Source organism: Mucilaginibacter antarcticus (genome assembly GCF_042686155.1).
Classification (GTDB): Bacteria; Bacteroidota; Bacteroidia; order Sphingobacteriales; family Sphingobacteriaceae; genus Mucilaginibacter; species Mucilaginibacter antarcticus.
Genome location: NZ_JBHUON010000030.1, coordinates 1 through 49,448, shown reverse-complemented (window position 1 = coordinate 49,448; position 49,448 = coordinate 1). Strand labels below are relative to the sequence as shown.

Here is a 49,448-nt window from a genome sequence, read left to right as displayed (position 1 = left end):
ACCTCGCTATAGCCCTGATCGTTGTGCAATGCGGCGGAGACCCGGGTTTGTTTTTCAAAACATAAAAATGGTCGGAATTTCTTCCGACCATTCGTGGGCTTTTGGCCCCTTTAAAAAGATTATGTGAATTGCCGTTGCCTTATGCTAAAACTTGTTTAACAATATCAGCAGCTTCTTTTAACAAGATAGCCGAGTATACTTTTAAACCAGAGTTATCTATCAGCTCTTTTGCCTCTTTAGCATTAGTGCCTTGTAAACGAATGATGATTGGGACCGGAATGTTGCCAATTTCTTTATAAGCGTCAATAACACCCTGGGCCACACGGTCGCAACGAACGATACCACCAAAAATGTTGATCAGGATAGCTTTTACGTTAGGATCACTCAGGATTATGTTGAAACCCGCTTTAACAGTTTGTGCGTTAGCTGTTCCGCCAACGTCAAGGAAGTTAGCAGGCTCGCCACCGGCAAGCTTAATAATGTCCATGGTAGCCATAGCTAAACCGGCACCATTAACCATGCAACCAACGTTACCATCAAGCTTAACATAGTTAAGGTTTGATTTGCCTGCTTCAACTTCGGTAGGGTCTTCTTCGGCAGTGTCGCGCATAGCAGCATAATCAGCATGGCGGTATAAAGCGTTGTCGTCTAGGTTAACCTTAGCATCAACAGCTAGTATTTTATTGTCTGATGTTTTTAATACAGGGTTGATCTCAAACATTGATGAGTCTGTTGCATCGTAAGCCTTGTATAAAGCAGTAATGAACTTAGTCATATCTTTAAACGCATCGCCTGACAGTCCAAGGTTAAACGCTATTTTACGAGTTTGAAAACCCTGTAAACCTACCTTAGGGTCAATTTCTTCTTTAAAAATCAAATGTGGCGTATGCTCAGCAACTTCTTCAATGTCCATACCGCCTTCGGTACTGTACATGATAATGTTACGGCCACTTGCACGGTCAAGCAACACGCTTACATAAAACTCTTTGGTTTCGCTGTCGCCGGGGTAATAAACATCCTGAGCAACCAATATCTTACTTACCAGTTTACCTTCGGGGCCGGTCTGTGGGGTAATTAATTGCATTCCTAATATATCGGTAGCTCTTTGCTTAACTTCATCTAAGTTTTTAGCCAGCTTAACACCACCACCTTTACCGCGGCCACCCGCGTGTATTTGTGCTTTAATCACTACCCAGCTAGAGTCGTAATCTTCTTTCAATTTTTTAGCAGCCTCAACAGCCTGTTCAGGTGTGTCGGCAACAATGCCTTCCTGCACCTTTACACCAAAACTTTTTAGTATCTGTTTTCCCTGGTATTCGTGAATATTCATATGCTTTAGATGATTTGCGGTAAATCTAATAATTTGTTTTGGATTTCGTTATTAGCAAACAGAGATTAGTGATTAGATTTTAATTAGAGATGACTAAGTATAAAATTAGGTAATCGGGCGACAATCTGTAAGCAACATTCGCTAACTTTACAGCATGCTAAAAGCAACTGCAATTAATAAATCGTACGGTCAGCTCCAGATATTAAAAGGGGTTGATATCGAGGTTAATAAAGGAGAGATTGTTACAATAGTTGGCGCATCCGGGGCTGGCAAAAGTACACTGCTTAATATACTTGGAACCCTTGACCGGCCGGACTCTGGCCAGCTATTTATCAATGATGTGGAGCTAAACAAGCTAAGTAATAAAAATCTAAGTAGCTTTCGCAATCGCGAAATTGGATTCATTTTTCAATTTCATCATCTGCTAGCAGAGTTTGACGCGATTGAAAATGTGTGTATCCCGGCATACATAGCAGGTACATCCCGCCACGAAGTCGAAAAGCGTGCCGCCGAGCTACTAGACCTTTTAGGTTTAAGCCATCGTTTGCATCATAAGCCCAGCACCTTGTCTGGGGGCGAGCAGCAGCGGGTTGCCGTGGCCCGTGCCTTGATCAACAACCCCGCGTTAATATTTGCCGATGAGCCTTCCGGAAACCTTGACTCGCAAAACGCGCGCGAGCTGCATGAGTTGTTTATCAAGTTGCGTAAAGATTTTAATCAAACCTTTGTAATTGTAACCCATAACGAAGATCTGGCAAACCTGTCAGACCGTAAGGTAATGATGGTTGACGGCTTAATTGTTCAATAACATGAATATTTTAATTACTTCAGCCTTGTCTGCCAGGGCACACCAGGTTAAAGCCAGGCTAACAGCCAACAATATTCTTTTGGGTGATTATAACGATGTGCCGGCCTTTATGCTTACCCAAGGTAAAATGATAAAACTGCCAAGCCCACAATCAAGCTCGTTCGCTCATCAAATGTTGACTTTGTGCCTTGATAACGCAATAGAAGTTCTGTACCTTTTGGATGTTGCCGAGGCTGAAGCCCTTAATGAGTCAGAGCAGCTCTTTTTAGAGTATAACATCGAAATAAATACTGATGAAATATAACGATATCTCTAAATACAAGGCATATATTTTTGAGTTAGATAATGTTATTTATCCCGAAAAGGATTACCTGTTTCAGGTGTATTATTTGTTTACCAGTTTTATTGAATATATAGAGTTGTTTGATGCAAAGGTGCTTACTGATCTGATGGTTGAAACTTATCACAACGAAGGCAAAGACGAGGTGTTTAATACGGTGCAACAGAAGTTTGCCCTTGATGAAAAGTATCGCGAGAACTTCGACCGGCTGTTGTTGACCGCGAAGCTTCCGCTAAAGCTGCTGGCCTATCAGGCAGTGCTTGACTTGTTGCAAAATGTAGTGATTAATCGTAAAAAGATATTTATAGTAACAAACGGTAACCCGCAGCAGCAGCTCAATAAAATAAGATATACCGAGTGGCACGGCCTGGAAGCCTACCTGACCTGCTATTTTGCCGAAGAAACCACGCCAATGCCCGCGCCGGACGTTTTACAACTATTGCTGAAAGAACACACCCTTGAAGAAAGGGATGTGGTAATGATTGGAAATTCTGAAGCATCTAAACACAGCGCAGAGGTCGGCGGAATTGATTACTATAATGCCGACGATATTTTACCGACCTGATTTACAACATAATGAAGCTTATTACGTTAATTTACCAAATTATATTCTAATATGAGAAAAGCATTTTACTTCGTTCTTTTAATAGCTGCTTCAGGCTTCATTTCATGTAAAAAAGATAAAAAATATAATGGAGCCGAACCATCTAAAGATGGATCGGCATTTGATCTGATTAAAGACTCTGTATATCTATACGCTCAGGAAACTTATTACTGGCACGACGGTTTACCGGGCTATGCCGCGTTTAACCCCCGAATAGTTACCGGTAGTACTGATCTTGCCGCTTTAAGTGCCGAGGTAAACAAGTTATCTCAATACAAAATCGATCCGGCAACAGGTTATCCCTTCGAGTACTATGCACCTGCCGCAGGTGTTGCAAAATATTCATACATAGATGGAGGCGAGTCTTCCACTTCGCTTAATGGAACGAATAGTAATTTTGGTTTTGCACCCTTTTACAATACCGCTAATGACCTTCGTATAAAATATGTTTATCCAGGTTCTCCGGCTGATTTAGCCGGCGTAAAGCGTGGTTATAAAATCGTCAGTATAAATGGCAACGCTGATATCGGTTACGACGGGGCTTCGGGTACACATACACAGTTCGTCATAAATGCTTACGCCCGTAATAGTAGTATTGCTATGGTATTACAAAAGCCCGACAATACAAACCTTACAGTTAACTTAACGTCTGCAGATTATGCCGTTAACCCTGTATTAAACTACAAAACGGTTGACGCGGGCGGGGGCAAAATAGTTGGTTACATCGTTTTTAACTCTTTTACATCGCCAGCTAACGCAAATGCGAAGTTAGATGCAGCGTTTAATTATTTCCAGTCGCAGGGCGTTACAAATTTAGTGGTTGATTTACGCTACAATGGTGGGGGATATACCGCTACTGCCGAATACTTAGACAACCTGATAGTACCATCCGGTAAAACAGGCACCGCAATGTATAGCTATTACTTTAACGATATATTGCAAGCAGGTAAGGCAAAATTGCTGGCTAACCAGGTCCGCCGCGATAGTCAAACCGGCGAGCTTTACAACTTGGCTCAGTTTAACTACACGGTTGCTACCAACACCGTGAAATTTGCTAAAAAGGGCGCTTTAAACCTTAACAGGGTTTTCTTTATTGTTACCGGGGCAACTGCGTCTGCAAGCGAGTTAGCTATTAACAGCCTGCGCCCGCATATGGATGTGCAATTAATAGGCAACAACACCTATGGTAAACCGGTTGGTTTTTTTGATATCAAGATCAACAAGTATTCGTTATATGTGGCCCAGTTTGAGACTAAAAACTCAGCAGGGCAGGGTGGATACTACACTGGTATGTTGCCAGGCTCAGCCAATTATCCGGGTATAGCCGATTATGATGATGCGACAAAAGATTTTGGTGATACTACTGAAGTCTTATTCCACCATGCCATAAACTATATTAAACGTGGAACATATAGCACGCCTATAGTTAAGACACAAAGTTTGTCAGGCGGTCAAAAAACATTTTCGCTTAAACAGTCAAACGATGCAGCTATTGAGTTGGAAGCAGGTAAGTTTAATGGAATGATATACAAACAAAGATAGCCTAGTCTGCCAGTTCCCGCAAGTCTACAGGTACAACACGAGAGATACCCTGTTCAACCATAGTAACGCCGTAAATAACATCGGTGCTGGCAATGGTGCGCTTATTATGTGATACAATGATAAACTGCGACTGTGAAGAAAATTCACGGATGATGTTATTGAACTTATCAATGTTGGTGTCATCTAACGGGGCGTCCACCTCATCAAAAATACAGAATGGGGCTGGTTTTAGCAGGTAAAGCGAGAATAGGATAGCCGTAGCAGTCAATGTCTTTTCTCCACCCGAGAGTTGATTAATAGACAGCGGACGTTTTCCTTTTGGCTTTGCGATAATATCGATGTCTGACTCTAACGGACGCTGGGGATCGGTTAAAATCAAATCGCACGAATCCTGCTCATTAAATAGCGAGCGGAATACTTTGATAAAGTTTTCACGCACTAAAGTAAAGGCGGTCATGAATTTCTCTTTAGCCGTATCATCAATCGCTTGGATGGTAGCCATTAACGACGCCTTTGCCTCGGCAAGGTCTTTTTTCTGATTTTGAATAAACTCATAACGCGCGTTCATTTCGTTATAGGCTTCAATAGCCATTGGGTTTATGGCCCCAAAATCATCTAACTGGCTTTTAAGCTTATCAGCCCGCTCCCTAAGCGGTTGCTCGTTTTCGCTGTTGTTTTCTTCGTTTTCAGGCAAATCATTGATGTCAATACTAAACTCGACAGACAGGCGCTCTTTCAGCGCGTTTAATTCAATACGCAGGTTATTACGTTGCTCTTTTAACTCGTTCTCTATAAGGTCAGCCTGATCTTTTTGGCGTCGTAATACAGTAATAGCATCCTCATTTTGGGTAATTTTTCCACGCAGCTTATAATGTTCTTCTTCAGCTTCCTGGGTAGCTTTTTGGAGTTCCTCTTTCTGATTGTACATATCAAGTAGGCTGTCGTCTGATGTGTCCGACAGCTGCAGATTTTCTTGAATAGCCAGTTTTACTTTTTCAAGCTCGCCGCTGTTTTGTTTAATACGGCCCTCAAGGTTGTCTTGTTGGGTGAAACGATAATCCAGATCTTTATTTAATCCCGAAACTTTATTTTGTTGCTGATGAAAACGGATATTCTCCTGGTTGTATGTATTTGACTGTACAGTCACCATCTCATTTAGTTCATTAAACTCAGCTTGTTTTTCTACCAGCAAGTCGCTTTGAACTCGATTTTTATCCTTTAGATCAACCAATAACGGTTTTAGGTTGCCCATATCTTCCTTAATACTTGCAACTTTTTTTGCAATGTCGTCCTTACGGTTAAGGCTGTTCTCTATAAAGGTTTCGTATTGTTCCCGGCGGGTTTTAACCGTTATGAGTTCGGTATTTAACCGGTTAATATCCGCTAACTTTTGCGATAATTCGGCGGCTTTAACAGCGGCTTTTAGCGAGCTTAAGTGGTTTTGTAGTTCGTTAGCCTTTGTTTTGAGCTCGAACAAATAAACTTCTAAATTTTTGATTTCTTTTGCCAGTATATCGAGATTTTTGGCGCGACCAATACGTTTACCCTCAAACAAACCTACCGACCCTCCCGCCATTGTAAATTTCGTTTTATTGAATTTACCGCTCTGCGCCAGCAAAATTAGTCCTTCAGGAACTATCGTATTACTTAACTCAGTCTCGTCATTTACTAAATAAACGTTTTTAAGCAGCTGGTTAACCAGTGGCCAATACTTTTTATCCACCTCAACTACATTTAAAGCCGGAATGCGCCCTGTAACAGCTTCCTCCTTAAATTGAAGGCCGCTATCTTCTACATAATTGCTCAATATAAAAAACTGCGCCCTGCCGCGCGACGAGCCGCTTAGCAGGTTAATTGCTTTTACTGCTTCATTATACGTATCAACAACATAGTGATTCATTAACGGCTCCAGGTAATTTTCAATAGCAACCCGGTACTGCTCGCGGCAAAACAATACATCGCTAAACAGGGGAGCATTTTTGGCCCAGTCGTGGTTGTTTTTTAGGAAACGAATAGACTCTGGGAAACCCTCTAAGTTGTCGACGAGACTTTTGGTAAGGTTGTATTCATTTTGTTTGGCATCAAGCTTACGGCTTTGTATGATAATGGTTTCTTTAACAGTTTCAGCTTCGCCGTTAACACTTGCTATTTGTTCTTGCAGTTTATTTTCGCGCTTTAGTTCCTGGTCATATTCTTGTTGCAGGGCTTCGGTGCGGCCCTGTAATTCTGTGACTACATCGTTAAAATGTGAAAGCTCTACCTTTTTATTGGTCGCATCCTCCATGTTACGGTGGCTCTCTTGTTCAAGCGCCTGCTCTTGTATCTGCAGAATATCAATATCTTTCTCGACTTTATAAGCTTGGTTTTGCAGGTTATTATTTGTGCTTACAATTTCGTTAAGCTCATTGCGTGCGCTAGATTGCTGCAGGCGCAACTCCTCAACCATGAGCTTTAAATCAGCTACTTTAAGTGATAACGTATTTAGATTGTCATCTTCCTGGGCTTTCTCTTCATTAAGGCGCTTAACATTATACAGGACATGATTAAGCTGGTTACGGTCGCGTTCCAGTTCCTCTGTTAAACGCGACTCCTTATCCTGTTGAAATTTTAACTGCTCGTTCTTGATCTTTTTGTCGCTCTCGTAAGCCCGGATTTTAGAAATGAACTCGTTGGTAGCCTTTTGCTGTAAAGAAAGGTTTTTTTCTTTGGTAATACTCTCCAGCTTCTCTTGTTGTAAAGCGGCCTCCAGAGTATCCATTTTGGCTACTACGCCAGTTTTTTCTTCACGATGTGTTAATTCCTGTTGCTCAATCGCACCTAAAGAATCAGCAAAGGCTGCCATCTTGAACGAGGCCAGTTTAATGCTAAGTGTTTTGTATTCTTCTTTTATGCGGTAGTAACGTTCGGTTTTCTTTGCCTGATTCTCGAGCATCTTCAGGTTCTTCTGAATCTCAAATAATAGATCCTCCACACGCTCCAGGTCAGCCTCCGTGTCCTTTAATTTATTAAAGGTTTGTTTTTTGCGCAGTTTGTATTTTGAGATGCCCGATGCTTCTTCAAACAAGTTACGACGCGATCCTTCCTTGTTTGAAATGATCTCCTCGATCATCCTAAGCTCAATAATTGCGTAGGAGTCTGAGCCGATGCCGGTGTCCAGAAAAAGGTCTGTAATGTCCTTTAAACGGCATTGCACATCATTTAACCGGTACTCGCTGTCGCCGCTGCGGTAAAGTTTACGGGTTAATGTAACCTGTGAATAATCAGTGGGAAGGATGTTCCTGGTGTTGTCAAAGGTCAACGATACTTCGGCCAGATTAGCGGGCTTACGGCTCTTGGTACCGTTAAATATCACGTTATCCATCTTTTCGGACCTGAGCGCCCGTGTGCTTTGCTCGCCAAGTACCCAGCGTATAGCGTCAACAACGTTTGACTTGCCGCAGCCGTTAGGGCCAACAATAGCTGTAACACCCTCATTAAAGTTGATGGTGATCTTATCGCCAAAGCTTTTAAAACCCTTGATTTCTAATCGTGTAAGCTGCATTTAAACGTATTAGCCAACTTTAATTCCAAGGATCAAAATAACCAAAAAAAATGATTTACGGTGGTTTTAGATTAAATGTAGATACTACCTTTTAAATAAGTTACCGCATTGCCGCTCATCAACACTCTATCACCCCGCAGTTCACACCATAATTCGCCTTTGCGGGCAGAGATCTGGTACGCATGTAGTTGATCTTTACCTAGCTCTTTGGCCCAGTAAGGTATCAGGTTGCAATGTGCTGAACCTGTAACGGGATCTTCAGGAATACCTGCGCCGGGTGCAAAAAAGCGCGATACGAAATCTACATCATCACCAGGAGCAGTAACAATGATGCCTACGGTATCCATTTTTGATAAGGCAAAAAAGTCGGGAGACATTTCGCGGATCTCTAATTCAGAATCATACACCACGAAGAAATCTCTTGATCTCAATATAGATTTTGGTGAAATACCGCCCAGGGCTTCTACTAGTCCGTTAGGCTCTTCTATAACGATAGGAGGGCGCGACGGGAAATCCATGGTGTATTTATCGCCATCACGAGTAACGGTTAAGATGCCCGATTTAACAGTTTCGAAATGAATAGTATCACCTTGGTAGCCTAACTCAGTAAATAAAATATGTGCAGATGCCAGCGTAGCATGGCCACAAAGATCTATCTCATACTCCGGCGTAAACCAGCGTAGCTTGTAGCCATTGGCTGTCTTTACAAAGAAGGCAGTTTCGGCCAGGTTATTTTCCACGGCTATCTTTTGCATAACCACATCAGGTAACCATTCGGTTAACGGGCATATTGCAGCGGGATTGCCTCCAAAAAGTTGATCGGTAAAGGCGTCGGCCTGGTAAATAGGGATAGTCATACTTTGTCTAATTAATATTGCTAAGGTAGTTGTAAGTAACCAAATCGTCAATGCTATTGATCGGTTTAGTGCAGCCATTAGTCAAAAGAATTATTCGGTCGCTTATATCCAAAACGTTTCTGTATTGATGATCTGTTACTATGATCCCTTTTCTTTTAGCACACAATCTGATTAGTGGCTTTAGTTCTTCAATTTGCACCGGCGAGATATGGGTAAAAGGTTCGTCCAATAAAATAAAGTCGGCTTTATTATAAATGATCATCAATGTTTCAAGCATACGCTGCTCTCCTCCGGATAGTTGCGCAATGGCTTTCTGTCCGTGTTTGATATAGGCCGGATGACTGATGAAATCCTCCCAAAAGAAATCATCTACCAACATTTTTGCCAGATCATGGATCTTAATCTGCGGCGGTAAGTAACTTTGCTGCGGAAGGTAGGCCATGCGGCTGTTTTTATAGCCTGTCGTTATGTAGGTATCATCAATACTCAGGTATTTGTACGCCGGCTTAAGCAAACCAAATATGATTTTCAGCAATGATGATTTGCCGCAGCCATTCCGGCCTAATAAACCTACTATTTCGCCCTGTGTGCAGCTTATAAAAACATCAGTCAGGATCTTCCGGCCCGAAAAATCCAGTTCTATACTATCCGCTTTTAATGTCAGTGGATTCATTTTACAAGGTTAACGCAGATAACCATCGCCAAAAACAGTAAAAAGTCAAATGCTATCGAATAAGCATACATGGATTTGATGCTGTGCCCCGCGTTAAGAAAATACAGATAAGTGCGATTAGCGAAATGATGTTTATAGAAGATGTAACCAGCATAACCCACTATTTTTATCAATATCGCTACCGGAATAAACTCAGACCCATTAGCATGTATTTGAGATATACCGATTAGACTGAAAATGAGGCCCAGTATAGAGAGTGGTCTGTAAAAATACCAGACCAGCGTAAGCGTTTTTGTCATTACTGCAATTGGATAAGATGGAGCTATAACGTGGTTTACTAGCAAAAATTTTATCACTGTGTTTTTGTAAATAAAAAAGCCGGACTTTTTGAAAAGTCCGGCTTTTTTAAATAATTGTTGTGACGGATTAACCTAAATAAGATTTGAGAATCTTGCTTCTGCTGGTGTGGCGTAAGCGTTGTAAAGCTTTGTCTTTTATCTGACGTACACGCTCGCGGGTAAGATTAAACTTTTCGCCAATCTCTTCTAAAGATAGGGGATGGTTAGTGCCTAAGCCAAAGAACAAAACAATGATCTCGCGCTCGCGCTCTGTTAAAGTAGATAATGAACGTTTGATCTCTTCTGATAATGACTCATTGATCAAGATTGCATCTGTGTTTGGTTCAGAGTTTTCTAATACATCTAACAATGTATTTTCTTCGCCCTGTACAAATGGCGCATCCATAGATACATGACGGCCAGAGTTGCTCAATGTATCAGAGATTTTGTCAACCGTAGTTTCAAGCATGTCTGCTAACTCTTCTGGTGAAGGCTCGCGTTCAAACTCTTGCTCTAACTTCGAAAACGCTTTGCTAATTTTGCTTAATGAACCAACCTGGTTTAAAGGTAAACGCACTATACGAGATTGTTCTGCAATAGCTTGCAGTATTGACTGGCGGATCCACCATACTGCATATGATATGAATTTGAAACCTTTGGTTTCGTCAAAACGTTTGGCCGCTTTAATTAAGCCAAGATTTCCTTCATTAATCAAATCGCCAAGGGTTAGGCCCTGGTTTTGATATTGTTTAGCCACAGAAACCACAAAACGAAGGTTTGTTTTAGTCAAACGCTCTAAAGCGGCTTGATCACCCTCTCTGATTTTTTGCGCTAGTATTACTTCTTCTTCAGCTGTTATTAAGTCAACTTTACCAATTTCGTGTAGATATTTGTCAAGTGATTGCGACTCACGGTTGGTAATGGATTGCGTTATTTTGAGTTGTCTCATTTATTTAATTAAACTCGATTCTTGAGTGTGAGAATTGAACGTGCAAAGGTAAACAAAAGTTTGCCCATATTTTAAAGGAAAAAAAAGATTATATAATCTTCATTTTCAGCTATTAATTGCATGGTTTTTGTGGTGTAATTTAAATATCGTTTAGTTTAAAAGTTTCCCCTAATCGCACACCTTTTTCTGTTCGTTGCAAAGTACAACATTCGTTGATAGGGTCATGCTCTAAAAATAAGATATAGTTTTTAGTTAAAGCTTCATCTAAAATTAGTTTTTTCTCTGCAAGTGTCTGTAATGGAAACATGTCATAAGCCATTACATAGGGTAACGGTAAATGACCCACGGATGGCAGCAGATCAGCCATATATAAAATTTGTTTGTCTTTATAGTTTATCAATGGTAACATCATGGACTCTGTATGTCCGTATACAAATTTCACACTGATGTTATTAGTGAAACTTGCATGGTGATGAGCCTCTATAAACTTCAGTTGCCCGCTGGCTTGTATGGGCAATATGTTTTCTTTTAAAAAGGAGGCCTTTTCACGCTCGTTAGGGTTTATCGCCCAATCCCAATGCTTACTGTTGCTCCAGTAAACAGCGTTTTTAAAAGCGGGGAGCAGTTTGTCACCCTGTCTTATTACAGCGCCACCAACGTGGTCAAAATGTAAATGGGTTAAAAAAACATCAGTTATGTCGTTACGATGAAAACCAAGTTTAGCCAATGAACCCTCAAGTGTCGCGTCGCCGTGTAAATAGTAATGGCTCAGAAAACGGTCATCTTGTTTATCGCCAATACCCGTATCTATCAGTATCAGCCGGTCGCCATCTTCAACTAACAAACATCGCATTGCCCAGGTGCAAAGGTTGTTAGCATCAGCAGGATTGGTGCGGTTCCATATCACTTTGGGTACCACGCCAAACATAGCGCCGCCATCTAACTTAAAAAAGCCGGTATCTATTGTGTGTAGTTTCATCGATCAATTAAAAGTAAAAATCCAAAAGTAAAAAGATGGAATGGTGTTAAATAAAAAGGCCGATAGTAATACTAACGGCCTTATGTATTTTATTCTAAATTTTTGATTTACAAGTGGATACACTCGCCGTATGCTTCGGCGGCTGCTTCCATTATCGCCTCGCTCATGGTAGGGTGAGGGTGTACAGTTTTTATAATATCATGTCCGGTAGTTTCCAGCTTGCGTGCGGTTACAACTTCGCCAATCATTTCGGTAACGTTATTACCAATCATGTGTGCACCTAAAAATTCTCCGTATTTGGCATCAAATATTAGCTTAACAAAACCGTCTTTTGCGCCTGATGCACTTGCTTTGCCCGAAGCTGAGAAGGGAAATTTACCTACTTTAATTTCATAGCCGGCTTCTTTTGCCGCTTTTTCTGTATAACCCACAGAAGCTATCTCCGGGCTGCAATAAGTACAACCTGGGATGTTATTATAATCTAATGGCTCAGGTTTTAAGCCTGCTATTTTTTCAACGCAGATAATACCTTCAGCAGATGCAACGTGGGCCAGCGCCTGACCTTTAACAATATCGCCAATGGCATAAACACCTTCAATATTTGTTTTATAGTAATCGTCAACAACAACTTTGCCTTTATCAAGGGCTACGCCATTTTCCTCAAGGCCAAGGCCTTCAATGTTGGTAGAGATCCCTACGGCAGATAAAACGATTTCTGCCTCTAAAGTTTCGGTACCGCTTGCCGTTTTTACAGTAACTTTACAACCCTCACCGCTGGTATCAACCGCCTCAACGTTTGAGCTAGTCATGATATTGATGCCGGATTTTTTAAGTGAACGTGCTAATGCTTTTGATACTTCCTCGTCCTCTAACGGAACTATGTTGTCCAAATATTCAACTACCGTAACTTTAGTGCCTATTGAGTTATAGAAATAAGCAAACTCAATACCGATAGCGCCCGAACCTACGACAATCATTGATGCTGGTTTTTTTGGCAGTATCATAGCCTGGCGGTAGCCTATTACTTTTTTAAAGTCTTGTTTCAAGCTAGGTAATTCGCGTGAACGACCACCGGTAGCTAAAATAATATGTTTTGCAGTAACTTCTTTAGTGCCATCGTTGTTTCTAATTTCTACAACGCCTTTACTTTTTAATTTACCGGTGCCCATTATAACGTCAATTTTGTTTTTTTTCATTAAAAACTGAACGCCTTTGCTCATGCCATCGGCAACGCCGCGGCTTCTTTTAATTACTGCCTCAAAATCAACTTCACCTGCACCGTTTAATTTGATACCATAATCGGCAGCATGATTTAGATACTCAAATACCTGAGCGCTTTTTAACAATGCCTTGGTAGGTATGCAGCCCCAGTTAAGGCATATGCCGCCCAGAGACTCTTTTTCAACTACAGCGATTTTTAAACCAAGCTGGGAAGCACGGATTGCGGCTACGTAGCCACCCGGGCCAGACCCTATAACAATTACATCGTAATTCATATTCTTTTGTGATCTGTGTTTTAAATTTTAGAAAGCCAAAGCTAAGTAAAAGGGGCGAAAGCAAAAAACATAGGTGGGTAATAATGGTAAGCCTGATTATTAACAAAAGTCTACAACGGCTATAGATTAACTTAAAGTGTAATATTTATAAAGTGATGTAAGTTTTACATTATTTAGGTCATATTTTTTTGTAATTATCGGTATACGTTATAAAATGTTGATAAAAACATAATAAAAACCTCCCAGACTTAATATTAATTTAACAATAATGAGTGGGTTTACCTCTATATTTGCACTGCAATTTTTACTTAATTTCATTTAAACAAAACAAGTATGAGGAAGTATTTACAAAAATTTTCCGTTCTGGTATTTTCTATGCTACTTACCGTGGGTGCTTTTGCACAGAGCACCATTAAAGGTAAAGTGGTTGACGCAGTAACCAAAGAGCCTTTAATAGGCGCAACGGTTGGCGTTAAAGGTACTACAAACGGTGTCGCAGTAGCGCTCGACGGCTCTTTTAAGCTTAACGCCAACACTGGTGTTACGCTAGTTGTAACTTATGTTGGTTACAATACCAAAGAATTAACAGCTACGAGTACTAATTTAGGCGAGATCACTCTTGATCCTTCAAGCGGTACTATGAAAGAAGTAGTTGTATCTGCAAATTTAAATTCTGTCGCTATCGACAGAAAAACCCCTATCGCCGTAACAACCGTTAGCGCAACTTTTATCGAAGAAAAGCTGGGTAACCAGGAATTTCCTGAGATGTTAAAATCAGCGCCGGGCGTTATGGTTACTAAGCAAGGTGGTGGCTACGGCGACTCTCGTTTAAGTATCCGTGGTTTCAAGCAAGCTAACGTTGCCGTAATTATAAACGGTATGCCTATTAACGATATGGAAAACGGTGCCGTATTCTGGTCAAATTGGTCGGCATTAAGCGACGTTACTTCGTCGTTGCAGGCTCAGCGTGGTTTAGGCGCATCTAAGGTTGCCGTGCCTTCATTGGGTGGTACAGTAAATATTGTTACACGCACAACCGACGCTAAAAGAGGCGGTTCTGTAGCGCAGTCAGTGGGTACAGACGGTTACCTAAAAACTATGATAGCATTGTCTACTGGTTTAGACGAAAAAGGCTGGGCATTCACAGCTTTGGGTACCAAAACTCAAGGTAATGGTAACGCCGGTGGTTTGAACTTTGTAGGTTATAACTACTTTTTCAATGCATCAAAAGTATTAACGGATAGACAAACATTGGCTTTAACTTTGATCGGTGCTCAACAACGACACGGTCAACGCTCTACAAAAAGCTCTATAGAAACTTATAGACTTGCTCCTCAAGGTATTAAATATAACCCGGATTGGGGTTACAGAGATGGTCAGGTCGTTAATGTTCGTGACAACTTTTACACTAAACCAATTTTGTCATTAAATCACGATTGGAAAATAAATGACGGTGCTAGTTTGTCAACAGTTCTCTATGCGTCAAAAGGTACTGGTGGCGGTGGTTCATCAAACTTTAGCTACGGCAGTATTCCACGCACTGGCGATTCTTACTCTCCATTTGATATCGACGCCGTACAAGATGCCAACGTTGCAAATCCGGATGGTTCAGCTATCAACTATTTAAGAGCCGCAAGAAATGATCATGAGTGGTATGGTGCTATTAGTACTTTAAAAAAGAAACTTACGCCCGAAATTGATTTATTGGCAGGTGTTGATTTACGTTATTACATCGGTCGTCACTTTACAGAAGTTACTGATCTTTTAGGTGCAAGATATCTAATTGATAACAGAACCGGTACTGGTGCTGGTGATATCAATAACCCTATTAAAAATGCCCGTGTGGGCGACAAAATCATTTATAACAATGATAGTAACGTAGCTTGGCAAGGTGGTTTCTTACAGGCAGAATACTCTAAAAATGATCTGTCCGCATTTATATCAGTTGCGGGTTCAAATACATCATACAAAAGAATTGATCATTTTAACTACTTAGATACCGATCCTTTACAGACAACCCCTAACAAAAACTATTTTGGTTACCAGGCTAAAGGCGGTGCTAACTATAACTTAGATGCAAACCACAATGTTTTTGCAAATGTTGGTTATTTAACAAGAGCTCCTTTTTTTAACGTCGCTTTCGTTAACAATACTAACGTGCCAAACCCTGTAGCTAAAAATGAGAAATTGTTAAGTTATGAATTAGGTTATGGTTTCCGTAGCGCAATCTTTAGTGCAAACGTAAACTTGTACCGTACAGATTACAAAGACAGATCATCCGCTCCAAGACAAGCTACTCAAAACGGTCAAACTTACTATGCTAACATTACCGGCATTAATGAGCTACACCAAGGTGTTGAGGTTGACTTTAAATTACGCCCGGTAAAAGAAATAACACTTTCTGGTTTTCTTTCAATAGGAGACTGGACATATACTAACAGTGTCGGACCTGTGACTGTATTTGACGAGACCAATCAACCAGTGCCGGGACAAACTGCGGTTTATTACAACCTTAAAGGCTTAAAAGTTGGTGATCAAGCCCAAACTACCGGTGGTTTAAACTTAGATGTTAGCGTTGCCGAAGACCTTAAAATAGGTGGTAACTGGAACTATTATGCTAACTATTATTCAGATTTTAGCTACACGTCAGCTTCAACCACCTCACCAAATGGCGCACCACTTAATACCTGGAAAATGCCTGCTTATCATTTGTTTGATTTGAACGCAGTGTTTAAATTTAAATTTGCAGGTTTAAACTCTGAATTAATTGGTAACATGAACAACGTATTTAACACTAACTACGTATCAGATGCGTTAGATGCTGCCAACTCAGGTAAAGCTGTAAATAGTGTTGTATTTTACGGTATCGGAAGAACGATTACCACAACTTTGAAAGTTAAATTTTAATTAAAAGAGATATTTCATGAAAAAGATTTTTCACTTATTAGCTGTTGCAGCCGTGGCTTTATCGCTTACAGGCTGTGATCCGATGGACAAGACATATAAAGAGTTAGGCGATTTACCAAAACCGGCTTTATCTGTAAACCTTACGCTTACCGCTGCTGATTATGCTTTATTGCCAACAACAGATTATGCTAAAACAGGGCTTTACTACAAAACTTTAGAAGATGCTAAAGTAAGCATACCTGCAATTTTGGCTAAGAAATATACCAACTACAATGAGAAGTCAGCTATCACGGTTACTTATGGTGCTCCGCCGCTTACTGTAAAGCCAATAGACACGGTGTTTGCAAGTATTGCCTATACTTTGTTACCAGCAGATTACACTTTAAATGGTGGTACCACCACATCCACCAATTTTAGTGCAACGACAATTATCACCTGGTTGGGTATTAAATATCCAACGGCTACAGAGGGTAAATTAGCAGTTATTACTTTTAACTTTTTTGATCAAGGTGCTACCACCACTGCTGTTCAGCAATCATTTTTATTTACAGGTGGTGCTTGGACAAAACTGTACCACATTACGCCTGCACAGTATACCTCGTTAGGTAAGGGTGGTAATAATAACAACTTTGTAACTGCGGATGCCGCTATTATACCAAGTTATTTGAACACTTTACTAAAAGCTGATCCTAGTGTGTCTGTTACAGCTAAAGCTGGTGATGTAAAATACGTTAGTTACAAGTATTTTCAGGCAGCTACTGGTACTGCTCCAACCCAAGTGCCTGCTGTAACTGCGCAACGCGTTATAGGGCTTACATTTGACGGTACCAATTGGACAACAAAACCTGCGGCTGCATCACCGCTAATTTTCGTTAAAACTAATGGCGTCTGGGTACCAGATAACACTGTAAACTATCAATTAACACCAGCCGATCACGTAACTATATCTGGTCTAACCTTTGGTTCTGACGCTGCACGTGCCAACCTGGCTAGTTTCAAAAGTGTGGACTTGCGTTCTTCAAGCCCTACCAAATGGCTGCCTGAAGAAATTGCAGATGCAGTGAAAGCATTTGCTAAAATCAAATTCGGCGCTACTGCAGAGCAAAATCAAGTTTTCAACTTAAGCTATTACGGTTACACAGGTAGTTACGCTTACGTTTTAGTAAAATTAAAATACGTAGGTACTGAATTTACTTTTGTTAAGTAATCAATAACTTATATAAACAAAGAAAGCCGCTCATTTTGAGCGGCTTTCTTTGTTTATATAAGTTATTGATTCGCCTACCAGTGATAAAAATCTATTACTGCACCAAAGTAACTATCATCCCAGCCTTCAACCATATTATCGTAATCGGCATCAGGGATATTGGTGTGGCGCAACTCGGCGGATGTACCTGCTTTGTCCTCGAACAGCTTAATCGTAACAATTGATTCTTCTGGTTGTCCTTCAAAATACCATTGTTGTACAATTTTTTTACCTGTTTCAAACTCAAGGTTTTTACCTACTATGGCGCCATCCCATAAAGAAAACTCCGAGCCCGGCTCTGTAGACATCACTGCTGCTTCGCCTGTCCATAACTGTATGGTTATGGGGTTTGTTAGCGCTAAATAAACTTCGCCCGGCAAGGCCGGAATTATATAATATTTCTTAAAATCTTTCACCTGCGCAAGTTAGCTATTTTACAGGTCCGATAGGTAACACAGTTCTGCCATAAACTTCATTTAAAACCTGGGCTATACCGGTGTAAATAGCCGATGCGCCACAGATGATGCCTTCATAGCCTGCGATGGTAGTAATGCTTTTGTTGCCGGTAGCATCGCCTATGGCTAATAGCGCGAATAATATTACCAGTGAGCCAAAAACAAACTGCAGCGCTTTGTTTAATTTGAAAGTGCCAATAAATAGTAAAAAGGTAAAAATACCCCACACAGATAAATAGGCCGTCATAGCGCCGGCGGTTGGTGCGGCTACCCAGCCTAACTTAGGCATAACAATAAGCGCGACAAGCGATAGCCAAAAGAACCCGTAAGAGGTAAAAGCAGTTAACCCGAAAGTATTGTCTTTTTTAGCTTCTATTATACCGGCTATAACCTGCGCCAGACCGCCGTAAAAAAGGCCCATTCCTAATATCATCGAGTTTTGCTCAAAATACCCGGCGTTATGGATGTTTAATAATACGGTGGTCATGCCAAAGGCGCACAAGCCCAGCGGTGCAGGATTAGCAATGCCATCCCTTACAGGTGCAGTAGTACTCATAATAAGTTTTAGTTATAATTGGTTTATACCTGCAATTTAAATGATTTATAATCATTTGCAAATTAAACTATCAAATGTCAATAAACTTAAGTCGAGAAGCTCTTGACACTTCAAACGGTAACCTATTTGTTACAGCCTAGTAAGCTATATGGTTTGTAATTTTGGCAAAGTGAAAACTCAATATTTTCATTGTTATTGTAAATGAAAAAACTGATCGGTCTTATTTTTATTTTCTGTTTTACTGTAAGCATCAGTCTATTTGCTCAAAGTCCGGATGAAAAAGCTATAGCAAGTCAGGTTGAAGCTATGCGCAAAGCCATGATATCCGGCGATAGGCAAGGCTTAAGTGACGTACTATCTGAGCGCGTTAGCTACGGGCATTCTTTTGATTTTGCACAAAATAAAGCCCAGTTACTTGATGGTTTTGTAAGTGGTAAATTTGCATTTACCAAAATTGATATAAAAGACCAAAAGATAAATGTAGAGGGTAATACCGCTATTGTACGCCATAAATTTATTGCCGATACCAATGATAACGGCAAAACCAACAGCGTGGCACTTGGAGTATTACAGGTTTGGAAAAGATACCAGGGTAAATGGCTGCTCTATGCCCGCCAGGGATATCGTCTGCCTAATGCGCCTAAGTAATAACTAATCGTCACTTTTATAAAGACCGGCTGCTTTATCTGCCGATAGTTTAATGCCTTTGATCATTGCAGAGCTAAAGCCATTGTGCTCCATCTCATTTAAGCCGGCAATGGTACAACCTTTCGGCGATGTTACTTTATCTATTTCCTGTTCAGGATGTGATGAAAGTTGTAATAGTAAGTTAGCTGCGCCTTTAGCAGTCTGAGCGGCCATTTTCAAGGCATCGTGAGCATGAAAACCTATCTCGGTGCCACCTTGCGATGCTGCTCTAACCGAACGAAGGAAGAAAGCAATACCACAAGCGCACAGCGCGGTAGCTGCAGTCATCAGCTCTTCGTTAATTTGTAGGGTAACACCCACGGTATCAAATAATGATTTTACAAGGTTAACATTTCTTGTAGATCCATTATCGGTGGCGATACAAGTCATCGAGTCGCCAATGGCGATAGCGGTGTTAGGCATAGCGCGTACAACCTGTACGCTCATATCCAGATATTTCCTCACATCCTCACAACTCACACCGGATATTACCGATACTAATAGCTGTTTTTCTGATTTTATAGCCGGCTTAATCTCGTCCAAAAGTTTATTAAGCTGTTGCGGTAGTACTGCCAGAATAACGATATCGGCCTTCTTGGCGGCTTTCATATTGTTATTTGTAGTTTGAAAACCTAAGGTAGCATATTCCTCTAGCGCCTCTAAATTACGACGGGTTAAGGTTATTTGTTGTGGTTTGCAAATGCCCGATTTTACCAGCCCTTTTGCTAAAGATAAACCGATATTACCGCTGCCTAAAATGGCTATATGTTGTTGCGAGATCATATTATTATTTACTTAGTCGTGTTCCAAATGGCCGGCCGTTTTTTAACTCTCCTAAATCATCAGATTTGCCTATCACTACTGCTTTAACGCCGCTGGCAATTGCCGCAAAGGCGTTTTCAAGCTTTGGCAGCATGCCACTGTGTATAATTTGCTTTTCTTTCAATTCTTCGTATCCAGCCGGGTCAATGTCTCTGATTATAGAGTCCTCATCGTCAACATCCATCAATACACCTTTTTTCTCGAAGCAATATATCAAGGTAGTTTCAAATAGCGTAGATAATGACACTGCAAGTGCCGAAGCGATGGTGTCAGCGTTTGTATTTAATAACTGGCCGTCGCCATCGTGCGTCAAAGCACAAAAAGCAGGGGTGAAGCCCGCCTCCAATAATCTGGCTATAGCTTGACTATCTACAGATGATTTGTCAATATCACCCACAAAGCCGTAATCTATAGTTTTTACCGGGCGTTTTTTTGTGCGGATAAAATTACCGTCGGCACCGGTAAGCCCTATGGCATTTGTGCCGAAACGCTGTAGTTGGGCTACAATGTTTTTATTGATAAGTCCGCCGTAAACCATTGTTACAATTCGAAGTGTTTCGACATCTGTTATACGCCTTCCGTCTACCAGTTTGGGTTCAATGCCCAACGTTTCTGAAAGTTGGGTTGCTACCTTGCCACCACCATGCACCAATATCTTATAACCATCTAATGCGGTGAAATCTTTAAGGAAATGATATAGATTTTCTGAATTATCTATCACATTTCCCCCAATTTTGATGATATGAAGTGCTTTTGATTCCATTAAGTGACGTTATAATGCAATTATAGTCAATAAATGATCAAAAGCTTATCATTTCGATATAAAGTAGGCCGAAACACACTATAACTGATAAAATAGTTATATAACGTAATTGATAGTTGTATAACTGAAAAATAAGTTTTATGTTTGGTTTATGGAAGAGTTAACCAAGACAGAAGAGCGCGTAATGCAAATTTTATGGAAACTGAAACATGGTTTTGTAAAAGACATTATTGATGCTTTGCCGGACGACCCTAAACCGCCTTATAATACCATATCGTCTGTAGTGCGGCTGCTGGAGAAAAAGGAATACGTTCGTTACAAGGCTTATGGTAAAACGTATGAGTACTATCCTGCAATATCAAAAGCAGAGTACCGCAAAGCATTTTTTAAAAAAATGATTTCGGGGTACTTTGACGGGTCTGTTGAAAGCCTGCTATCTTTCATGGTAAAAGAGGAGCAATTGGGCGAGGCGGATATCAATATGATTAAAGACATCATCAGTAAAAATAAATGATATGAATACTATTACTTATTTGCTGCAGGTTAGCGCATGCAGCGCTATCTTTTATGCCTTTTATTACCTGTTTTTAAGAAGGCTTACCTTTTTTACTATTAACAGATGGTATTAATGGCCACGTTAATATTTAGCTTTGCCATACCATTGGCTACAATCCCCGTAAGCCACCAATACGTGCCGGTTTTGAGCCAGGTAGTCCACGTTGAAATGCAACAATCGCAGCAGCAGCGACAAATACAGCCCGTTCAAGCGATACAACAGGTGGCAGTTTCGCAGGTAGGTACGCCGACGGTAGCTTTACAACAAACCGCTACAGTGCAGCCTATAAGCATAAATTGGCCCGAAGTATTCAATACACTCTATCTGTTGGCTGCCGCAGTACTATTTGTAAGGCTGATTTTTATTATTGGTAAGTTTTTCTGGAATATTAAGGGTAAGGAATGCACCAAGCTTGGTAAAATAAAAGTAATTAAAGGCGACAAAACTGTTAACAATGGCTCATTTTTAAACTATATCTTTTTAAACGACAACGCCTTAAGTGCTGATGAAATTAAACAGATTGTCGAGCACGAACTGTTGCATGTCAGGCTTTATCACTCGCTCGACCGCTTATTAATTAAAGTTGCTGAGGTTGCGCTTTGGTTTAATCCGTTTATTTACTTGTATGCGCGTTCGGTTGAAGAGAATCATGAATTTGAGGTTGACCTTGTTATGGGGAAATCGACCGACAAGTGTCAGTACGCAGACTTATTGTTGCATTTATGTGTAGCTGGCCATGGCAACTTGTATCATAATTTTAGCAAAGTGCCTTTAAAAGAGCGTATCACCATGTTGTTTACTAAACCTACAAACCATATGAAAAAGATAATTTACCTCCTTATATTACCGGTGGTAATGATAAGCTGCCTGGCTTTTGCTAAGTTTAAATTAAGGCAACCCTTAGCAGGGGTATTAAAGATTGATGCCGGTGCTTTGAAACTGGCAAACAAAAAGCTGGAACTAACCCTACCGGTACTTAAGGTGGGCAATGGCAATCCAAAAGAAAAAGCAGTGGCCGAAGAAAATGCAGAAGCAATCAATTGGCAAGCTCCGCAAATGGCAAATCAGCAAGCCATTTTGCCGGCTGATACAAATAGAAAAGCAAACTCCCCAAATATTGATAGGAAAATAGAAGCAATGTATGCAGATGCAGCATCGCAATTTTGGCCCGGCAAACCTAACATGATTTTTTTCAAAAAGGTGAGGTTAACTAATGCAGATGGCACTACCTATGATAGAGGAATATTTGAGATGATCAATGGAAAAGCGGCTGTAAACTTAAATTTGAAAGAAAAAATCGGCGTTATATTAAATGATGTGTTTTACACGGAAGAAGCAGTAAACAAATACGCTGAAGGCAAAACATTAATGTTAGGTATAAATACCAGAAAGCCCCAAATTATCAGAAAGAATAATGTTGACTATTTTGTGCCATTTACTTTTTTTTCCATGAAATTAAGAATCTTCGGAGACGAGACCGATACCGTAAGGGTTGGGGATCTTACCGTGTTGAAAAAATTTAAAAGTGGTGTAGTTACACCAAAGGAAGGTAATATGATAGCTGATAAAGCTATGGTAGCGGGTGGCCCATTTTATGAACGTTTTACAATTCATCCAAACGATAACAGGAAATTTGATGCTGTTATATCAAAACTGACAAATGGGCGTGCTGCAACTGCCACTTTAAAGAGTGATGAAAAGTTTGGAGTATTAATTAACGGCAAACTGTTTGATGAGCAAGTGTTGAAGGATCTGCCGGCGAAGACTATAGCGGCTTTAGCTTTTGATACTTTAGTTACATCGCAAATACCTGCTGGCTATAAAGTGCTTTATGTATTTAAAACAAACGTGAACTAATATTATCTAAAACTCAATACAATTTAACGGGTATCATAAACTGATACCCGTTTTCGTGTTGAACTATTCCATAACACAATTTGCCATCATTGCTGTTCCTTGTATAAATAAAATAGCGGTTTAACCCTACTTTTGATACATGGATCAACACAAAAAAACTAAACCACGCGTAGTAATTATTGGTGGTGGTTTTGCCGGTTTACAATTAGCAAAAAAACTTAAGGATGCACCAGTTGATATACTGATGCTGGATAAACATAATTATCACACTTTTCAGCCGCTGCTGTACCAGGTGGCAATGGGGGCTATCCCCGCAGATTCTATTGCTTTCCCTATCCGCAGAATATTTACTAAGCATAATAACTTTAGGTTTAACCTGGCCTTTGTTGAGGCTGTTGAAGCAGAAAACAACCTAGTAAAAACCAATATAGGCGACATCCATTATGACTACCTGGTGATTGCAACCGGATCAGACACTAACTTCTTCGGTAACGAAGAACTGGCCAAGTGTACCATGCCCATGAAAAACGTGCCGGAAGCTTTAAATCTTCGCGGACTAACGCTGCAGCACCTGGAGAAAGCATTAGTTACTAAGGATAGAGAAGAAAAGGATGCGCTGATGACCTTTGTGGTTGTTGGCGGCGGCCCAACGGGTGTGGAGCTTGCGGGTGCCCTGGCCGAAATGAAACACCTGATATTACACAAAGACTACCACGGCCTGAGCAAACATGATATGGATGTGTATTTGGTGGAGGGTAAAGACCGCCTGCTGGCCGCCATGACACCCGAAGCGTCGACTAAAGCAAAACAGTTTTTAGAAGATGTGGGCGTAAAGATATTCAATAGCGTACACGTTGATGGTTACGACGGTCATACCCTAACCATAGATAACGGAACGGTGATTAAAACTCAAAATGTATTTTGGGCGGCTGGTGTAATGGGCGAGGTGCCCGAGGGTATGATAAACGCTAAACTTACCCGCGGCTCGCGCATTGAGACTGACGAGATAAACCGGGTTAAGGGTTACCCTAACATTTTTGCTATAGGGGATGTATCAGCCATTCTGAGTGAAGAGTACCCTAACGGGCACCCAGGGGTGGCGCCTGCAGCCATGCAACAAGGTGCTTGCCTGGCAAAAAATTTAGAACGTATTATTAACGGGCAGGCCACTGAACCATTTAAGTATAAAGACAAGGGAACGCTGGCCACTATCGGACGTAACAGGGCCGTGGCCGATATAGGAAAACTGCATTTTCAAGGTTTTTTTGCCTGGCTGCTGTGGGGTTTTGTGCATATTATGTCGCTGGCCGGCTTTACAAATAAAACTGCGGTTATTGTTACCTGGGTTATTAACTACTTTAGCAAAAACAGCGATAATCGTCTCATCATCCGCAGCTTTAACCGCAAAACGCGAACGGTTGAACCGGAGAAATAATATATAAGATGTAATTTACCCTATGGATCTTTTTGTAGTTATTGCCCTGCTGGTTGTATTAAGTGCCTTTTACTCATACATAAACGCGCGTTTTATAAAACTGCCGGGTACCATAGGTATAGTGACGCTGGCGATATCCGTTTCGGTAATAACGATCCTGGTCGACTCTCTATATCCCAGTGTTGCAAAGTATTTAACCGAGCTGGCGGTTGGCATCAACTTCTCGCGCACGGTATTAAATATTATGCTGGGATTTTTACTTTTCTCGTCTTCGTTCTCATTAAATACCCGTCGCCTAAAAAAAGAAATGCGTCCTGTATTTATACTGAGTACCGTGGGTGTGATTTTATCTACCGCCGTTTTTGGCGGCCTGTTTTATGGCATAACACTGCTTATAGGTGTCAAGATACCATTGGTGTACTGTTTCCTGTTTGGTGCGTTAATATCGCCAACAGACCCGGTTTCCGTACACGCCATTATAAAAAGTTCACGGCTACCAACAAGCCTGGAAACCATTATCTCCGGCGAATCGCTTTTTAACGATGGCATAGGCCTGGTTTTGTTTATCACTATTCTGGAATTTATTGAATCCGGGACCGCGAATATAGACTTTGCACAGGCCGGCCTACTGTTTATTCGCGAAGTTTTTGGGGGTATTATACTTGGTATAGTATTCGGGTTTATAGGTTTTAGGTTAATGAAAACTATTACTGATTTTCAAACCATCGTGCTCATATCTGTGGCGCTGGTAATGAGTATCTCTGTGGTAGCCACGTTCTTGCATCTTTCCATCCCGTTGGCAGTGGTAAGCGCCGGCTTATTTGCAGGCAACCAAACCATCAATATTGACAACAATGAGCGGTCACACCAGTCGCTCGAAAAATTTTGGCAATTGATAGACGAGATGTTGAACACTATTTTATTCGTGATGATAGGCTTGCAAATGATCAACCTGCCATATCTCAACAATTATTGGTTGATTGGGCTGATGGGGATCATCATTGCATTAGCAGCTCGTTGGATCAGCATACTTATCCCGCTAACCTTCTTCAGGAAAATCGTAGATATTAAATACAGAAATATCAATATCCTTACCTGGGCAGGCTTACGCGGTGGCATTTCAATCGCATTAGCTTTATCGTTACCTTATAGCCCATACAGGCACATTATACTGGCCGGCGCATATTTTATCGTAATATTTTCGGTAATAGTGCAGGGGCTGACATTAAACAAGGTTATAAACGCGTCCTTACCTCCGGAAGAGGAGGACAGCAAGTAAGTGCGAGCTTTAACGCGGCAGGGCTACTTCAATTTTTCCATATATTCCGCAATATCTTTTTCTGCGGATAATTGGCTGTCTTTTAGCTGTGTGATGATGCTTTGCTTTTCAGTAACACTACGATTTTGGCTCAACTTGCTCTTGCCTTGTAATTCATCAACAACAATTTCAAAACCGGTGATGCCTTTCATCATGTTCAATTTATAGTCTTCCGGGAAACTGTTCCACTGTTTCAGGTAATCAGCCTCATAAAATTGGATAGTTTGTGCTAATAGTTGTGCTTTGGCTTCGGGATTGTCAATGAGAACTGCGCATCCGTAAGCGTGTACAGCCATATAGTTCCAGGTAGGCACGTTTTGCTCACGGTCATAATGTTTTGTAGATATGTAGGCGTTAGGCTCTGTGAAAATTACCAGTGGTTTACCGTTAAGTATTTCTTTAGCCTGCGGATTTGCCTTAGCAAAATGCGATGTCAGAATGATTTTATCCTCGCGCAGCGAAACCACAAATGGCAAGTGCGTAGCAGAAGGGACGCCATTATCAACCGTCACTATCGTAGCAAAACTATACCGCTGCATGAAACAGATAGCCTCGTGCTGGTTAGTCATTAAGTTTAATTTTGGAGTGTACATATCAGGGCGTGTGCTTAATAAGTTGTCGTCCAGGACATGGTGAGCTATCGATACACTAATAGGTAACTATCCGGGCGTATGTTATATTCTCCGCCTGGTCGATAATGGGGGAGAGTTTCCTGGAGAACTTCTACAAGCTTTCAAGGATCCGCTTCAGAACTGCCTGCGCAGCCCATACACGATTGCTTGCTTCATGCACCACAATGGAGTGCGGCCCGTCTAAAACTTCGGCAGATAGCTCTAAATCACGGCGTACAGGCAGGCAATGCATCACCTTAGCATCGTTAGTAATTTTTAATCGGTCATTAGTCAACATCCATTCATCCTTAACCTCGGGCATCTGCCCATATGGCTCGTAAGCTGACCAGTTTTTAACATAGATGAAATCAGCGTCCTTAAGTGCTTCGTCCTGATTATGGGTGATGGTTGCTCCCTGGGTAAAATCCTCGCAAAGTTCATAACCGGCGGGGTGGGCAATGGTAAAATCGACTTCGGCCCTGCACATCCACTCGGCAAACGAGTTTGGTACAGCTTGCGGTAACGGTTTTATATGTGGTGCCCAGGTTAAAACAACTTTAGGCCGTGCTTTAGTTTTTAGTTCGGTAATGGTAACAATATCAGCAAGGCTTTGTAGCGGATGGCGGGTTGCCGATTCAAGACTAACTACCGGGATACCGCAAAATTCAACGAATTTATTGAATATGGCTTCTGTATAGTCTTCTTCACGGTCTTTCAATCCCGGGAAGGAACGTATCCCTATAATATCAAGATATTGGCCCATTACGGCAGCTGCTTCGCGGATGTGCTCTACGGTAGTACCATTCATCACCACGCCATCGCGTAGCTCAAGCGCCCAACCTTCTTTGTCAATATTAAGCACCATAACGTTCATGCCTAAATTGAGCGCGGCCTTCTGGGTACTCATACGGGTACGCAAACTTGGGTTTAAAAAAACCAAACCCAGCGTTTTGTTTTTACCCAAATGCTGGTGCGCATACGGGTCTTTCTTCAAAGCCAGTGCATCAGCTACAAGCGCGTTAATATCGGTTACGTCGTTTACGGAAGTAAAAAGTTTCATGGTTATCTTTATATTTTGTCATTTCAAGCATAGCGAGAAGCCTATACATACGTGGGCGACCTGCCTCCATGTAGATTTCTGCTATTGTCGAATCACAGCTATTGGTTAAGTACTTTTGTAAATGCTTCCAAAAACCTGTCAGCATGTGCTCTAGCTAAATTTAAAGCTGGTAACAGTCTGATAACATTTGGTTTAGCTTCGCCGGTAAATATATGGTGTTTAAATAACAAGTCTTTCTTGGCGTGTGCAAATTCGGCAGGCAGGTCTATACCTATCATCAGGCCCCGGCCACGCACTTCTTTCACCTGTTCAAACTTATTTAACTCCTCAATCAGGTATGCGCCAACTTCAGCAGCGTTTTGTAACAGGTTATCCTGCTCCATAATTTCTAAAACAGCCAATGCCGCCGCGCAAGCCAGGTGATTGCCACCAAAGGTTGTGCCTAACATGCCATAGGCGGGTTGTATTTTTGGCGATATACTGATAGCGCCGATAGGGAAACCATTACCCATACCCTTAGCCATGGTGTAGATATCAGCGTCAACGCCCGAAAAATCATGCGAATAAAATTTACCTGTACGGCCATAACCACATTGTACCGAGTCGGCTATAAAAACCGCATTATGCGTATCGCATAAGGATCTGATCTTTTGAAGAAAACCGTCAGGCGCAACCTGTATACCGCCTACACCTTGTATACCCTCGATGATTACAGCACACACTTCATTATCTGCAAATGCCTGCACTAGCGCAGCTTCGTCACTCCAGGGTAGGATGAGCGCGTTGTCCGTTTCATTAACCGGTGCAACAATTTTAGGATTATCGGTAACCGCAACAGCTAATGATGTACGGCCGTGGAACCCCCCTGTGAAAGAAATGATTTTCTTTTTACCGTTGTAAAACGATGCCAGTTTCAAAGCGTTCTCATTTGCCTCGGCTCCTGAATTAACCAAGAAAAGCTGAAAATCTTCTTTGCCGGAAACATGACCCAATTTCTCGGCCAGTTCTTTCTGGATAGGGATCTCTATAGAGTTAGAGTAAAAGCCCAGTTGGTGCAATTGATCCTCCAACCGCTTTACATAATGCGGATGGGTATGGCCGATAGAGATAACGGCATGGCCGCCATATAGGTCAAGATATTCTTGCCCTTTATCGTCGTAAACAAGGCTGCCAGCGCCTTTTACGATGTTTATATTATTGATAGGATATACGTCGAATAGTTTCATTGTTGTTCAGATAAAATTAATGCTTAATGTTTCAGGATAACTAATGGCTATCGGTTTAAAAACCGGTCGCCTTAAGTCGTAGCCCTGCGCGCTCGTCGAGGCCAAACAATAGGTTCATGTTTTGAACCGCTTGCCCTGAAGCGCCCTTAAGTAAATTATCTAACATGCTGACAATAAATAACTTGTTGCCGTATTTTCTTACCTGTATGAATACCTTATTGGTATTGACTACCTGTTTTAGATCTATATCCCTATCACTTACATGGGTAAATGGATGGTTGGCATAATAATCCTGGTAAAGCGTTAAAGCTTCTTCTCCGCTTAATTCGCTATCCATATATATGGAAGCAAAGATGCCACGGGTGAAATCGCCCCGGTAAGGGATGAAGTTAATCGCCTGATCAAAGGATGGCTGCAACTGTTTTAGCGACTCACTAATTTCGTTTAAATGCTGGTGATCAAATACTTTATATACCGACAGATTATCGTTACGCCAAGTAAAATGCGTCGTAGCAGTTGGCTTTTGCCCTGCACCTGTTGAGCCGGTTGTAGCAGAGATATGTACCTCAGTATTTAGCAAACCTTTAGCTGCTAAGGGCAATACACCCAATTGCAGGCAGGTAGCAAAACAACCCGGGTTAGCTATGTTTTGTGCCAATTTGATTGCGTCACGATCTAACTCGGGTAAACCATATACAAAGGCTTTACTCCCTAATTTTGAATTTTGGGTTAATCTAAAATCCTGGCTTAGATCAATAATTTTTACGGTGTCAGGTATCGCATTAGACTCTAAAAACTTCTTTGCATCACCATGGCCCACACATAAAAACAATACATCAACGTCGGTTGACAATACATCAGTAAACTTCTGTTCGGTATCGCCAAACAGGTCGGTATGCACCTCGTACAGATAATTGCCGGCGTTGCTGTTGCTATGTACAAACGCTATCTCCACGTCAGGATGATTTACCAGGATACGCAGCATTTCGCCACCGGTATAACCTGCGCCGCCAATAATGCCTGCTTTTATCTTCGTCATTTAATTCAAACTTAATTTGTATAAATAATATTCTTCATCGGGCGCTTGCTTTATAAAACCCATGCCCTCATATAAGCTTTGTGCGGTATAATTATCAACTGCTGTTTCTAACTGGATAAATGCCGAGCCGCCTGTTTTCGCAAACTCTGCAGCTTTTTCAATCAGTTTAGCGCCTATGCCTTGCTTGCGATATTCAGTATCAACAAAAAGATCATTCAATATCCAGTTCTTAATAACCCTTACCGACGAATATTTGGGATATAATTGTGTAAAGCCAATTGCCCTATCGTTAGCCATCGCAACATATATCACCGACTCATTGTTGTTCAGCCGTTCCCGAATAAAATGCTCCGCCAATGTTAAATCCGACTCTTGTTTATAGAATACCCGGTACTGATCAAATAATCTGACTATCAATTGCCACTCGCTGGCTTGTATTCTTTTAATTTCCATCGGTCTAAATATTAACTCTGTCGTAATTAGTGGATGGATAGGAGTATAATATAAACTCCAGGTCGGTATTTTGATGATTGGCTATCAAATGCTTTTGCATAGGGTTGATCTGGATCCCCTGCTGTTCTCTTAGCTCAAAAACTTCGCCATCAATAGTAAATTTAGCCCGGCCTTTTAAAATGAAGAAAAACTGTGTAGCCCTTTCGTGATAATGCAATTTTTCTGCAGTATCGGGCGGGATTAATTCTTGTTTAACAGATAATGCTTCGGTATCAACAAAGGTCCACCCGTGGCAATCATCACCCCAAGTGTAATGATCTAAACATTCGCCCTTTGAGAATACCGTGTTCATTATTCGCCGCTGTTTACTTTGTGGTAAATCATTACCTGGTTACCAAATATTTTTGAGAAACCTTTAACGTCTTCGCCGCTCCATGAATTATTCATTTCGCCATAAGTACCAAACTTGTTCGACATCAAGTCATGATCAGACTCGATACCTACTACCTGGAATCTATATGGTTGCAGCTGTACAAATACTTTACCGCTAACCTGCTTCTGTGTATCGGTCAAAAATGCTTCCATGTTACGCATAATAGGGTCATGAAACTGGCCTTCGTGCAGCCAGTTACCGTAGAACATAGAAAGCTGGTCTTTCCATGTTAATTGCCATTTGGTTAGCGTATGTTTTTCTAACGTATGGTGTGCTTTGATAATGATCATAGGTGCTGCAGCCTCAAAACCTACACGGCCTTTAATGCCGATGATGGTATCGCCAACGTGGATATCACGACCCACCCCATAGGGCTGGGCAATAGCTTGCAGCGCTTGTATAACCTGCGTAGGGTGATCATATTTTTTACCATTCAAACCAACCAACTCGCCCTTTTCAAAAATGAGCTCCAGGTTTTTTGTCTCAGTCTCAGTAACCTGTGTAGGCCATGCCTCTTCTGGCATACCTAAGTTTGAGGTTAAAGTTTCTTTACCACCTACTGACGTTCCCCAGATACCTTTGTTGATAGAATATTGAGCCTTTTCAAAATTCATTTCAACACCGTGTTTTTTTAGGTATTCAATCTCCGCCTCGCGGCTTAATTTCAGATCGCGGATAGGGGTGATGATGCCAACATTAGGGATAAGGATATTAAATATCATATCAAACCTCACCTGGTCGTTACCTGCTCCTGTGCTGCCATGGGCAACAAATTCGGCACCTATTTCTTTGGCATAATTAGCAATTGCGGTAGCTTGGCTAACACGCTCAGCGCTTACAGATAATGGATAAGTGTTGTTTTTTAATACGTTGCCGTAAATTAAATAGCGTACACAAGTGTTGTAAAAGTTTGCGGTTTCGTCAACAACATGGTGTGATGTTACGCCCATTTCGTAAGCGCGTTTCTCTACGGTCTTTAACTCTTCATCGCTGAAACCACCCGTGTTTACTATAACCGAATGAACTTCATAGCCTAAATCTCTTGTAAGATAAATGCAGCAAAATGAGGTATCTAATCCGCCGCTGTACGCTAATACTACTTTTTTCTTTTCCATTTGTATCTTAATATATAGAGACGCGATGTTTTTGCGCCCGTTGTAATGTTCTGATTATTTAATGATCTCTTTAAACAAACAACTTCGCTGTGTCCTGTCCAAAGCTTTTAATAGCGCTCTCGATGCGCTCAAACAAACTCGCTTTTTTAGTCATCTTTTCAAGATTTTCTTCAGCCTTTTCCTCGTTCTTTTTTCTTTCAGCGTCTTTTGCTTTCTCCACCGGGTCAAACAGCATGGCGGTACACATGCAGTTTTTACGCTCTTTCAGGGTCAAGATGTCGTAGTTGACACAGCTGCGGCAGCCCTTCCAAAATTCCTCGTCCTGGGTAAGTTCTGAGTAAGTAACAGGCTCATAACCTAATTCAGAGTTTATCTTCATTACGGCCAGGCCGGTTGTTAAACCAAATAGCTTTGCTTCTGGATATTTTGTTCTTGAAAGCTCAAATATTTTATGCTTAATAGCCTTAGCCAAGCCAGCCTTGCGGAATTGCGGTGCTACAATTAAACCGGAGTTGGCCACAAAATCACCGTGGCTCCATGTTTCAATATAGCAGAAACCAGCCCATGTGCCGTCTTTATGCAGCGCAATGACAGCTTTGCCCTCAAGCATTTTGTTGGCAACATATTCAGGCGAGCGCTGGGCTATACCGGTGCCACGAGCCTTTGCCGACTCGGCCATCTCATCGGTAATGATGGGGGCATAGTCTACATGCTGTGCAGTAGCAACCTGAATATCGAAATCTTTTATAGTCATTTTTGGTAGAAAGAATTACCGTTAAATAAATGGCCTGCGCCTAAGTAATTAATGATTTTTTTGTTGAAGAAGTTTTAAAACTTCTGGTTGACGGGCAATAGAACTGCCGGCAATTAAACCCGTGGGATAAACAGCCTTCGTCGAGATGGGGTAAATAAAACAGTTGAAACCAAAGCAGCGGCAACCGGAGCAAATGATGCTCTGACAGCGGGCTTATTTAAGGTTTGCATTATCATTTTATAGAATGTGTTGCTTTATTTAATTTCACGCAAAAGTTTGCATTAATTTTTATTTATGCAAGAGAAAAATGAATTAGTTTGCTGGTTGGGCACGTATGCAGCATAATAAAGGCTTAAGTTTACATAACAGTAACATAATCAGGCTAATTGAAACCGACTATTTGCTGGGTTTTGAGAATGATATCGTCAATAATCATGTCCGCGTGGATGCGCGAGTTTTCTATAAACCAGAGGTGGGTATCCAAGCCGCCGCACACTACGCCGGCAAGGTACAGGCCTGGCAGGTTTGTTTCCATAGTGTCGGGATTGTATTGAGGGATAAATTTATCGTCAGATAATATCAGTCCCCATTTTTTAAGCTGGTCAAAATTTGGCTTGTAACCGGTCATTGCCATTACAAAATCGTTGGGGATGGTAATAATGCCTTCAGTCGTTTCAATATCCACCTCTGTTTGGCGTATGGCTTTTAGGTTTGAGTTAAAATAAGCTTTGATGCTACCCTCGCTGATGCGGTTGATAATATCCGGCCGCACCCAGTATTTAACCCGGTGGCTCACTTCATCGCCACGAACAACCAGTGTTACATCGGCTCCTTTGCGATAAGTTTCTAAAGCAACATCAATAGCCGAGTTGCTAGAGCCTACCACAACCACCTTTTGCATAGCAAAGTAATGCGGGTCTTTGTAGTAATGCTTTACTTTAGGCAAATCCTCGCCGGGGACATTAAGGTTTACTGCCACATCATAAAAACCGGTTGAAATAACAACGCGTTTAGCCTTGTAACTTGTTTTGGTCGTAATAATGATATACGCATTGTCAATGCGCTGCATGGCCGTTACCTCTTCAAACAAGTTAATGGCCAGATTATTTGATGTGGCTACGCGACGATAATACTCCAAAGCCTCGGCGCGGGTTGGTTTGTTGCTGATGGTAACAAAGGGGATACCGCCAACCTCCAGTTTTTCTGAAGTTGAAAAAAAAGTCATGGTGGCCGGGTAGTTATAAAGCGAGTTTACCAGGCAGCCTTTTTCAATGATAAGAAAGCTTAGCCCTGCCTTTTGTGCTTTAAGGCCACAGGCTATGCCTATTGGGCCACCGCCGATAATGAGTAAGTCGAGCATTATTTGATAGTCTTAATGCAAGTATAAGCAGATTTAGAAAATAAAGATTGATTAATAGCGATTAGCCAGTTAGAAAACCAATAATGAGTTGGCTGTGACTAGAAGCGTCCCGAAATTTTGGGCACAAAAAATGGGTAAGCTACTTTTATCGCGCCGCTCAACTCTCTACCCTTGCTGCGTTCCCACCCTGGGGGAGTTCAAGAGGAGCTGGCCGTAAAAGACTTACCCGGGGCAAATATAGCAATTGCAACGTCTTTGGGTTAAAAAAATATTAAAAAGAGAGGTAGGTTTACGTGTGGGCTGATCGGTTGCTGTGCAAATGGTTGGGTATGAGGGGAATTAGTTAATAGATGATGAAAAAAAATATTTTCATCATCTATTAACTATTAATAAGCGCTTGCTGTATTTAATAGATCAATCTCTGCGCCTGTTAAATTTAGTTTGACAGCCGCGATAGTTTCGTTTAATTGCGCTACGGTAGTAGCGCTCGCAATAGGGGCTGTGATGCCCGGGCGGGCAATTAACCAAGCTATGGCTACGCTTGCAGGGGTAGTATTGTGCCTCCCCGCTACTTCTTCCAGCGCTTTTACAATCCTAAAACCACGCCCGTTTAAATATTTTTTAACGCTACCGCCCCGCGCGCTCTTGGACAGATCAGCGTCCGACCGGTACTTTCCGGTTAAAAACCCACTGGCCAACGAGTAAAAGGTTATCACGCTAACAGTATTTTGCTTGCAAATATGTTCAAATTCCGCTTCGTATTGCTGGAGGTCATATAAGTTGTACTCGGGTTGCAATGTCTCGTAACGGGCTAAATTATTGCGGCACTCACATCAAGAGCTTCTTGTAACCTGGCGCCGCTGTAATTTGAAGCTCCTATAGCCCTGACTTTACCTTGCTTAATCAAATCTGTAAATGCAGACAATGTTTCTTCCAGCGGTGTATTCGGGTCGTCTTCGTGCGATTGGTACAGATCTATATAGTCAGTATTTAAACGTATTAAAGAAGCTTCTACTGCCTGGGTGATGTAGGCTTTTGACAATCCTTTCTTTGTATCGCCCATTGGTTTGCCAACTTTTGTGGCAATGATCATCTTGTCGCGCTTTTTGGTTTGCTTTAGCCAGTTGCCAATTATGGTTTCAGACTCACCGCCCACGTTGCCCGATTTCCATTTTGAATAGACATCGGCCGTGTCTATAAACTCCAGACCCGAATCCACATATGCATCTAATAAATCAAATGACTGCTCCTGATCCGCGGTCCACCCAAAACGTTGCCCCCAAAGCAAAAGGGGCTTACTAAAATGCCTGATTTGCCTAGTTCTCTTTTTTCCATGTGCGATTGTTACGATCGGATTTTAGCTATTTGTTCGGCCAGTTCATCAACCCAGCCAGAAAGGTAAGGTTCAGATCCCGCAATACGTTGCCAGTTACCCGTGTCATTTGGTATGACTACCAGATGGAGCGTGTTATCAACCGAATCAAAACGGTACGCGTTTCTGTGTTCACCGTAAGTTATGTGTGTTATTGTACCGCTTACCGGTCCGTCTGTTCCGGTAAGCATTGCTTCTGTTTGTTGTTCCATAATGCGTTTACAACAGCTTTGGCTGCATAGTGTTTGTTGATTTTTGGTAACCTTTGCGGCAGATTGTAATATATTTACCCCATGGAGCAAATTAAGCCCGACTCGAAAATACTTGTTGACATTGTGCAAACGCGTATGCCTTTTGGTAAATACAAAAGCACTTTTATTTGCGATTTACCTATACATTATCTTGAATGGCTTAAAAATAAAGGGTTTCCACCCGGCAAAATGGGTATGATGCTTTCCACCGTGTTTGAAATTAAATCAAACGGATTAAACAGCATACTTACCATGGTTAAAAATGTGCTGAAGCAGCAGGAAATTAGAAGATAGATATTTATCTTCACGCTCAAATACTATACACCTTAACATAGCCGAAACACAGTGAAAAAGATAGCTGCGATATTTACCCTTTTATTATTAACTACTTTTAGTTACGCCCAAAAAACTTACACCGTAAGTGGAACTGTTAAAAACGCGGCCGGGCAAAATCTTCAGTCGGCTACTGTTTTTATTTCCGGATCTGAAAAGATCACTATGACGGATGAAAATGGTCGTTTTGTTTTTAGAGCCATCAACTCAGGTACCTATCAGTTGGTAGTTAATATGTTGAGTTATACGCCGGTTAAGCAAAACGTTATTGTAAACGACGACGCTGCAATAGTTAATGTAGTTTTAACAAACAAGCAAACCTTGCTTAACGAGGTAGTAATAGGGGGCAAGAAAACCCGAGATGAGGCTCACCTTAAAACTTTTATAAAGTACTTTATGGGCGAGTCTGCTAATGCAAAAGCTTCTAAAATACTAAATCCCGAAATATTAGATTTTTCTACCAGTAAAAATGTGCTTAAAGCCGCCACGTACGATTTTTTAGAGATAGAGAATAATAACTTAGGTTATAAAGTAAAATACCTCTTAAAAAAGTTTCAATATGATAGTAATCTTGATGTAACTGAGTACGAAGGCGATTGCATATTTGAACACATGGACGGTACGGCAGAGCAGCAAGCAAAATGGGCAGCTAACCGCAAGAAAACCTACGAGGGATCTTTGATGCATTTTTTAAGATCAGTATACGCTAATAACTCACGACAGGAAGGCTTTTTGATTTACCTTTCGCGAAGTGATTTTTTCCCGCTCACTATTGGACCTAACCCGGTTGTAGACGAGCAAATTGTAAGGCGCGTGGATAATAACTTTTTAAAATTCAGATTTGTGAAGCGGCTATATGTTGTGTTTGATAAAAAGAAAGCCGCAAAGCCGGATAAGTTGGTTGAGGACGACAGCTGGATCGTGTCTGACCTGTCTGATAATGGATCATTGTTTATGGTTGACTCGCAGGTAGATCGCCGGGGAAGCTATGCAAACTACAATAAGCTGCTTATACAGGGCAGCTGGGGCAAAAAACGGATAGGAGAGCAGCTGCCCCTGGAATATAACCCTGAATAAGGGCTATAACTTAGTAAACCACCCCTTCTTCCAAAATATCACTACCTGTATCAACGCTATCACGGACATGCCGGCTAACGCCCAATAATAGCCATGTGGCGAATATAGCTCGGGCATGTTATCCGGCATAGCTTTATTGCTTACCGGGTCAACCTTTGCAAAGTTCATTCCGTAAATGCCGGCAACAAATGTTAATGGTATAAATATAGCCGATATAATGGTTAACACTTTCATGATCTCGTTCATGCGATTGCTCACCATCGAAAGGTACAGGTCAATTACGCTGTTTGATATTTCCTTGTAATTTTCAATCATATCCATTACCTGTATGCAGTGATCATAAGCGTCGCGCAGGTACATCTTAACCTCTGCTGTAACATATGGATTGTCGGTACGTAGAATGTCGTTTAATTTATCGCGCTCAGGCCAGGTAACGCGCCGTAACGCTATCAGCGAGCGCTTTAATTGCTGCGCATCATACATAATGGTCTTATCGGCGTGTTTGTATAGGCGATCTTCCAGATCGTCCAAGTCATCGCCAATTTTGGCAAGCAGTACAAAATAGTTGTCGATGATCACGTCGGACAATGCATAGCATAAGTAACCCGGTCCTGCAGCGCGAATTACACCTTTTCCGGCTTGTAGCCTTGTTTTAACAACATCAAACGTTTTAATGTAAGTCTCCTCAAAACTGATGATGAGATTTGATTTAACCAGTGCAGAAAATTGCTTGTTGTGAAGCTCACCTCCATCACTAATAAACAGCTGGCGGCTCACGCTGAAAACATAATCGTCGTATTCATCAAACTTGGGCCGTTGGTGCGTATTTACAATATCCTCTAACACCAATGGGTTAATGTTAAGGTGTTCGCCAATATCATTAATCAAGTTGGCATCGCCCAACCCCTGTATCTGTATCCAGTGGGTGTGATCTTTACATTTTTTAAGCTGGGCCAACACAATCTTTATATCGTGCCCTTTATCAATAACTACTTCCTTTTCGTTATACGAGTACACGTGTATAACGGGCTTTAAGGCATCGGCTGAAATAACAAAAACGCCCGGCCGATCGCCTACGTTGCGGTTTACTTTCTTTCGGTGTACACGTTTTATGTGGCTCATTATAAGTAATGGATTGTTTGAGGGCCCTGGTTAAAAAGCAAATCGACAATGCTTAGGTTTTTTAAAAATCCGTTGCGCTCTTCAAAAACCTGAAAGTAGGGCTTTTGTTCAAATTCAAACTGTTTTTTTGTACTAATAGCGTTGCGATAATCTGGAATTGATGAGTAGCTGGTTTCATAAGTTTGGGTATCCTGTAGCTGTACCGTTAACTTCAGAAACTTCAAAATCATGTGCAAAAGCTGCTCATTATAATCAAACAGATAGGTGAAATTCTTTTGATAAAAGGGCGCAAAATCATCCTCATAATACTCAAAGTAAGCCGAGCGGCGGTAACAGGTTTCTAAGCCCATCCAATGTAAGCGCTGCCACTTAAAATCATAACTTATCTTTACATCCTTTACGTTGGTGTGGAGTTTTGAACCTTTTACAACCGGTACGGTAAGTGTTAGCTCACCATCCGGCGAGCAAATGTTGGCACGGTTGCGATAAGTTTGCTTAGGAAAATGCTCATGGCTTTCAATAATTATATCAGGCTTATGGCTATTTATTTTACTAAAGTAGGCCACCGGCGGGAGATAAAACATAGGGAATACAGCACCTTTATCAATCATAAATCTTTATGTTTGCAGATAAAACACCGCGAAATTAATGATAAATAAAGGGCTTTCAAGATTAGGGGTATTCTTTTTATACCTCGTATCCTTATTGCCCTTCTGGTTGCTGTATATAGTATCTGATTGTCTTTTCTTTTTCTTGTACTATGTTATCGGCTATCGGCGTAAGGTTGTACAAGAAAACCTGGCTAATGCCTTCCCTCAAAAATCTGTAGAAGAGCGTGCCGATATCGAAAAAAAATATTTTAAATACCTGGCGGATCTGATATTGGAAACCGTGAAAATGGTGTCCATCTCAAAAGAAGAAATGCAACGCCGCCTGGTTTGCACAAATCCCGATGTAGTTAAGGAGTATGAAGCCGCCGGCAAAAGCGTTACTGCTGTAGCGGGGCACTATTGTAACTGGGAGTGGGCCGGGGCTGAGTTTAGTATAAACGCGCCTTTGTTTGTAATTTATAAGCCATTGAGCAGCGATGTATTCGACAAGTTCTTTATAAAAGTACGTACCCGCTTCGGCGCCGTTGCAGTAGCCATGAAACAAACGTTGCGCACTATGGTCGCCCATAAAAATGAATTTACGGTAACCGTTTTTGCCGGCGACCAAACCCCGGTGCGAGAGCAAACCAATTATTTCACCCAGTTTTTAAATCAGCCCACCGCTGTTTTTCTAGGGATAGAAAAAATTGCTAAGCTTATAGATTCGGCGGTGATATTTTATGACATGAAGCGGGTTAAGCGCGGATATTACACTTATACCATAGTTCCGTTGGTAGAGAACTCAAAAGATTCTGCTCCGCACCAGATTACTGAAGCTCATGTTAAATATTTAGAGGGAATGATAAACCGGGAGCCGCAATACTGGCTGTGGTCTCACCGCAGATGGAAATTTAAACCTGAGCCCGGCGAAATGCCTGTTAAATAAGGTTAAAATATTAGATGCCATAAAGATGTTATCAATGGCGCTATTATAATTAGGTATTAATGCCGTTATTTGCGCCACATTGTAACGAACCCGATTGAAGTACTTTAAAGCTATAAAGAGAGCGTACCAAAGGTTGAACTTAAAACCGAAGGATATTATTTAATGAATTACCACCCCAAGGTTGCTATTGTCATTTTAAACTGGAACGGTGTTAACCATCTACGCCAGTTTCTTCCGTCAGTGCTATCATCAGAATGGCCTAATCTTGAAATTGTGTTAGGTGACAATGCTTCAAGCGACAATTCTGTAGCGTTTGTACGCGACAACTACCCATCCATCACGATCATACAAAACGATGCTAACTACGGTTTTACAGGCGGCTATAACCGTATATTGGAACACCTTGATGCCGATTATTATATCCTGCTAAACTCTGACGTTGAAGTGCATCCGGGCTGGATAACACCTGTTATCGAGCTGATGGAAAGCGATCCACTCATAGCTGCAGCCGCGCCTAAGATAAAGTCTTATTTAGAAAAAGAATGTTTTGAACATGCCGGCGCTGCCGGTGGTTTTATAGACAGCTTTGGTTACCCGTTTTGCCGTGGCCGGATTGTAAATGAAACCGAAGCAGATAAAGGTCAGTACGAGCAGTCAGGCGAAGTGTTTTGGGCATCGGGCGCGTCTATGTTTATTAAAAAGAAGTGTTGGGATGAAGCCGAGGGGTTTGACGAACAATTCTTCGCCCACATGGAAGAGATTGACCTATGTTGGCGATTGAAAAATAAAGGCTACAAAGTGATGTACTGTGCAGAGTCTGAAGTGTTTCACGTTGGTGGTGGGACCTTAACTGCCGAGAATCCCTTTAAAACTTATCTGAACTTTCGTAATAACTTATTGCTGATTAAAAAGAACCTGCCGTTTTGGAAAGGCGCCATCGTGATCATTAGCCGTTTCTTTTTAGATTTTGCGGCAATGCTTCGCTTTTTAACCGAAGGTAAACGCAAGGATGCCTGGGCCGTGAGCCGAGCGCACCGTTACTTTATGCTGCACATTTTTGAAAGTGGCGACCACGCCTCGAGCACGCACTTAAAACGCTATAACTCAAAGTTAACAGGCATGTACCACGGCAACATTATGTGGTCTTTCTTTGTTAAAAAGTTGCGCCGGTTTACTGATCTTGATTTGCGCCGGTTTTATTAAGGTTGTTTACTTGGATCGTTGCTGTTTACTTTATCTTTATCCACAGGTTTAACCTCGTCATTTAGACCAATAGTTTTGCCGTTGGGCAGTGTCAAAGTCAGATCTTGCGTTTTTGATGGTAGCTTGATGCCTTGTTCATAAAACTTGGTATACACATCACTCAGTACGTTACTTTTCAGTTCAAGCCAGTGCGTAATGTCATCTGCCCAAAATAATATCCTAAAGTCCACATTGCTCTCATTGATATTATGAACAAATATCAGCGGCTCGGGATGGGCCATGATGTCCTCGCGGGAGGTAAGTACATCTTTAAGCAGTGATTTTACCATTGGGATATCAGTTCCATAAGCAACGCTGATAATTAGCTCTACACGGCGATTGTTATTGCTCAATGTCCAGTTAATTACGTGCCGTGATATAAGGTCCCCGTTAGGCACAATGACTTCGGCACCGTCGCTGGTCGCAATCCTGCTGGCCCTTACACCAATTTCTTTAATAGTGCCTGACCGGTTATCAACTTCAATGATGTCGCCAATTTGCACCGGTTTCTCAAAAGCCAGGATCAGGCCTGATACCAGGTTGTTTACGATGTTCTGTAAGCCAAAACCGATGCCTATACCAAATGCACTTATGATGATGGTGATCTTATCTAACGGAAAATTAGAAGCGAATACCGCAAGGAAAAAGCCTACGGTAAACACCCCGATACGGATAAGCAGGGTAGAAGTACGGTTCTTTTTGATCAGCGCCTGTATGTCAGTCGAGCGCTGGGCCGAAATGTCATAAAAGTAGCTGATGATTCTTGACAGAATAGATGACAGCCAAATAACACCTATAAAAATAACAAAGCCGCCAAACGTAAACGATGCACCGCCAACCGTATGACCTTGTTTCAATAGGTCTTTAATGTAATTAATAACTGTATCGTCAACATTTAAATTTTGTAACAGGAAGAACAACCATAAAATGGTAGCCAGTGAATAAAGGATATTCTTAAATTTAGTTTGCAGCAAGGCATAATCAACCCAGGTAGAAACCGCGTCATCTTCCTTTTGCGACTGAAACTGCAGGCTTAATACCTGCGCTATAATCCCAACTACAAAATATAGGCTAAGCAAGAACCATAGGTTAAACGTAGCGGTTATCCCGATGATCTTTGCCAAACTAAAACGCCCTGAAACATCGCAAAGTAAAGCCACTATCTGTAAACCCATAAACACCTTCACCGCGGCGTTAGCATTTTTGGGGTATTCGTCAGGTGCTGCCGATACCTTTTTGTTGAACCTATAAGCCGCATATAATGCGGCTAAGCTTATACCCATTATGGCAAACCTATCGGCATTGGTTATTTGTATCAACAAATTGCTGGCACTATAAAGTATAGTAATATAAAACAATGCGTGCAGTGCCCTGAATAAACTGTTTGGAAAGTTTTTTTTAACCAATATCAAAACCAGGATCAGCGTCAACAGAAAAATAACCTCCAGGAAAGCCACTGGCGGGTGATCATAAAAATAGGGAATGATGGCCAGCGGCACCAGTAACGACGATACTATGGGTAACTTAAATACATAAGTCGCTTTCGCTATAATCAACTCCGGTTCTTCCGTTTCGCGCTTGGTTGTTTCCCGATTGTATAGCAACCAGCCAATAAATAAAGCAAAGAATATGAATGATATAAAGTGCGTGCGTGTCTCTTTTTTTATGAAGTAATAAAGCTGCGTGTTGTTTAAATCGGCAGTACTGCCAAAGGCCGATTTAAAGTCGCGGTACTGCGGGTCAATCTCCCAGGGATAACCAAATTCGCCCTCAAAAGCGCGTTCAGCAAAACGGTCTACTTTGTCGTCAATACGGTCGGTTTCATTCAAAATGTTTGAGTAGGCAATGGCTACCCGGTTTTGCAGAAAGTTTATTTTAAACAGGCTGCGCCTATTGGCCGAATCTGCTTTGAGCCACAACAGAATGGTGTTTTTGCGCTGCTCAAAAAATAGCGCGCGCAATACGCTGTCGGTAGGTATGGTTTTTAAAATAATGGAGTCTTTGGTATACTTAATTAGCTCAGTTTGGTTTAATATCAGTTGGTTATCAATACGGTCAAGGCTTCGTTGCCAACTATCCAGGCGCTTCTGTAGCTGGTCGAGATTGTTCCTCAACACATATAAATAACGCAGGGTGCTTGATTTGTGGGTTTCTGCCTGAAGCTTAATTTTAGCTATCCGGCGGATAGTTGACGGCAGTTTCTCGCTAATGTCTGCTGTATCCAGCTCGTTAGACAGGTTGTTATTTATCTGGTTAAAATTTACTACATACTGCTCAAGCCGTTGCAATAAGTTATTTAAAGAAGTGTCTGTTTTGTTAAAGGCGCGTAATATAGAGTCGCGCCGGTTTATTTCCTTGCGTTGTTTGGCGCTTAATGCGCCGTTGCTTTGTGCATTAGCCGCCGGCTCAAATACACTTAAGGCAACTACTAGTAATAAGATAATTCTAAAAAATATTCGCATCGGACCGGGGGATAACGACAAAACACTATCGTTCTATCGGCAACGAAAATATACCTAAAAAGGTTTTTATTTAACTATTAAACTCTCAATAGCTAAACGGTAGCCATCCATACCAAAACCAACAATAATGCCTTTGCAGTTTGCAGACAGGTAACTGTGGTGTCTAAACTCTTCGCGCTTGTGCACGTTTGATATATGCACCTCAACAACAGACGTAGTAATAGCCGCAATAGCATCGGCAATAGCTACCGACGTATGTGTGTAAGCGCCTGCGTTTAATACAATACCATCTTCGCTAAAACCAATTTCATGCAATTTGTTAATCAGCTCGCCTTCTACATTACTTTGGTAATAGGTGATGTTTACGGCCGGATACTTGCTTTTTAAACCGGTTAAATAGGTATCAAAACTGCTGTCGCCATAAATAGATTTCTCGCGAACGCCTAATAGGTTTAAATTTGGGCCGTTAATAATATGTATATTCATTAGCTCAAAGCTAATTATAAAACATTAAAACTAAAATCAATTGGACTGGCGGTCGGCAATAAAAGGTTTTCAGGCATATTTAAAACTCGAGAAATCGTTGTCGTCAAACTCAATCGAAGCTTATACACGCGATATTGACAAGTTATATCAGTACGCCGAGTCGCAAGTGCCAACAATCAATCCCGACAAAATTATTCTGGCCGATCTGCGCAAATTTATCACCTGGGTTAATGAGTTGGGTATGATCCCGTCTACGCAGGCGCGAATCCTGTCGGGCATTAAAGCATTTTTTAAGTATATGCTGATGGAGGATATCATCATCAGCGATCCATCTGAGCTGCTTGAATCGCCGAGGATAACACGGAAGCTACCTGACACTTTAAGTTATGAGGAGATCAATAAACTGATTGATGCTATAGACCTGTCAAAACCAGAAGGTGCCCGTAATAAGGCCATTTTAGAAACTTTATACGGTTGTGGGTTGCGGGTAACCGAACTTACGCAGCTTAAATTATCAAACCTATACCTGGAAATAGAATTTATTAAAGTACTGGGTAAAGGTAGTAAAGAGCGGCTGGTACCTATTGGTAACGCAGCAATAAAGGCTTTAAAAATTTGGATTGAACAGGTGCGGGTACACAATCCGATAAAAAAGGGCGAAGAAGATTATGTTTTCCTAAATCGCCGGGGCAGCCGATTAAGCCGGGTTTATATCTTTATGCTGATAAAAGATCTGGCAGCTAAAACCGGACTGCAAAAAGCGATCAGTCCGCACACCTTCAGGCATTCTTTTGCTACTCACCTGGTAGAGGGCGGCGCCGACCTGCGTGCCGTACAGGAAATGCTGGGCCATGAAAGTATTACTACGACAGAGATTTATACCCATTTAGACAGGGAGTATTTAAAAGGGACGATTAGCCAGTTTCATCCGCGAAGTTAATAATCCTTTCACATAGCGATGGGTTTGAAACCCATCGCTATGTGAAAGGATTAATTATATTAGCAACAAATAAAACTTTATGCCACAAAGTTACTCTTCCATATGGCTCCATCTGATATGGTCAACAAAAAATCGCGAGCCTATATTAGTACCGGGCTTAAAACAAGAAGTTTTTCAAGTAATTAATACAACCGCAAAAGATCATGAAATTTACCTGGATTGCATAAATGGGGTAGAGGATCATATACATTTATTAGTACGTTTAAGAACGGATCAATCCGTAGCCGATATTGTGAAAACGATAAAGGGCAACTCCTGGGAGTTTTTTAAAAGCGATCCTGAAAAATACATTAGTTGGCAAGATGGCTTTGCAGTATTTAGTGTCAGTCCTGATCAATTAAAGAAAGTGAGAAGTTATATTTATAATCAGGAAAAGCACCATCGTGACAAATCGTTTAGCGATGAAATGAAACTTATAAAAGATGTAGCTAAATCGTAATGGTTTAATACCATCGCGATGGGTTGCAACCATGGCTATAACGCTAAATAAGCTTTTATCATCCTATCCCTACCACTCATATCCTGCCTTAATTCTATATTCTTAAAACCCTTGCTTCCCAACAAATCAATAGTTTCCTTCCCCAAACTCTCATTGATCTCAAAAAACAGCAGGCCGTTATCGGTTAAGTTTAATAGCGCGAAATCAGCTATCGCCCTATAAAATAACAGAGGATCATCCTCGGGTACAAATAGGGCGGTATGCGGCTCAAAGTCAGTTACGTTGGTGTGCATCTGTCTTTTGTCTTCGAGGGTCACATATGGTGGATTGCTGATAATAATGTCGGATTTCGGAATGTTGATTTCGGAGTTGATATTGAGAATATCCGTCTCAATAAAATTCACCTCAACGTTGTTTAACAATGCATTTTCTTTAGCTGTTTTCAAAGCATCAACAGAAATATCTAATCCAGAAACCGAAGCACCGGGCAAATTCTTCTTTAAACTGATGGCGATACAGCCGCTGCCCGTCCCTATATCCAAAATATTCAGATTGCAATCATGGCTAACCGAAGAAAGTACCCATTCTACCAATTCCTCAGTTTCTGGCCGCGGAATAAGCGTTGCCGGAGTAACCAAAATTTTTAATCCGTAAAATTCGGTGTAGCCCAATATGTATTGTAGTGGCCGGCCTGTAATTAATTGCGATAATAAAAGGTTCGCATCTTCCTGCTGCGTTGCAGACAGTTCGCGCTCCGGGAAAGCTTTTATAGTTGCTTTTGTGAGGTTCAATAGCTCTGTTGTTACCATCAAAGTTAGCGACTCGATTTCCGGCGCATCGTATATACCGGCAAGACCATGCCTGTAAATTATAAAGAGGTCTTTAATGGTTTTCATAAGGTAAAGGTAAAATAATTAGCTTTGGTAACCACCGATTTTAAAACCCGCCGCTGCTAAAATAAATCTATCTGAACATTTTCTTTTTCTTGTAGTTATAGAAATGGTACGGCTGCAAATGCCGGCCACTTTTTTACGCTCCGTAACCTCTTATAGCTCCTCTTCAACTTTACAAATCTAATGTTATGAAAAGAAATCTTTTTTTTACCGGAGCGCTATGTTCGCTTCTTTTTGTTGCCGCTTGTGGCTCAGGTGGTAACAATAACGCCAACCAATCAGATCCTAACAATGGTATTGGTTACGACACCAGCCAACAACACGGCGCGCAACCCAGAGATACCTCTTTATCTGGTGCAGGTGCAGATACAACCAAGAAAACTAACACAGGGCAGGGAAATGCTGATCCTTCCGGCAGACCGCAAGAGCATTAAGGCAAAAATAGCGGTGGGTTTGAAACCCATCGCTATAAAGCTATCTTTGCCCCGATGCCGCATCATGAACAATATATGCAACGCTGCCTTGACCTTGCCGCTTTAGGTATAGGCAATGTTAGTCCGAACCCCATGGTAGGGTCGGTAGTTGTGCATAACGGCCGCATCATTGGCGAGGGCTATCACCAACAGTATGGCCAGCCGCACGCCGAAGTGAACGCGGTTAACCAAGTGTTGCAAAACTTTAGCAATGCTGATGAACTTCTCAAGGCATCAACTATTTACGTTTCGTTAGAACCCTGCGCACATTATGGCAAGACACCACCATGTGCCGATTTGATCATTAAGCACCGCATCCCCGAAGTAATTATCGGCTGTCGCGATCCTTTCGAGGCTGTTGATGGTAAGGGTATTGAGAAACTGAAAGATGCAGGTATTAACGTAACCTTGGGCGTTTTAGAGGAGGAGTGCCAGTTTTTAAATCGCCGATTCTTTACCCGCGTTAAAAAACATCGTCCGTATGTGATATTAAAATGGGCGCAAACTGCCGATAAATTTTTCGCACCGGATGATAATAGCCAGTTTTGGATAACCGGGGCTGAATCTCGCAAGCTGGTACACCAATGGCGGGGCGAAGAAGATGCTATCCTTGTAGGCAAAAACACCGCCGCTACTGACAACCCGCAATTAAATGTACGATATAGCGAAGGTAAATCGCCCAAAAGAATCGTGATAGATCGTCGGCTGGAGTTAAGTAAGGATTTAAACTTATTCGATCAATCCGTTGAAACCTTAGTGTTTAACGAGCTTAAAACAGATATTGAGGGAAAAATCAAATACATAGCCTTGGAGGATTTTGACCGTTATGTGCCACAGTATATTTTATATCAATTGTATTTGCAGGATATTCAGTCGGTTATCATCGAAGGTGGCGCGCATACTTTAAATTCATTTATAGCAGCAAATCTTTGGGATGAAGCACGTGTTTTTACCGGCGCATCAACTTTAACAAAAGGAATTAAAGCGCCGCAAGTAAACGGTGTTATTGCGGCTGAAACGACAACTGGCCCGGATCATCTACAGATAACCTACAATAAATAAACCCAGATGCTTTATATATTACTTAGTATTTGCTGCAGCGTGATTGTATCCGTTATGTTAAAGCTGGCCAAGCGTTACCAGGTTGACGTGGTGCAAGCTGTAATGTGGAACTATGTTGTAGCCATAGCCTTAACCTGGTTGTTTTTTAAGCCACAGCTAGTTAATCTGCAAGCGGCGCCGGTTTATCATTTAGCTGCACTTGGTGTGTTGTTGCCGGTATTGTTTGTAGTGTTGGCTACATCAGTAAGGTTAACGGGTATTGTACGTACCGATATTGCACAGAGATTGTCTTTGTTTATTCCGATACTGGCATCCTATCTCATTTTTCATGAGCATTTAAGCTGGTTGAAAATTATTGGGGTTGTTGTTGGTTTTGCGGCTATTATTTGCTCAATACCCTGGCAAAAGGGCGGGGGTAAGGCAACAGCCGGCTCATGGTTTTACCTGTTAATTGTTTTTGTAGGGATGGGCGTTATAGATGTACTGTTTAAACAGCTCGCTACGTTTAAATCTCTCCCTTACACCACATCGCTTTTCATCGTATTTATACTTTCGTTTGTTTGCGCGCTCATATTGTTTATCGTTAAATTAGTTAGCAAAAAAACTAAGTTTTCCTTTCCGCATATCCTTATAGGCGGGGCACTGGGTGCCTTTAATTTCGGTAACATCCTGTTTTACTTAAAAGCACATAAAGTATTGGCTAGTCAGCCATCAACGGTTTTTACGGCTATGAATATAGGCGTAATTGTTGCGGGCACCCTGGTAGGGCTAATTGTTTTTAACGAGAAGTTGAGCACGCTAAACCGTGTAGGTGTTTTCCTGGCGCTGGCTGCTATTTTTGTAATCACTTACGCATCGTATTAAATGCTTTTTGACGATACTTACCGCACAATACAGCACCCTGCAGAGGGGATTTTTCGGGATAGGGGGAGTAAGTTTCTTGCTTATATCTATCCCATTCAGTCTGATCTGGAGATCAAAGCCATTGTTCAGTCCTTAAATACCGAACACCCTAAAGCCAACCACCATTGTTGGGCCACGCGTTTAACCGTTGACCGCTCAGTTTTTAAACTGAATGACGATGGTGAACCATCAGGCACCGCAGGCCGCCCCATCGTAAATACCCTGCTTTCTAAAGATCTCACCAATGTGCTGGTAGTAATTGTGCGGTATTTTGGTGGTACTTTGCTGGGAGTTCCGGGGCTTATTAACGCTTACAAAATGGCAACATTGGAAGCGTTAAACAACGCGGTAATAATTGAAAAGACCATAAATGATTTTTATACTATCACCTTTGATTATTTGCAAATGAACGACGTTATGCGGCTTATAAAAGAAGCAGATATGTCCATAATTAGCCAGCAGTTTGATAACGACTGCAGCGTACAGGTAAGCATGCGCAAGCTGCAAGTAAATGCTGTGTTAGACAAGCTTCAAAAAATGCCCGGTATAAAGGCGAAGTACGACCACAGCGCCTGAACCGTTGATCCTAAACGTGACTTGTCCTGAAATAGGTTTACACATTAAAGTGTAAACGATGAACAAAATTAAAGAAGAAAAGATCATTGAGGATCATTTAAGCGAAGGCAT

General features: G+C 41.5%; 50 protein-coding genes and 1 other RNA gene. 21 read left to right on the top strand and 30 right to left on the bottom strand.

The window, feature by feature from the left end:
• Positions 1-139: 139 nt before the first annotated feature.
• Positions 140-1,330, bottom strand: coding sequence for an ADP-forming succinate--CoA ligase subunit beta (gene sucC, locus ACFSYC_RS18240; RefSeq protein ID WP_377130287.1), 1,191 nt, complete (start codon positions 1,328-1,330; stop codon positions 140-142).
• A gap of 154 nt (positions 1,331-1,484) precedes the next feature.
• Here sucC and ACFSYC_RS18235 point away from each other — a divergent pair, with 154 nt between their 5' ends.
• The 4 genes from ACFSYC_RS18235 to ACFSYC_RS18220 are packed head-to-tail and all read left to right on the top strand — an operon-like array spanning position 1,485 to position 4,624.
• On the top strand, positions 1,485-2,138 hold the full coding sequence (locus ACFSYC_RS18235; RefSeq protein WP_377130286.1) for an ABC transporter ATP-binding protein: 654 nt from the start codon (positions 1,485-1,487) through the stop codon (positions 2,136-2,138).
• A gap of 1 nt (position 2,139) precedes the next feature.
• Positions 2,140-2,442, top strand: coding sequence for a hypothetical protein (locus ACFSYC_RS18230; RefSeq protein WP_377130285.1), 303 nt, complete (start codon positions 2,140-2,142; stop codon positions 2,440-2,442).
• Positions 2,432-3,043, top strand: coding sequence for an HAD hydrolase-like protein (locus tag ACFSYC_RS18225; protein ID WP_377130284.1), 612 nt, complete (start codon positions 2,432-2,434; stop codon positions 3,041-3,043). Before ACFSYC_RS18230 ends, ACFSYC_RS18225 begins: the two co-directional genes overlap by 11 nt.
• Before the next feature lie 51 nt (positions 3,044-3,094).
• Positions 3,095-4,624: a S41 family peptidase gene (locus ACFSYC_RS18220; protein ID WP_377130283.1), complete on the top strand. Its 1,530-nt coding sequence runs from the start codon at positions 3,095-3,097 to the stop codon at positions 4,622-4,624.
• Between the two features lies 1 nt (position 4,625).
• On the opposite strand, the gene smc is transcribed toward ACFSYC_RS18220, so the two are convergent.
• The 7 genes from smc to lpdA form a co-directional block, all read right to left on the bottom strand.
• Complete coding sequence (smc, locus tag ACFSYC_RS18215) at positions 4,626-8,165, bottom strand: chromosome segregation protein SMC (protein ID WP_377130282.1); 3,540 nt, start codon at positions 8,163-8,165, stop codon at positions 4,626-4,628.
• A gap of 71 nt (positions 8,166-8,236) precedes the next feature.
• On the bottom strand, positions 8,237-9,022 hold the full coding sequence (locus ACFSYC_RS18210) for a PhzF family phenazine biosynthesis protein (RefSeq protein WP_377130281.1): 786 nt from the start codon (positions 9,020-9,022) through the stop codon (positions 8,237-8,239).
• Positions 9,023-9,029: 7 nt separating this feature from the next.
• Positions 9,030-9,695 carry an ATP-binding cassette domain-containing protein gene (locus ACFSYC_RS18205; RefSeq protein WP_377130280.1) on the bottom strand — a complete coding sequence of 222 codons (666 nt, stop codon included), beginning with the start codon at positions 9,693-9,695 and terminating at the stop codon, positions 9,030-9,032.
• Positions 9,692-9,994, bottom strand: coding sequence for a hypothetical protein (locus ACFSYC_RS18200; RefSeq protein WP_377130279.1), 303 nt, complete (start codon positions 9,992-9,994; stop codon positions 9,692-9,694). Before ACFSYC_RS18200 ends, ACFSYC_RS18205 begins: the two co-directional genes overlap by 4 nt.
• Before the next feature lie 127 nt (positions 9,995-10,121).
• Positions 10,122-10,982 (bottom strand): sigma-70 family RNA polymerase sigma factor, encoded by an 861-nt coding sequence (locus tag ACFSYC_RS18195; protein WP_377130278.1) that lies wholly within the window; start codon positions 10,980-10,982, stop codon positions 10,122-10,124.
• 139 nt (positions 10,983-11,121) lie between these two features.
• Positions 11,122-11,961, bottom strand: coding sequence for an MBL fold metallo-hydrolase (locus tag ACFSYC_RS18190; protein WP_377130277.1), 840 nt, complete (start codon positions 11,959-11,961; stop codon positions 11,122-11,124).
• 107 nt (positions 11,962-12,068) lie between these two features.
• Positions 12,069-13,457: a dihydrolipoyl dehydrogenase gene (lpdA, locus tag ACFSYC_RS18185; RefSeq protein ID WP_377130276.1), complete on the bottom strand. Its 1,389-nt coding sequence runs from the start codon at positions 13,455-13,457 to the stop codon at positions 12,069-12,071.
• 333 nt (positions 13,458-13,790) lie between these two features.
• Here lpdA and ACFSYC_RS18180 point away from each other — a divergent pair, with 333 nt between their 5' ends.
• On the top strand, positions 13,791-16,364 hold the full coding sequence (locus ACFSYC_RS18180; protein ID WP_377130275.1) for a TonB-dependent receptor: 2,574 nt from the start codon (positions 13,791-13,793) through the stop codon (positions 16,362-16,364).
• A gap of 16 nt (positions 16,365-16,380) precedes the next feature.
• Positions 16,381-17,571, top strand: coding sequence for a hypothetical protein (locus ACFSYC_RS18175; protein WP_377130274.1), 1,191 nt, complete (start codon positions 16,381-16,383; stop codon positions 17,569-17,571).
• A gap of 74 nt (positions 17,572-17,645) precedes the next feature.
• Here the strand turns inward: ACFSYC_RS18175 and ACFSYC_RS18170 are convergent, their stop codons facing one another.
• Together ACFSYC_RS18170 and ACFSYC_RS18165 are read right to left on the bottom strand one after the other, a co-directional pair.
• Entirely contained in the window at positions 17,646-18,026 is a 381-nt protein-coding gene (locus tag ACFSYC_RS18170) for an SRPBCC domain-containing protein (protein WP_377130273.1), read from the bottom strand.
• Between the two features lie 13 nt (positions 18,027-18,039).
• Positions 18,040-18,621, bottom strand: a complete 582-nt coding sequence (locus ACFSYC_RS18165; RefSeq protein ID WP_377130272.1) for an acetate uptake transporter — start codon at positions 18,619-18,621, stop codon at positions 18,040-18,042.
• 201 nt (positions 18,622-18,822) lie between these two features.
• Here ACFSYC_RS18165 and ACFSYC_RS18160 point away from each other — a divergent pair, with 201 nt between their 5' ends.
• Complete coding sequence (locus tag ACFSYC_RS18160; RefSeq protein WP_377130271.1) at positions 18,823-19,269, top strand: nuclear transport factor 2 family protein; 447 nt, start codon at positions 18,823-18,825, stop codon at positions 19,267-19,269.
• Between the two features lie 3 nt (positions 19,270-19,272).
• Here ACFSYC_RS18160 and proC read toward each other — a convergent pair whose 3' ends face one another.
• Entirely contained in the window at positions 19,273-20,091 is an 819-nt protein-coding gene (proC, locus tag ACFSYC_RS18155) for a pyrroline-5-carboxylate reductase (protein WP_377130270.1), read from the bottom strand.
• A 4-nt stretch (positions 20,092-20,095) separates the two neighbouring features.
• A complete protein-coding gene (gene argB / locus ACFSYC_RS18150; RefSeq protein WP_377130269.1) occupies positions 20,096-20,893 on the bottom strand; it encodes an acetylglutamate kinase in 798 nt (265 codons plus the stop codon).
• Positions 20,894-21,044: 151 nt separating this feature from the next.
• On the opposite strand from argB, the gene ACFSYC_RS18145 reads away from it, so the two are divergent.
• The 4 genes from ACFSYC_RS18145 (at position 21,045) to ACFSYC_RS18130 (ending at position 26,020) form a co-directional block, all read left to right on the top strand.
• The gene (locus tag ACFSYC_RS18145) at positions 21,045-21,407 is read left to right on the top strand and encodes a BlaI/MecI/CopY family transcriptional regulator (protein WP_377130268.1); all 363 of its coding nucleotides are present in this window, start codon (positions 21,045-21,047) and stop codon (positions 21,405-21,407) included.
• Between the two features lie 114 nt (positions 21,408-21,521).
• Entirely contained in the window at positions 21,522-23,306 is a 1,785-nt protein-coding gene (locus ACFSYC_RS18140; RefSeq protein WP_377130267.1) for a M56 family metallopeptidase, read from the top strand.
• Positions 23,307-23,445: 139 nt separating this feature from the next.
• Entirely contained in the window at positions 23,446-24,741 is a 1,296-nt protein-coding gene (locus ACFSYC_RS18135; protein ID WP_377130266.1) for an NAD(P)/FAD-dependent oxidoreductase, read from the top strand.
• 22 nt (positions 24,742-24,763) lie between these two features.
• Positions 24,764-26,020 carry a cation:proton antiporter gene (locus ACFSYC_RS18130; protein WP_377130265.1) on the top strand — a complete coding sequence of 419 codons (1,257 nt, stop codon included), beginning with the start codon at positions 24,764-24,766 and terminating at the stop codon, positions 26,018-26,020.
• Positions 26,021-26,043: 23 nt separating this feature from the next.
• Here ACFSYC_RS18130 and ACFSYC_RS18125 read toward each other — a convergent pair whose 3' ends face one another.
• The 13 genes from ACFSYC_RS18125 to ACFSYC_RS18065 form a co-directional block, all read right to left on the bottom strand.
• On the bottom strand, positions 26,044-26,652 hold the full coding sequence (locus tag ACFSYC_RS18125; protein WP_377130264.1) for an FMN-binding negative transcriptional regulator: 609 nt from the start codon (positions 26,650-26,652) through the stop codon (positions 26,044-26,046).
• 130 nt (positions 26,653-26,782) lie between these two features.
• Entirely contained in the window at positions 26,783-27,730 is a 948-nt protein-coding gene (locus ACFSYC_RS18120; protein ID WP_377130263.1) for an acetylornithine carbamoyltransferase, read from the bottom strand.
• Between the two features lie 98 nt (positions 27,731-27,828).
• Positions 27,829-28,956 (bottom strand): aspartate aminotransferase family protein, encoded by a 1,128-nt coding sequence (locus ACFSYC_RS18115; RefSeq protein WP_377130262.1) that lies wholly within the window; start codon positions 28,954-28,956, stop codon positions 27,829-27,831.
• A 55-nt stretch (positions 28,957-29,011) separates the two neighbouring features.
• The gene (gene argC, locus ACFSYC_RS18110; RefSeq protein ID WP_377130261.1) at positions 29,012-29,995 is read right to left on the bottom strand and encodes an N-acetyl-gamma-glutamyl-phosphate reductase; all 984 of its coding nucleotides are present in this window, start codon (positions 29,993-29,995) and stop codon (positions 29,012-29,014) included.
• Positions 29,996-30,448, bottom strand: coding sequence for a GNAT family N-acetyltransferase (locus ACFSYC_RS18105; RefSeq protein WP_377130260.1), 453 nt, complete (start codon positions 30,446-30,448; stop codon positions 29,996-29,998).
• Between the two features lie 4 nt (positions 30,449-30,452).
• The gene (locus ACFSYC_RS18100) at positions 30,453-30,800 is read right to left on the bottom strand and encodes a cupin domain-containing protein (RefSeq protein WP_377130259.1); all 348 of its coding nucleotides are present in this window, start codon (positions 30,798-30,800) and stop codon (positions 30,453-30,455) included.
• Positions 30,800-31,996, bottom strand: a complete 1,197-nt coding sequence (gene argG, locus ACFSYC_RS18095; RefSeq protein ID WP_377130258.1) for an argininosuccinate synthase — start codon at positions 31,994-31,996, stop codon at positions 30,800-30,802. Before argG ends, ACFSYC_RS18100 begins: the two co-directional genes overlap by 1 nt.
• Positions 31,997-32,066: 70 nt before the next feature.
• Positions 32,067-32,750, bottom strand: a complete 684-nt coding sequence (locus ACFSYC_RS18090) for a GNAT family N-acetyltransferase (RefSeq protein WP_377130257.1) — start codon at positions 32,748-32,750, stop codon at positions 32,067-32,069.
• A gap of 382 nt (positions 32,751-33,132) precedes the next feature.
• The gene (locus ACFSYC_RS18085) at positions 33,133-34,110 is read right to left on the bottom strand and encodes a YpdA family putative bacillithiol disulfide reductase (protein ID WP_377130256.1); all 978 of its coding nucleotides are present in this window, start codon (positions 34,108-34,110) and stop codon (positions 33,133-33,135) included.
• A gap of 129 nt (positions 34,111-34,239) precedes the next feature.
• Positions 34,240-34,338: signal recognition particle sRNA small type (gene ffs, locus ACFSYC_RS18080), an RNA gene on the bottom strand.
• 158 nt (positions 34,339-34,496) lie between these two features.
• Positions 34,497-34,907: an aldo/keto reductase gene (locus tag ACFSYC_RS18075; protein WP_377130255.1), complete on the bottom strand. Its 411-nt coding sequence runs from the start codon at positions 34,905-34,907 to the stop codon at positions 34,497-34,499.
• Between the two features lie 14 nt (positions 34,908-34,921).
• Positions 34,922-35,398, bottom strand: coding sequence for an aldo/keto reductase (locus tag ACFSYC_RS18070; RefSeq protein ID WP_377130254.1), 477 nt, complete (start codon positions 35,396-35,398; stop codon positions 34,922-34,924).
• A gap of 56 nt (positions 35,399-35,454) precedes the next feature.
• Positions 35,455-35,694: a hypothetical protein gene (locus ACFSYC_RS18065; protein WP_377130253.1), complete on the bottom strand. Its 240-nt coding sequence runs from the start codon at positions 35,692-35,694 to the stop codon at positions 35,455-35,457.
• An 81-nt stretch (positions 35,695-35,775) separates the two neighbouring features.
• Here ACFSYC_RS18065 and ACFSYC_RS18060 point away from each other — a divergent pair, with 81 nt between their 5' ends.
• Positions 35,776-36,027 carry a DUF3820 family protein gene (locus ACFSYC_RS18060; RefSeq protein WP_377130252.1) on the top strand — a complete coding sequence of 84 codons (252 nt, stop codon included), beginning with the start codon at positions 35,776-35,778 and terminating at the stop codon, positions 36,025-36,027.
• Between the two features lie 51 nt (positions 36,028-36,078).
• The gene (locus tag ACFSYC_RS18055; RefSeq protein ID WP_377130251.1) at positions 36,079-37,143 is read left to right on the top strand and encodes a carboxypeptidase-like regulatory domain-containing protein; all 1,065 of its coding nucleotides are present in this window, start codon (positions 36,079-36,081) and stop codon (positions 37,141-37,143) included.
• A 3-nt stretch (positions 37,144-37,146) separates the two neighbouring features.
• Here ACFSYC_RS18055 and corA read toward each other — a convergent pair whose 3' ends face one another.
• Positions 37,147-38,265: a magnesium/cobalt transporter CorA gene (gene corA, locus ACFSYC_RS18050; RefSeq protein ID WP_377130250.1), complete on the bottom strand. Its 1,119-nt coding sequence runs from the start codon at positions 38,263-38,265 to the stop codon at positions 37,147-37,149.
• Positions 38,265-38,876: a WbqC family protein gene (locus ACFSYC_RS18045; protein ID WP_377130249.1), complete on the bottom strand. Its 612-nt coding sequence runs from the start codon at positions 38,874-38,876 to the stop codon at positions 38,265-38,267. Before ACFSYC_RS18045 ends, corA begins: the two co-directional genes overlap by 1 nt.
• A 37-nt stretch (positions 38,877-38,913) precedes the next feature.
• Here ACFSYC_RS18045 and ACFSYC_RS18040 point away from each other — a divergent pair, with 37 nt between their 5' ends.
• Entirely contained in the window at positions 38,914-39,801 is an 888-nt protein-coding gene (locus tag ACFSYC_RS18040) for a lysophospholipid acyltransferase family protein (protein WP_377130248.1), read from the top strand.
• A gap of 162 nt (positions 39,802-39,963) precedes the next feature.
• Complete coding sequence (locus ACFSYC_RS18035; protein ID WP_377130247.1) at positions 39,964-41,004, top strand: glycosyltransferase family 2 protein; 1,041 nt, start codon at positions 39,964-39,966, stop codon at positions 41,002-41,004.
• Here the strand turns inward: ACFSYC_RS18035 and ACFSYC_RS18030 are convergent.
• Together ACFSYC_RS18030 and aroQ are read right to left on the bottom strand one after the other, a co-directional pair.
• Positions 41,001-43,505, bottom strand: a complete 2,505-nt coding sequence (locus ACFSYC_RS18030) for a mechanosensitive ion channel domain-containing protein (protein WP_377130246.1) — start codon at positions 43,503-43,505, stop codon at positions 41,001-41,003. The two genes, ACFSYC_RS18035 and ACFSYC_RS18030, sit on opposite strands and share 4 nt — an antisense overlap.
• A 66-nt stretch (positions 43,506-43,571) precedes the next feature.
• Positions 43,572-43,991, bottom strand: coding sequence for a type II 3-dehydroquinate dehydratase (aroQ, locus tag ACFSYC_RS18025; RefSeq protein ID WP_377130245.1), 420 nt, complete (start codon positions 43,989-43,991; stop codon positions 43,572-43,574).
• A gap of 40 nt (positions 43,992-44,031) precedes the next feature.
• Between aroQ and xerD the strand changes: the two genes are divergently transcribed.
• Both xerD and tnpA read left to right on the top strand, forming a co-directional pair.
• Positions 44,032-44,931: a site-specific tyrosine recombinase XerD gene (gene xerD, locus ACFSYC_RS18020; protein WP_377130244.1), complete on the top strand. Its 900-nt coding sequence runs from the start codon at positions 44,032-44,034 to the stop codon at positions 44,929-44,931.
• Between the two features lie 79 nt (positions 44,932-45,010).
• Complete coding sequence (tnpA, locus tag ACFSYC_RS18015) at positions 45,011-45,430, top strand: IS200/IS605 family transposase (RefSeq protein WP_377130243.1); 420 nt, start codon at positions 45,011-45,013, stop codon at positions 45,428-45,430.
• Positions 45,431-45,465: 35 nt separating this feature from the next.
• Here tnpA and prmC read toward each other — a convergent pair whose 3' ends face one another.
• The gene (gene prmC, locus ACFSYC_RS18010) at positions 45,466-46,326 is read right to left on the bottom strand and encodes a peptide chain release factor N(5)-glutamine methyltransferase (RefSeq protein WP_377130242.1); all 861 of its coding nucleotides are present in this window, start codon (positions 46,324-46,326) and stop codon (positions 45,466-45,468) included.
• 185 nt (positions 46,327-46,511) lie between these two features.
• On the opposite strand from prmC, the gene ACFSYC_RS18005 reads away from it, so the two are divergent.
• Genes ACFSYC_RS18005 through ACFSYC_RS17990 form a run of 4 tightly spaced genes read left to right on the top strand, consistent with a single transcriptional unit; the run spans position 46,512 to position 49,337 of the window.
• Positions 46,512-46,757, top strand: a complete 246-nt coding sequence (locus ACFSYC_RS18005) for a hypothetical protein (RefSeq protein ID WP_377130241.1) — start codon at positions 46,512-46,514, stop codon at positions 46,755-46,757.
• A gap of 54 nt (positions 46,758-46,811) precedes the next feature.
• A complete protein-coding gene (ribD, locus tag ACFSYC_RS18000; RefSeq protein ID WP_377130240.1) occupies positions 46,812-47,858 on the top strand; it encodes a bifunctional diaminohydroxyphosphoribosylaminopyrimidine deaminase/5-amino-6-(5-phosphoribosylamino)uracil reductase RibD in 1,047 nt (348 codons plus the stop codon).
• 6 nt (positions 47,859-47,864) lie between these two features.
• Entirely contained in the window at positions 47,865-48,722 is an 858-nt protein-coding gene (locus ACFSYC_RS17995) for an EamA family transporter (protein WP_377130239.1), read from the top strand.
• A complete protein-coding gene (locus ACFSYC_RS17990) occupies positions 48,723-49,337 on the top strand; it encodes an IMPACT family protein (protein ID WP_377130237.1) in 615 nt (204 codons plus the stop codon).
• Positions 49,338-49,448: the final 111 nt, after the last annotated feature.

What these genes read in the sequence shown, in the direction of transcription:
- ACFSYC_RS18165 (WP_377130272.1), bottom strand. Translation starts at nt 18,621, where the DNA reads ATGAGTACTACTGCACCTGTAAGGGATGGCATTGCTAATCCTGCACCG.
- ACFSYC_RS18200 (WP_377130279.1), bottom strand. Translation starts at nt 9,994, where the DNA reads ATGACAAAAACGCTTACGCTGGTCTGGTATTTTTACAGACCACTCTCT.
- prmC (WP_377130242.1), bottom strand. Translation starts at nt 46,326, where the DNA reads ATGAAAACCATTAAAGACCTCTTTATAATTTACAGGCATGGTCTTGCC.
- ACFSYC_RS18120 (WP_377130263.1), bottom strand. Translation starts at nt 27,730, where the DNA reads ATGAAACTTTTTACTTCCGTAAACGACGTAACCGATATTAACGCGCTT.
- ACFSYC_RS18210 (WP_377130281.1), bottom strand. Translation starts at nt 9,022, where the DNA reads ATGACTATCCCTATTTACCAGGCCGACGCCTTTACCGATCAACTTTTT.
- ACFSYC_RS18100 (WP_377130259.1), bottom strand. Translation starts at nt 30,800, where the DNA reads ATGAACACGGTATTCTCAAAGGGCGAATGTTTAGATCATTACACTTGG.
- ACFSYC_RS18060 (WP_377130252.1), top strand. Translation starts at nt 35,776, where the DNA reads ATGGAGCAAATTAAGCCCGACTCGAAAATACTTGTTGACATTGTGCAA.
- sucC (WP_377130287.1), bottom strand. Translation starts at nt 1,330, where the DNA reads ATGAATATTCACGAATACCAGGGAAAACAGATACTAAAAAGTTTTGGT.
- ACFSYC_RS18005 (WP_377130241.1), top strand. Translation starts at nt 46,512, where the DNA reads ATGAAAAGAAATCTTTTTTTTACCGGAGCGCTATGTTCGCTTCTTTTT.
- argC (WP_377130261.1), bottom strand. Translation starts at nt 29,995, where the DNA reads ATGACGAAGATAAAAGCAGGCATTATTGGCGGCGCAGGTTATACCGGT.
- ACFSYC_RS18235 (WP_377130286.1), top strand. Translation starts at nt 1,485, where the DNA reads ATGCTAAAAGCAACTGCAATTAATAAATCGTACGGTCAGCTCCAGATA.
- tnpA (WP_377130243.1), top strand. Translation starts at nt 45,011, where the DNA reads ATGCCACAAAGTTACTCTTCCATATGGCTCCATCTGATATGGTCAACA.
- ACFSYC_RS18105 (WP_377130260.1), bottom strand. Translation starts at nt 30,448, where the DNA reads ATGGAAATTAAAAGAATACAAGCCAGCGAGTGGCAATTGATAGTCAGA.
- ACFSYC_RS18195 (WP_377130278.1), bottom strand. Translation starts at nt 10,982, where the DNA reads ATGAGACAACTCAAAATAACGCAATCCATTACCAACCGTGAGTCGCAA.
- ACFSYC_RS18045 (WP_377130249.1), bottom strand. Translation starts at nt 38,876, where the DNA reads ATGATTGATAAAGGTGCTGTATTCCCTATGTTTTATCTCCCGCCGGTG.
- ACFSYC_RS18225 (WP_377130284.1), top strand. Translation starts at nt 2,432, where the DNA reads ATGAAATATAACGATATCTCTAAATACAAGGCATATATTTTTGAGTTA.
- lpdA (WP_377130276.1), bottom strand. Translation starts at nt 13,457, where the DNA reads ATGAATTACGATGTAATTGTTATAGGGTCTGGCCCGGGTGGCTACGTA.
- ACFSYC_RS18125 (WP_377130264.1), bottom strand. Translation starts at nt 26,652, where the DNA reads ATGTACACTCCAAAATTAAACTTAATGACTAACCAGCACGAGGCTATC.
- ACFSYC_RS18230 (WP_377130285.1), top strand. Translation starts at nt 2,140, where the DNA reads ATGAATATTTTAATTACTTCAGCCTTGTCTGCCAGGGCACACCAGGTT.
- ACFSYC_RS18115 (WP_377130262.1), bottom strand. Translation starts at nt 28,956, where the DNA reads ATGAAACTATTCGACGTATATCCTATCAATAATATAAACATCGTAAAA.
- ACFSYC_RS18180 (WP_377130275.1), top strand. Translation starts at nt 13,791, where the DNA reads ATGAGGAAGTATTTACAAAAATTTTCCGTTCTGGTATTTTCTATGCTA.
- ACFSYC_RS18140 (WP_377130267.1), top strand. Translation starts at nt 21,522, where the DNA reads ATGGCCACGTTAATATTTAGCTTTGCCATACCATTGGCTACAATCCCC.
- proC (WP_377130270.1), bottom strand. Translation starts at nt 20,091, where the DNA reads ATGATCTCGCAACAACATATAGCCATTTTAGGCAGCGGTAATATCGGT.
- ACFSYC_RS18175 (WP_377130274.1), top strand. Translation starts at nt 16,381, where the DNA reads ATGAAAAAGATTTTTCACTTATTAGCTGTTGCAGCCGTGGCTTTATCG.
- ACFSYC_RS18190 (WP_377130277.1), bottom strand. Translation starts at nt 11,961, where the DNA reads ATGAAACTACACACAATAGATACCGGCTTTTTTAAGTTAGATGGCGGC.
- argG (WP_377130258.1), bottom strand. Translation starts at nt 31,996, where the DNA reads ATGGAAAAGAAAAAAGTAGTATTAGCGTACAGCGGCGGATTAGATACC.
- ribD (WP_377130240.1), top strand. Translation starts at nt 46,812, where the DNA reads ATGCCGCATCATGAACAATATATGCAACGCTGCCTTGACCTTGCCGCT.
- ACFSYC_RS17990 (WP_377130237.1), top strand. Translation starts at nt 48,723, where the DNA reads ATGCTTTTTGACGATACTTACCGCACAATACAGCACCCTGCAGAGGGG.
- ACFSYC_RS18135 (WP_377130266.1), top strand. Translation starts at nt 23,446, where the DNA reads ATGGATCAACACAAAAAAACTAAACCACGCGTAGTAATTATTGGTGGT.
- ACFSYC_RS18090 (WP_377130257.1), bottom strand. Translation starts at nt 32,750, where the DNA reads ATGACTATAAAAGATTTCGATATTCAGGTTGCTACTGCACAGCATGTA.
- aroQ (WP_377130245.1), bottom strand. Translation starts at nt 43,991, where the DNA reads ATGAATATACATATTATTAACGGCCCAAATTTAAACCTATTAGGCGTT.
- ACFSYC_RS18160 (WP_377130271.1), top strand. Translation starts at nt 18,823, where the DNA reads ATGAAAAAACTGATCGGTCTTATTTTTATTTTCTGTTTTACTGTAAGC.
- ACFSYC_RS18205 (WP_377130280.1), bottom strand. Translation starts at nt 9,695, where the DNA reads ATGAATCCACTGACATTAAAAGCGGATAGTATAGAACTGGATTTTTCG.
- ACFSYC_RS18085 (WP_377130256.1), bottom strand. Translation starts at nt 34,110, where the DNA reads ATGCTCGACTTACTCATTATCGGCGGTGGCCCAATAGGCATAGCCTGT.
- ACFSYC_RS18040 (WP_377130248.1), top strand. Translation starts at nt 38,914, where the DNA reads ATGATAAATAAAGGGCTTTCAAGATTAGGGGTATTCTTTTTATACCTC.
- smc (WP_377130282.1), bottom strand. Translation starts at nt 8,165, where the DNA reads ATGCAGCTTACACGATTAGAAATCAAGGGTTTTAAAAGCTTTGGCGAT.
- argB (WP_377130269.1), bottom strand. Translation starts at nt 20,893, where the DNA reads ATGGAATCAAAAGCACTTCATATCATCAAAATTGGGGGAAATGTGATA.
- corA (WP_377130250.1), bottom strand. Translation starts at nt 38,265, where the DNA reads ATGAGCCACATAAAACGTGTACACCGAAAGAAAGTAAACCGCAACGTA.
- ACFSYC_RS18065 (WP_377130253.1), bottom strand. Translation starts at nt 35,694, where the DNA reads ATGGAACAACAAACAGAAGCAATGCTTACCGGAACAGACGGACCGGTA.
- ACFSYC_RS18035 (WP_377130247.1), top strand. Translation starts at nt 39,964, where the DNA reads ATGAATTACCACCCCAAGGTTGCTATTGTCATTTTAAACTGGAACGGT.
- ACFSYC_RS18130 (WP_377130265.1), top strand. Translation starts at nt 24,764, where the DNA reads ATGGATCTTTTTGTAGTTATTGCCCTGCTGGTTGTATTAAGTGCCTTT.
- ACFSYC_RS18030 (WP_377130246.1), bottom strand. Translation starts at nt 43,505, where the DNA reads ATGCGAATATTTTTTAGAATTATCTTATTACTAGTAGTTGCCTTAAGT.
- ACFSYC_RS18145 (WP_377130268.1), top strand. Translation starts at nt 21,045, where the DNA reads ATGGAAGAGTTAACCAAGACAGAAGAGCGCGTAATGCAAATTTTATGG.
- ACFSYC_RS17995 (WP_377130239.1), top strand. Translation starts at nt 47,865, where the DNA reads ATGCTTTATATATTACTTAGTATTTGCTGCAGCGTGATTGTATCCGTT.
- ACFSYC_RS18220 (WP_377130283.1), top strand. Translation starts at nt 3,095, where the DNA reads ATGAGAAAAGCATTTTACTTCGTTCTTTTAATAGCTGCTTCAGGCTTC.